The organism is Nocardia niwae NBRC 108934 = DSM 45340 (genome assembly GCF_001613465.1).
GTDB lineage: Bacteria > Actinomycetota > Actinomycetes > Mycobacteriales > Mycobacteriaceae > Nocardia > Nocardia niwae.
Genome location: NZ_BDCK01000035.1, coordinates 1 through 56,526, shown reverse-complemented (window position 1 = coordinate 56,526; position 56,526 = coordinate 1). Strand labels below are relative to the sequence as shown.

Here is a 56,526-nt window from a genome sequence, read left to right as displayed (position 1 = left end):
TCTAATCTCACACTCTGGGAGTGACGGGTCGGCTGCCGAGCGTGATATCGGCAGGCGGCCGTCCGGTCGACACGCCCGCGGCGGGGTGCACCCGCACCTTCGTGCCGCCGAACTGCTGGTTCCTCGAATTCGATCGCGCGAGATGGATCTCAGCACTCTGCCGGCAAATCTTAGAGTTCCATTAATTTTTCCCGGCGGGTTCGCGACGACGCCGATGACGTATCGATCTGTCCTGGTAGCGGCGTCTATTCGAGGCTTCATGCGGTCCGCGCCGCCATCGGAAAAGGGGCTTCCGGCCCGGTAATTCGGATGGCAAGGTTGTGTTGCTCACCACAGCCGTATTCTCTACAGTCCTGGAGAATGTGACAGGGGAGTATTCCCGAAATACTGTTGGGTGATCTTCACTTGCTCGGACCGGCGTGGTGAGGATGCTGGACAACCGAGAGTGGAGCTTCTATGACGCGGGATCTGCCCTTCGACGACGACAACGAAGGGGCCGAGCGCGCGGGCGACACCGCCTATCGTGTGGCCACCGGCGTCGCGCGGGTCGCGCGGGCGGGCGCCTACGTCACCGGTGGAGCCCTGGTGGCCGCCAACGGTGGCGGCGTCCCCGCGCAGCCCGGTGAATCCCGCCTCGACAGCTGGCACACCGGGTGGGCGCACACCACCGATCCCGACCCCGATCTGCCGAGCCCCGTGGTGACCTTCCCGGACCCGGTCGTCGAACCCGCGCCGTTCTCCTCGCATGGCCCGAACACCCCGGTGGCGCACGGCAACCCGGCTCCGGCCATCCCCGCGCCCCCGTTCACCCTGCCCGGCGCCACCCCATCGCTGCCCACGCTCGGCGGCGAATACAGCGGGACCGATGCCGGATTGCCGTTGCCGACGTTGCCCGGCGGCGAGTCGGGCGGGCACGGGATGCAGCTGCCCGGCCACTCCGGCGGCGGTGTTCCCGGCCTGGGTGGTATTCCCGGCACGGATGGTTCCGGATCCGGTCTGGCTATTCCGGGGACCGAGGGGCACGTGTCCAACGATTTCGCGCTGCCGGGCGCCCGGCCCGAGGCCGCGAACGATCTCGACGCACCCGGCGGGCACGGGTTCGGCCTGCCCGGCCACGGGCTCGGCCAAGCCGGGCACGGCTTCGGCCTGCCCGGTTCGAACGGCTTCGTCGCGCCCGGCTCCACCGTCTTCGACCTGCCCGGCGGTAACGCCGCCGGCGCGGTGCCCGCGGCGGGCGATCCGTTCGACGGCGTCGGTCAGGGCGGTGATCTGGGGGCGTTCGTCGGCACCCAGTGGCAGGTCGACTTCGGGATCGGCCCGAACGGGATCTACTTCACCTCCGAGATGAAGGTCGACGCCGGAGTCGGCCATGTCGGCGAGCAGCTCGACGAGTACACCGACTGGCTGGCCGACGGCATCCGCGTGCCGGACGGCACCGATCACACGACCACCGAGCCTGGCGCGTCCGGCCACGGCCATTCCGGTCTGCTCGGCGCGCTCACGTCGCCGGGCTCGTCCGCGACGCAGTCGTCGGCGGCGCCCGGCGTGGCGCAGTCCTCGTCGGCCGGGTCCGCGCAGTCGTCGGCCTCGGGCGTCGCGCAGCCGCTGTCCGCCTCGGCGCCGGTCGCGCCCGCGGTCGCACCGGTTGCCGCGGTGGCGCCCGCCGCCCCGGCGCCCGCGCCCGCACCCGCGGCGGTCGCCGCCGCTCCGGTCGTCGCGGCCACCCCGCTGCAGACCACCATTCAGCCCGACGTCGCCTCGACCCCGATCGCGAACGTGCTCGCCGCCCCGGAGGGCCCGTCGGTGCTGACCGCTCCGGCGGCGGTCGTCCCCGCGCTGTTCGACGCGGTGCGGCCCACGCCCGTGGTGAAACCCGCTCCGGTCTCCGACCCGCAGCCCGCGCACCCGACGCACTCGCCGACGGCGACCGTGCCCGCCCCGACGACGATCGTCAAGACCACGCCGACGCCCAGCGTTCCGGGCGACGTGACCGCCCCGTCCGCGCCGAAGACGCCGGATCTCGACATCACGAAGACCCCGGGCGTTCCCACCGCGCCGCACGGCGGCATCACCACCGCGCCGGACGTGCCCACCACCAAGACCCCAGGCGCGACCGTCACCCAGCCCCCGGCGCCCACGCGCACTCCGACCACGCCGGACGACGACGTGACCACGCCGGGCGGCGGCACCGGCCACCCCAGCACGGGCGGCACCTCGCACAGCACCTATCCGACCGACGATCTGCCGAGCCACGAGCTGCCGACCGGCGAGGTGCCGACCGTCAGCCGGCCCGCGCAGCCGACGTACTCCGCGCCGGACCAGCCGACCTACAGCGCTCCCGCGCAGGCGCCCACCGTCGAACCGCACGCGCCGACCTACACCGCCCCCGTGCCCACCCAGGCGCCGATCAAGCCGCAGGTGATCGATCCGAAACCGCACGGAATCGCGGCGCCGTTGACGGTCGACCCCGTCGCCGGCTCGGGATTGCCGGAGCACACCTACGATCACTCCGCGCTGTCCTCGGGCGGGCTCTCCAGCGCCTTGCTGCCGGATTCGACCATGGCGGACACGCATCACTACGCGTCCGATGTGTCGGACATCTCACTGATGTAGCGGCGCCGCGAGCGATTCCGAGGACTGCGCAGTCGCCGCAGGGGGTACCAGAACGAAAGTCACCGAGAAGTAAGGAGGAGGGTTGTCTGCCGCTGCCGGGGTGAAGGCTGCGACCGTGAAACATCCGGACGCGATGGCCCCGCTCATCCGAATACTCGACGAGCTGCGGGAGACGGCCCGATTCGCGGGACGCGACGACCTGGGCAGCCGGTTGGGCATGGTCCGTGCCAGGGTGAGTGATCCGCGGGTGCGGCTCGTGGTCGTCGGCCGGCCGAAGAACGGCATGAGCACGCTGGTCAACAGCCTGGTCGGCGCCTCGGTCAGTGCGACCAACAGCGATCTGAGCGTCCCGGTGATCGTCGAATACGGGTCCGAGCCGACCGCCACGCTGGTGCGGCAGACCGAATACGGCCGCACCGAACGACAGTCGGTCGACCCGCTCGATCCCGGTCCGGCGCTGGCCACTCAGGGCGTCGTCCGCGCCGAGTTCACCCAGCCGAACCCGTTGCTGGCCGACGGCGTCGTGGTCATGGACGCCCCGGGTTCGCTGGGCGACGACCGCACCACCTGGTCGATGATCGCCGCGGCCGACGCCGTGCTCTACGTCGGCGAGGCCGGTACCGAGCTGACCGTGGAGCAGATCGCCGAATTGCAGCGGATCCAGCAGATCTGCCCCACCGTGATCTGCGTCCTGAACAAGATCGACGTGTTCCCGCACTGGTCGCGCACCCAGCAGCGCAACCGGGAACTGCTGGATTCGGCGGGGCTCGGCTTCGCGGTGGCGCCGGTCTCCGCGGAACTGCACCGGCAGGCCGGGCTGACCGGTGACTACCAGCGCGACATCGAATCCGGTGTGCCGCAGCTGATCGATCACCTGCGCGACTATGTGGTCGCCCGCGCGGACGCGGTGGCGCTGGAAGCCGCGGCCCAGGACATCCGCCTGGTCTGCGACCACCTCGCGCTGACGCTGCGCACCGAGGCCGAGGCGCTGCGCGATCCGCGGCGCCGGGCCGAGATCACCGACCAGCTCGCCCGCGCCCGCGACGAAGCCGACCAGCTGCGCCAGCGCACCGCGAACTGGCAGGTCACGCTGGTCGACGGTGCGACGGAGCTGATGGCCGACATCGAGCACGATCTGCGTCATCGGCTGCGCAGCCTGATCCGCGACGCCGAGACCGAGATCGCCCAGACCGATCCGGCGCGCCGGTGGAAGGAGTTCGGCGCCGATCTGGACGCGCGCATCTGCGAGGCGGTCGAGGAGAACTTCGCCGTGGCGCACTACCGCTCGATGGAGCTGTGCGAGCAGGTGGCCGCCAAGTTCCCGGCCGACAACCGGACCCCTCCGCTGCCGGACCTGCGCTTGGCCAACCCGGGAGAGGTGCTCGAGGCGGTGCAGCCCCTGGAGCCGCTGGAGAGCGCGAAGGCCGGTGTGACGCAGCAGTTCCTGACCGGCCTGCGCGGCTCCTACGGTGGCATCCTGATGGTCGGTCTGGCCACCAGTCTGCTTGGCATGTCGCTGGTGAACTGGTACTCGGCGGGTGCGGGCGTGTTGCTGGGCGTCAACGCGCTGTGGGACGACCGCAAGAACCGCAAGCTGCGCCGCCGCGCCGAGGCCAAGGTCGCGGTGGCCCGCCTGATGGACGATGTGATCTTCCAGGTCGGTAAGGAGTCGCGAAACCGCCTGCGCGCCATGCAGCGGGTGCTGCGCGACCACTTCACCGACATCGCGACCGAGGTCGCCCGCGGCGCGGACGACGCGCTGCGGCTGGCCGAGGAGAACTACGGGAAGTACGGCGACCGCAGGCCGGAGCGAATCGCCGACCTCGACGCGCGGCTCGGCAGAGTGCGCGCGCTGCGCGAGGAGGCCGACGGGCTCGTTCCCGCGTAGGCCGTTCCGGCGCGCCGGATGACCCTGTGGTGGCGGATCGGTGCCGCCGCAAGGTCGGACCGGATGACCCTGTGGTGGCGGATCGGTGCCGCCGCAAGGTCAGACTGGATGACCCTGTGGTGTGTTCGCGGGCTGGAAGCGGCCCGCGTGCCGGGAACTTTCGGCGCGGATGACGTGGGTCACGGCGTTGATCAGCGCCAGGTGGGTGAACGCCTGGGGGAAGTTGCCGAGGTGGCGGCCGCTGCGCGGATCGATCTCCTCGGCGTACAACCGCAGCGGGCTGGCGAAGCCGAGCAGTCGCTCGCACAGGTGCCGGGCCCGCTGGATCTCCCCGATCTCGACCAGCGCGGAGACCAGCCAGAACGAGCAGATGGTGAACGCGCCTTCCGCGCCGCTCAAGCCGTCGTCGGTGGTCTCGGTCCGGTACCGCAGTACCAGGCCGTTCTCGGTGAGCCGGTCGGCGATGGCCAGCACGGTGGCGCGCACGCGGTCGTCCTCGGGCGGCAGGAAACGGGTGAGCACCACCAGCAGCAGCGAGGCGTCCAGGGTGTCGCCACCGTAGACCTGGGTGAACACGCCTTCGGAGTTGACGCCGTTGGCCAGGACGTCGGCCTTGATCTCCTCCGCGATCGCGTACCACTCCTCGGCGTGCTCGTACTGGCCGTGCAGCTCGGCCAGTTTCGCACCGCGATCCAGCGCCACCCAGCACATCACCTTGGACGACGTGAAATGCTGCGGCTCGCCGCGCACCTCCCAGATGCCCCGGTCCGGCTCCTTCCAGTGCTCGATGGCGGCGCACACCTGGCGGACCAGCAGTGGCCACAAGGTCTCCGGCACCTGCTGGCGCGACTTCACATGCAGGTACACCGCGTCGAGCATGGTGCCCCAGATGTCGTGCTGGTCCTGGTTGTAGGCGTTGTTGCCGATGCGCACCGGACGGGATTGGTCGTAGCCGCCGAAATGGTCGAGGATGATCTCGTCGAGCTGGCGTTCGCCCCCGATGCCGTAGAGCACCTGCAGCGGAACGGGCTCGCCCTCCTCGCCGGTCGTCGCGTCGTTGAGGAACGCGAAGAAATCGTCGGCCTCCCGGTCCAGGCCGAGCGTGTACAGGCCCCACAGTGCGAAGCTTGCGTCCCGCACCCAGCTGTAGCGGTAATCCCAATTGCGTTCCCCACCAGGGGTTTCCGGCAGGGACGTGGTGGCGGCGGCCATCAGGGCGCCGGTCGGCGCGTAGGTGAGGCCCTTGAGGGTGAGCGCGCTGCGCTGCAAGTAGTTGCGCCACGGGTGATCGGGGAACTTGCCGAGCGTGATCCACTGGCGCCAGCACTCGGTGGTCTGCCACATCTTGTTCGCGGCCTCGTCGAAGGTGCGCGGCGCGGGCAGTTCCGACCAGGTGAGCGCGACGAAGACCTCGTCGCCCTCCTTCATCCGGGTGCGGGCGCGCGCCTCGCGGCCCTCCAGCCCGAGGCGCAGATCGGTGGTGAGCACCAGCGTCGGCCCGGCGCTCGCGTCGTCGCTGCGCACCGCGGTCGCCTCTTCGTACACCTTGCCGGTGTACTCCCAGCGGGCGGTGGCCCGGTGGTAGTCGAACGCGGGCTCGCAACTCATCTCGAGCTCCACGGTGCCGTTCACGCATTTCACCGTGCGCAGCAGCAGGTGCTCTGCATCCCAGTCCATCGGGGTGCGCCGGTGGGTCTTGCTGCGCTGATCGTTGTTGTGCCAGCGCCCGAGCACCAGCGCGTCGCGCACGATCAGCCAGCCGGTGCCGGTCTGCCAGGTGGTCTCCAGGATCATCCCGCCCGGCAGGTAGCGGCGGGCGGCGGGCACGTTCACGCCGTACGGCCCGACCCGGAAGTGGCCCGCGCTGCGGTCCAGCAGCGCCCCGAAGATGCTCGGCGAATCCGGCCGCGGCACGCACATCCATTCCACCGAGCCGTTGCTGGCGATCAGGCAGCTGGTCTCGCAGTCGGACAGGAAGGCGTAGTCATCGATCGGCGGGTAGGCGCCGTGGCGGTGCGGCTCGGTCGAGCCCGTCGCTTCGGTCAGGCTGGTCGGCAGGCCGTCGGAGTCGTTGAGGGTGAGGTCATCGGAGGACGCCATACCCCATCTTCGGGCCGAGGCGCGCCCGGCGTCCACCGCTCGGCCCGCCGCCCCGGCCGACGGCCTCGTGGAACCGGCCGGCGAACCGACTAGGCTGGGGTCGTGCATCGCATCGCAGGGTGGTGGGACGGCTTCGAGCTGTGGGTGGCGGGACTGCCGTTCATCCCGCAGTTCCTGGTTGTCCTCGTGGGCATGGTCCCGATCAGCTTCGCCATCGCCTACGGGCTCGATCGCGTGCTGCGTGCTGTGCTGCGCATCCTGGATCGCCGGTACGGCGCCCACCCCGCACCGGTGCGGAAGGCTCCCGCCGGCGCGGCGGCGATGCTGGAACCCGAGCAGGCCGCCGAGGCTCGCACGCCCGTGCAGAGCGGGGCGCGCTGATGCCTCGCTCGCGGGTTCAGCTCGCCCTCGTCGCCCTGCTCGTGCTCATCGTCGTCGCCTGGCTGGTCACCCGCTGACGGTCGGTTTGTGGCCGGAGACAGCAGCCGGTGCTGGCGTTCTTGCAGCAAACCCCGACAGTGTGCGCAGCACCACGTCGAACCCCGTCGGTGACCGCGGAGTAACCAGGGCGGTGCGGTCGGCGCGATGCTCCCACCTGCGGATGCTGATGCCGGGGAGCTGGGCGCGTACGCGATCCGGACTGCTGGTCATGGGATGAAACCCCCCTCTTCCTGGGACTCTTCGATTCGAACTCCGTCGTTCGCTCTGATAAAGTCTGCCCGTGTCTTCGAGCGCCGTCCCGCAGGTCCGCCATGAATTGGCGTTGATTGCTGTCGGTGATCTCGCGGTCGCGGACGTCTACTGTCGCTGATCGGCAACCGGGCACGTCCGCGTCTCGTTTCCCAGCAGACTGGCGCGCTTCTCGCAGATGTGCCCGCCTCCAGGCGGCCCGTTGGGGCCGATAGTCGCCGCTGCCGTATCGCTCGACCCGGCAGGTCTGCTGAACCAAGAAGATGGTCGCCGCCACCGATGTTCTACCGGAGAAATGGCGGTCCGCAAGAAAGGTCCACCCCGATGGCTCGCAAATCTTGGCTTTCGCCGCGCCGACGCTACAGCGCCGTTGCCCTCGCCGCACTCGCGGCGGTCGCGCTAACCGCGTGCGGCGGCGGAGCCAGCGATACGGTCGGGGGAGGCGCTTCCGATGGCAGCGGCGGCACCCTGAACCTCTACGCCTACGCCGTGCCGAAGCCCGGCTTCGACAAGGTGATCCCCGAGTTCAACAAGACCGAACAGGGCAAGGGCGTCCAGATCCAGCAGTCCTACGGCGCCTCCGGTGACCAGTCCCGCAAGGTGAAGGACGGCGCCGAGGCCGACGTGGTCAACTTCTCGGTCGAGCCGGACATCACCCGCCTGGTCGACGCGGGCCTGGTGGACGCGAGCTGGAACGCCGACGCCACCAAGGGCATCCCGTTCGGGTCGGTGGTCGCGATCGTCGTGCGCAAAGGCAACCCCAAGGGCATCAAGGATTGGGACGACCTGCTGAAGCCGGGCGTCGAGGTGGTCACCCCGAACCCGTTCAGCTCCGGGTCGGCCAAGTGGAACCTGCTCGCGCCGTACGCGGCCAAGAGCGACGGCGGCAAGAACCCGCAGGCAGGCCTGGACTACCTGAGCAAGCTGGTCTCCAAGGAGCACGTGAAGGTGCAGCCCAAGTCCGGCCGCGAAGCGACCGAGACCTTCCTGCAGGGCACCGGTGACGTGCTGCTGAGCTACGAGAACGAGGCGATCTTCTCCGAGCGCAACGGTGATCCGATCGAGCACTTGGTCCCGCCGGTCACGTTCAAGATCGAGAACCCGGTCGCCGTGCTGAAGAACAGCAAGAACCAGCAGAAGGCCGTCGCCTTCCGCGACTTCCTGTTCACCGCCGAGGGGCAGAAGGCCTGGGCCGCCGCCGGTTTCCGTCCGGTCGATCCGAAGGTCGCCGCCGACTACGCCAAGGACTTCCCGACCCCGCAGAAGCTGTGGACGATCGCCGACCTCGGTGGCTGGAAGACCGTGGACAAGGACCTGTTCACCGCGAACACCGGCTCGGTCGCCGTCATCTACGACAACGCGACCAAGTGACCAGGTGACCCCCGTTACACCGGATACTGGACGACTGTGACTACGAGCAGTAACGCCGGGACCGCGCAGGCAGCCGGTCCCGGCGTCTCCGACCCCGCGCGTCCGGACCGCCGCTGGAACTGGTCGTGGCTGCGCGTCACCGGCTCGGTGGGCCCGCTGGGCATCGCCACCGCGGTGCTGTGGCTGAGCATCATCGTGCTGCTGCCGTTGGCGGCGCTCACCGTGACGAGCTTCGAGGACGGGTGGTCTGGTTTCTGGGACGCCGTCACCGCGCCTGCCGCGCTGGACTCGCTGCGCATCACCGTGCTGGTCTCGGTGGTGGTGGCGGTGATCAACGTGGTGATGGGCACGCTGATCGCCTGGGTGCTGGTCCGCGACCGGTTCCCCGGCAAAGGCGTCGTCAACGCGCTGATCGACCTGCCGTTCGCGCTGCCGACCATCGTGGCCAGCATCGTGCTGCTGTCGCTGTACGGTCCGCAGAGCCCGGTCGACATCCACTTGAACGCTACCCAGCCGGGCCTGGTGGTCGCGCTGGCGTTCGTCACGCTGCCGTTCGTGGTGCGTTCGGTGCAGCCGGTGCTGATCGAGGCCGACCGTGAGGTGGAGCAGGCCGCGCTTTCGCTGGGCGCGAACAACTGGACCACGTTCCGCCGGATCGTGCTGCCCGCACTGACGCCGGCGATCATCAGCGGTGGCGGGCTGGCGTTCGCCCGCGCCATCGGCGAGTACGGCTCGGTGGTCCTGATCGGCGGCGCGATCCCGCGCAAGACCGAGATGGCCTCCCAGTACATCCAGAAGCAGATCGAGATCGACCGGCCGGTGAACGCGGCGGCGGTATCGGTCGCGCTGCTGGCCATCTCGTTCGCGACGCTGCTGGTGCTGCGGCTGCTCGCCGAACGCAGCGCGCGCAAGGAGCAGGCGACTCGATGAGACACGATCGCGCACAGCGCCCGGCGTCGCCGGAGCGCGGACATTCTCGCGGGACGGAGCGGTCGCGATGAAACTGCATCCGCTCACCCGCATCTCGTTGCGGACGGTGGCGCTCGGCTATCTGTTCGTGCTGCTGGTCCTGCCGCTGGTCATCATCCTGTGGCGCACGTTCGAGCGGGGTATCGGCGCGTTCGTCGACTCGATCACCACGCCGGCAGCGATCTCGGCATTCCAGCTGTCACTGCTGATCGTCGCGATCACCGTCCCGGTGAACGTGATCTTCGGCATCGTGACGGCGCTCGCGCTGGTTCGCGGTAAATTCCCGGGGCGCAACCTGGTTCAGGGCATCGTGGACCTGCCGTTCGCGGTCTCGCCCGTGGTGGTCGGTGTGTCGCTGATCCTGCTCTGGGGCGCGGGCGGGTGGTTCGGCGGCCTGGAGGACGTGGGCTTCAAGGTCATCTTCAATCTGCCGGGCATGGTGATCGCCACCATCTTCGTCACGCTGCCATTCGTGGTACGCGAGGTCGAGCCGGTGCTGCACGAGATCGGCGACGATCAGGAGCAGGCCGCGGCCACCCTGGGCGCGTCGAAGTGGCAGACGTTCTGGCGGATCACGCTTCCCGCGATCCGATGGGGCCTGACCTACGGCGTGGTGCTCACCGTGGCCCGCGCGCTCGGCGAGTTCGGCGCCGTGATCATGGTGTCCTCCGCGCTGCCGGGTAAGTCGCAGACGCTGACGCTGCTCGTGCACGGCCGCTACATCAACGACCACAACACCTTCGGCGCCTACTCCGCCGCGACCTTGCTGATGGGCATCGCCCTCGTCACCCTTCTGCTGATGACCATCCTCGAACGTAAGCGGGGCGCAAAGTGATCACCGTGACCAACGCGAACAAGAACTACGGCACGTTCGCGGCCCTCGATGACGTGACCATCGACATTCCTTCCGGCGAACTCACCGCGCTGCTAGGGCCTTCCGGCTCGGGCAAGTCGACGCTGCTGCGCTCGATCGCCGGACTGGAGTCGCTGGACTCCGGTGTGGTCAGCATCGCGGGACGCGACGTCACCCGGGTGCCGCCGCAGAAGCGCGACATCGGCTTCGTGTTCCAGCATTACGCGGCGTTCAAGCACATGACCGTGCGCGACAATGTGGCGTTCGGCCTGAAGATCCGCAAGCGCCCCAAGAACGAGATCAGCAAGCGCGTCGACGATTTGCTCGGCATCGTCGGCCTGGACGGGTTCCAGCACCGCTACCCGGCGCAGCTGTCGGGCGGCCAGCGCCAGCGCATGGCACTGGCCCGCGCGCTCGCCGTCGATCCGCAGGTGCTGCTGCTGGACGAACCGTTCGGCGCGCTGGACGCCAAAGTCCGTGCCGATCTTCGAACCTGGCTGCGCAGGCTGCACGAAGAGGTCCACGTGACCACCGTGCTGGTCACCCACGACCAGGAGGAGGCGCTGGACGTCGCCGACCGGATCGCGGTGATGAACAAAGGCCGCATCGAGCAGATCGGCACTCCGGAGGACGTGTACGACCGGCCGGCCAACGAATTCGTCATGTCGTTCCTCGGTGCGGTGGCCCGGCTCAACGGACATCTGGTGCGTCCGCACGACATTCGCGTGGGTCGTGACCCCGGCATGGCGCTCGCCGAGCACGAGGGCACCGCGGAGTCCGCGGGTGTCACCAGGGCGACGGTCGAGCGCGTGGTGCATCTCGGCTTCGAGGTGCGCGTGGAGCTGCGCAACGCGGCGACCGGCGACTTGTTCGCCGCGCAGGTCACCCGCGGGGACGCCGAAGCGCTGCGGCTGTCGGATGGTGAGACGGTGTATGTCCGTGCCACCCGGATTCCGGAACTTCCCGCCCACTAGGTATTTTCGCGGGCAATCGCATCCAGGGAGTGCGAACGAGCGCGGCGCTGAAAGATTGCTGCGCTCGTCGAAGTGGGAGTGGCGACGGGGCTCTCCACGCGCTCCCGTGCGGATCCAGGGCGGGTGGCGATGTGGCAGCGGTGCGGACGGTCCTCTCGGCCCCCGGCGAGCGGTGCTGATGTCGGTTGCTGCTGCCGGTCCGGCGTCCCAATCTGATCGGCTAACTGTCGGCACCGGTCCGGGTGGTCACATCAAGGAGAGTCTCCGCATGTGGAGCGCTATCAATGGGGCGAGGCCCCTGCGATAGCCGGAAACCGGCAAACCTCCACCGGGCATGATCGATCCGCGCGTGTCCCAAGGAAACCCGACTGGACGGCCTGTGCAGCGCCGCATGGCCAGGTGAGCGCCCCGGAGATCGCGGGAACGGCGTGGCGAAGCACAGGCGGCTTGCGGACAATCGGTTGTCCGGACTTGGCACGAAGATCGCGGAGTGGTTGCCTAAACGGCGTTCGAAGCAAATCGGCACGGCGATCGGGTGGATTGCGATGGCGGTTGGTCTCGGGTTGAGCATCGGTACGGTGAACACGGTTTCGGTTCTCGCGGAGGAAGGTTCGGCCAAGGCTCCGCCGGGACGACGCAAAACGCAGCGGGCGCAGACCATCACGCGCCGCACCACGCTGACCTTCGACAGCACCGGCGTCGCCCGGGTCGGCATGATTCCCCGGCACGGCCGCGCGGTGACCGAGTTCGCCGACCTCACGCAGCGTTCCAGCACGTGGGCGCGGGTGGGCAATCGCGCGCTCGCACCGGCCGACCTAGTCGCCACGGTGGCCAAGTGCCTGATCGACGAGGTGCTGCGGGATCATCCGGGGTGCGGCACCGGCCTCGGCATCGCGGTGACCTATCCCGCCCGCTACGCCGATGAGCAGGTGGACGCGTTGCGCGCGGCGCTCGACGGCGTCGAACTCACGCAGGTCGCGCTGGTCGCCGAACCCGTCGCGGCGGCGGCCTGGCTGGAAGCCGATCGCGGACCGCTGATGCCGGGGTTGACCCTGGTCTACGATCTCGGCGGCGCGGGGCTCGACGTCACCTTGGTCCGGGTGGGCGCGGGATGTCCGAGCAACCCGATCGTCGGCGTTCCGCTGCGTTCCACGGAATTCGGCGGCCGCGCGTTCGGTGCGTTGATCGCCGAGCGTGCCGGGCAGGGCCTGTCCTCGCCTTCGTCCTCGGTCTCGGAGGTGGTGGCCGACACGATCGCCGGAGAACTCCGCGTCCGGCATGTCCGGGAATCCCTCGAACTCGTCTACCGCTGCCTGCGAGTGGCGGACGTCACCATGGCCGATGTCGATCGGGTCCTGGTGGTCGGCGGGGCGGCGCGGCCGGCGGAGGTGGCCGAGGTGCTCGCCGCGGAACTGGCCAGGCCGGTGATCGCGGCCGCGGATCCCGAGCGAACCACCGCCGACGGCGCCGCGATCATCGGCCGGAGGGCGGCGGTGGTGGCCGAGGCGGTGGCCGAGCAGCGCCGGGCCAGGCGCAGGCGCGTGCGTCGTCGTGCTGCCACGCGCGCCCTGATGTTGTCGCGGCGAACCCGGCGCAGGCTGGGCCGGGTGGTCGTCGTCACGAGCATGTCGGCGGTATTCGGTTTCGGAACGTCGATCCTGGCGGCCGGTGACGGGGTGCTGGTGAGTTAGGCGCCCGGTCAGGGCTGCGATGAACCGGGGCCGTCCGGCGGTGCGCGTGATGAGGGCGCGCATCGCCGGGCGGCCCTAGCAACTGCTGGGTTGACGTGACTCTCCGTTGGTGTAACTATGGGATACAGTTAAATGGTTCCATCGAGGAGAGGCAGTGACGACGATGTCCGCAGCCGTGACACCAGCCGTCGATCCCGATCTGGAGAAGGCGCAGGAGTACGCCGCGAAGCTGCTGCTGCTCTCCGAGGGATCGGTCAACAAGCATTTCGATCCTTTCGAGGACATCGATTGGGACAACCCCGACTTCGCCGCCGACGCCGGTGAGGAGCGCTGGATCCTGCCCGCGTCCGCCGACACCGTGGCGCGCCATCCCTGGTACCAGGCGCTGACCGACGAACAGAAGATCGCGGTCGGCAAGTACCGGCAGGCGAACATCGCCAAGGTCGGCCTGCAATTCGAGTCGATCCTGATCAGCGGCATGGTCATCCACAACTTCGGCCTGCCCAACGGATCGCCGGAGTTCCGGTACTGCTCCCACGAGATGATCGAAGAGCACAACCACACCCTGATGTTCCAGGAGATGGTCAACCGGATCGGGCTGGACGTGCCCGGAATGGGCCCGCTGGTCAGCAAGTTCAAGTACCTGGGCGCGCCGGTGGCCGCCTGGTTCCCGAATCTGTTCTTCATGGCCGTGCTGGCCGGTGAGGAGCCGATCGACCATATCCAGAAGCAGATCCTGCGCTCGGGTGAGGAGGTGCACCCGATCATGCGCGGCGTGATGGCCATTCACGTCGCGGAAGAGGCGCGCCACATCTCCTTCGCCCACGAGTTCCTGAAGAACCATGTGCCGGAGGCGAAGCCCGCGCAGAAGTTCATCCTCTCGCTGGCCATGCCGATCGTGATGTGGATCCTCGGCCGCGCGATCGTCACGCCGCCGCGGTCGTTCTTCGCCGAGTTCGACATCCCGGAGACGGTTCGCAAGGAGCTGTTCTACGGCTCGAAGGAGGCCAAGCGGGTCTTCAGCGACTATTTCTGCGATGTGCGTGCCCTGGCCGAGGACATCGGGTTGATGAACCCGGTGGCCAAGGCCGTCTGGAAGGCGCTGGGAATCGACGGTCCGAGCACCCGGTACCGGTCGGAGCCGCTGCGCGCCACGAGCAAGGTCGCCTGAGCCGGTATGCCGTACGTCGTCACCCAATCCTGTTGCAGCGACGCGTCCTGCGTGTACGCCTGCCCGGTCAACTGCATCCATCCCACGCCGGACGAACCGGACTTCCGGACGGCGGAGATGCTGTACGTCGACCCGAAGGCGTGCGTGGACTGCGGCGCCTGCGCCACCGCGTGCCCGGTCGACGCCATCGTGTCATCGAAGAAGCTGACCGCTGAGCAGAAGCCGTTCATCGAGATCAACGCCGATTTCTACCGGCAGGCGCGGCCGCGCCCCCTGCTGGCGCGACCGGTGCCCGCGGCACGGATCCACACCGAGCGCACGGCGCTGCGGGTGGCGATCGTAGGGTCGGGTCCCTCGGCGATGTACGCCGCCGACGAACTGCTGACCCAGCCCGACGTGTCGGTGACGATGTTCGACCGGCTGCCGGTGCCCTACGGGCTGGCCAGGCACGGTGTCGCGCCGGACCACGACAGGACCCGCAAGGTCGGCGAGCTGTTCGATGTCATCTCGGCGCAGCCGGGGTTCGGCTCGTACTTGAATGTCGATGTCGGCGCGCACGTTTCGCACGCCGAACTGCTCGACCATTTCCACGCCGTGATCTACGCGGTCGGCGCGTCGTCGGATCGCAAACTCGGCATCCCGGGTGAGGGCCTGGCGGGCACCGTGTCGGCCACCGATTTCGTGGCTTGGTACAACGGACATCCCGATTACGCGGACCGGGTGTTCGACCTGTCCGCCCGGCGTGCCGTGATCGTCGGCAACGGCAATGTCGCGCTCGACGTCGCCCGCTTGCTGACCAGTGACCCCGCGACGTTGGCCGGCACCGAGATCGCGCCGTACGCGTTGCGGGCGCTGCGCGAGAGCAAGGTCGACGAAGTGGTCGTGCTCGGCCGGCGCGGACCGCTCGAATCCGCTTTCACCGTGCCGGAATTCGTCGGCCTGCTCGGCTGTGATGTGGATATCGTGGTCGAGGGCGAGTTGCCCGAACTCGGCGCGGAACTGCCCTTCCATGTCGAACAGAAGCTACGGCTGCTGCACAGCGTGCGCACCCGGCCGGTGGGCGAGCGCAAGCGCATCGTGTTCCGCTACCTGTCCGCGCCGACCGAGATCCTGGGCACCGACCGGGTCACCGGCCTCGAGATCAGCCGTACCGAGCTGGTCACCGATCCGGACGGCCGCGTCCGCGCCGTCGCTACCGGGCAGGCCGACCGGTTGGACGCGGGCCTGGTGCTCACCTCGGTCGGTTACCGCGGCGTCGCCGTGCCGGGCGTGCCGTTCGACGAGCGGGCCGCGGTGGTCCCGAACGAGGAGGGCCGGGTGCTGGAGCGTCCGGGCGGCGACGTGGTCCCCGGCACGTATGTGACCGGCTGGATCAAGCGCGGGCCCACCGGCTTCATCGGCACCAACAAGTCCTGTGCGCAGGAGACGGTGCGGCACTTGGCCGCGGACTTCAACGCGGGTCGCCTGCGCGAGCCGGCCGAGTCCGCCGCGGACTTCGATCGGCTGGTACGGCTACGGCAGCCCGCGGTCCGGGCCGGGGGAGCGGTGCAAGCCCGCCCCGGCCGAGTTCGTCGCTTGCTGGCCCGCGCCTGACGAACCCCGCCTCGAGATACCTCGGCCGCGCCGGTATCTCGAGGCGGTCCCCACGGTGCGGGAGTCACCGTGCGGTGAAACCGCCATCGATGGCGAGCGCCGCGCCGGTGACGAAACTCGCTTCACCGCTGAGCAGATACGCGCAGAACGAGGCGACCTCCTGAGGCGTCGCGATACGGCCCAGCGGGTGCAGCGCCGCGATAGCGGCCTCTCCTTCGGGCGTCGCGCCCATGGAATTCCGGAACGCCGGGGTGTCGATCGCGCCCGACACGAGTGCGTTCACCCGGATGCCCTGATCGGCCGCCTCGAGCGCCACCGCCCGGGTCAAACCGACCACCCCGTGCTTGGCGGCCACGTACGGCGCCACCGAACCCATGCCGACCACACCGAGATTCGACGCGTTGTTCAGGATCGCGCCGCCGCCGGAGGCCGCCAGCGCGGGCACCTGATGCCGCAAGCCGTAGAACACACTGGTGAGGTTGAGTTCCAGGTCGGCACGCCAGCCCGCCTCGTCGATCTCCGCGACCGGACCGAAGGCGCACACCGCGCCCGCGTTGTTGAACGCCGCGTCCAAGCGGCCGTATTCGGACAGCGCGGCGTCGGTCAGCCGGGCCACGTCCTGTTCGACCGTGACATCGGTCGGCACGAACAGCGCCCGCCCGCCTGCCGCGCGGATATCGGCGGCCACCTGCTCACCCGCGTCCTTGCCCCGGGCGCCGAGCACCACCGCGGCGCCTTCGCTCGCGACGCGCAACGCCACCGCTTTGCCGACACCCGAGGTCGCACCGGTGACCAGGACGACCTGCTCCGCGAACCGTGTTGCCATCGTTCGACTTCCTCTCCGCTCTCGCGATCCCGCCTCCGTGGTGGGACCCGTTGTCGAGTCAAGCCGGACGCCTACGGCGATGCTGGCGATAATCGGACATCTAGTTGATGCGTCATTAATCGGCGTCGACATGGGTCTCTTCGAAGCGACAGCGGGAGCAATGATCTGGTTACCGACCGGTCGGTGCCTGTCGTGAGATGTGTTTTCGCTCGCCAAACCGGCGTCGGGTCGGATCGAGTCGACGATATCGAGATCGCTGTGTGATAGCGGAATAATCGGAAGCGCAGAATGATTCGCGTTGTCCAGCGGGCTGGACGGCATGGAGGACTCGTATCTACCTGGCATTTCGGACGACAATGGCGCTCGGACGAACAATCCGTATCAATTGCGCATCCACGTGGACGCGAAACAGCTAACCTGTGGTGGCTGTTTGGAAGACGACCGCGGCCACAGGGGACCGCCATGTGATGGACGTGGTCACGGTGCGTTGACGGGATAGCGAATGACTACAGGTCTGGGTTTCAGCATCGGTGCAGTGAACTCCGTGACGGCTTCGGTCAGCGCGGACCTACCACGGCCGGCGGTGCGGTCTCGGCGCACCGCGGTGACCTTCGACAGCGCGGGCGGACTGCGTCTGGGCGGGATTCCGCAATTCAGCATGGCGGTCACGGATTTCGCCGATCTCGCCCGGGACCCGGAAGCGGTGATCGTCGGCGGCCGCATCTGGTCGCCGGCCAATCTCGTCGCCGCGGTGGTCGGCGAGCTGCGGGCGGCTCAGCCGGGCGCAGCCGAGGCGGGCGTCGTGACCACCTATCCCGCAGTGTATTCCGACAAGCAGGTGGCGCTGCTGCGGCAAGCGCTGGACCTATCCGGGGCGGGGGATGTGCTCCTGGTGCCCGAGCCGGTCGCGGCCGCGGAATGGCTGGAGTTCGAGCGGGGACCGCTGAACACCGGCTTCGTCTTGATCTACGACCTGGGGGGCACCAGCCTCGACGTGAGCATCGTGCGCGTCGGTCCGGACTGGGACAACCATCCGATGATCGGGAAGCCGAAGCGTTCCTACGATTTCGGCGGCAGGCCGCTGGGATCGATGATCGCGCGATACGCTCCGGACGTGTCGTCCGCGGGACTGTCGATGACGTCCATCGTCGACATCGACGGGCTGCGCGTCGCACATGTGCAGGACTCACTGCAACTGGTCCGCGACTGCGTGCGGGAGGCGGGCATCACCCTGTCCGATATCAGCGGCATCCTGCTGGTGGGTGGCGCGTCGCGCCCCTCGGAAGTGGCGCGGACGCTCGCCGAACTCGGTCGCCCCGTGGTGATCTCGGCGGATCCCGGCCAGACGATCGCCGCTGGAGCCGCGCTCATGGCGGCGCGCACCATGGCGCTCGGCGCCTCCGACAGCCGTTCCTCCGCGCCTCGGGTGGCGGTGTTCTCCAGCGCGGCGGTGGTCTCCGCGGTCGCGATGTCGGCGGTCACGGTCTTCGGCGGCCCGACCGTTCCCGAGCTGTCGCCGCTGCTCGAGCGTCTGCCCGAACTCGGAGCGCCGACCGACAGCCTGCTGGTCGACGTCGGAAACGAGCAACTCGCGGATGCCTGGTCCTGGGTGACCGCGCCCAGCACATGGCACTCGGGCCGGGCTGTTCTCGCGCAGCGGACCTCGGCCTACACCCGGTTCGTCACACCGGCTCCGCGCAGCGCCGCCTATGGTCCTTCGGTGGCGGAGTCGCAGCCCGGCTCGCACCGTGACCCGCGGAATTGCTGTGCCCCGGGCGGATTGCGCTACCGCGGCTACGGCGATCCCGCCTACTTCGTGAATCCGCTACCGTTCGCGCCGGTTGTCCGTCCCGCCCCCGCAGACAGCGCGCAGCCGCCCGTTCCCGGGCAGCCTTCGACACCTGGTCTGCCGCAACCGGGGCAGATTCCGGGTCTTCCCGGCCAGTCGACCCCGCCGGGAACGCCGGGATCGAACGCTCCCGCACCGCAAAACGGATCGACGCCTGCGGAACCCGGCCCGGCTCCCGGCGGGACCACGCCGGGAAGCTCGGCGGGCAATCCATCGAGCGGGACGCCCGATTCTCCGGGTGCTGGATCGGGAACGCAGGGCGGCACATCCGAGGGGAGTTCCTCCTCCGGCGGTGCGAACACCGGGGGAGCGTCCTCGAGTGGTGGGACCGCATCGAGCGGGGGTTCAGGGACCGACTCCACCGCGAACGGATCCTCCGACGACTCGCCGGGCGGCGGGTCGTCAGGCGAGTCGACCGGCGCTTCTTCGTCGCATGGTTCGTCTTCGGGTGGGTCGACCGGCGCTTCTTCGTCGCATGGTTCGTCTTCGGGTGCATCCACCGGTGAATCTTCATCGGATGGTTCGTCTTCGGGCGCTTCGGCGGATGCGTCCACGGGCGGTTCGTCTTCCGGTGGGTCGACCGGCAACTCCTCGACGCACGGGTCGTCCTCCGCAGGGGCGGCCGGTAATTCGTCGACCGGTGGTTCCGCATCGGGCGGGCGTCCGGGCGGCGCATCGTCGGCGGGCGGTCATTCGGGTGGGAACTCCTCCGGCGCTTCGTCGTCCGGCGGCTCACGAGGCCGGTCCGGCTCGGTCGGCGGTTCGTCCGCGGGCGGCGGTGGCGCGGGCGGAGGCGGAGGCCGCGGTCGTTAGCGGCGACGGATCGGACGGCGAATCATCCGGCGCGGGTGCGAGTCTCGTCGCGCCGGATTCACCGCTGGACGCGGTGCGGCCGAGGCACAATGGATTGATGGCATCCGGGGGTCCCCAGCTGATCGCGCTGGACGTGGACGGGACGCTGCTGGACACGGGAACACCGATCAGTACGCGGGTGGTCGCGGCCGTGCGCGCGGCCGTGGCGGCGGGGGCGCACGTCGTGGTGACCACCGGGCGCACGCTGCTGACCACGCGCCCGGTGCTCACCGAACTCGGTCTGCGGGACGGACATGCCTTGTGCTCGAACGGCGCCGTGCACATCGACGTGGCCAGAGGAGAACCGGTCGCGATTCAATCATTCGATCCCGCGCCGGCGATCACCGCGTTGCGCGCCCTGTTCCCGGCGATGATCTTCGCCGTGGAGAAGGTCGGCATCGGCACCTGGGCCACCGGCGCCGGTCCCGGCGAATTCTCCTTGGGCGAGTACCTGCTCGTCGACCACCACGCGTTGAGCAGCGAGCCGACTCCGCGCCTGAACGGCTGGTTGCCGGACGGTTCGCTGGAGGAGATGCTGCTCGCGCTGCGCTCCTTACAAGTGCCCGGAGCGAGCTGGGTGCACGGCGAGTTCGGGCCGTGGCTCACCGTCTCCCGGCAGGGCGTGTCGAAGGGATGGGCGCTCGAACAGCTCCGTCTCGCGCTGGGCGTCCCGGACGAGGCGACCCTGGCCATCGGCGACGGATACAACGATCGCGACATGCTGCGCTGGGCAGCGCATTCGGTCGCGATGGCCAACGCGCCCGAAGACATTCGCGACCTCGCCGACGAAGTGACCGGTCACGTCCTCGACGACGGCGTCGCCACCGTCCTGGAGCGCTGGTACCGCCCCTGACCAGGCGCCAGGAGAATCGCCTGCGCTGTCAGCCTCCGTCGGATCCACTCCGTCCACCGGTTGCCGTCCCGGGTGTGTTGTATCCGTCCGAACGCAGGAAGTCGGTCAATGCTTCGGCGTAGTCGACCGGGTTCATCATTCGCGCGAGTACGTGGACGGGGACCGATCTCCCCTCACGCAGGATCGCGAGTACGAGGTGTTCGACACCGACGAAATCGTGTCCGATCTCGCGCGCGACGTCGGCCGAATCCAGCAGTATCCGGTGTAGCCGGGGCGTTCGAGTCAATCCGTCATCCGGGAAGACCGCTCCTGGTGGTTGTTCGATCGAACGCCCGGTTCTTTCGTCGCCCTCGAACTCGGGCATCCCTTACCTTCTTCCTTGCGTCGCTCGACGGGAGAACGGCCCTGCGCGAGTCGGAGTTTCCCTACGACGAAACCGCATGGCATCACCGATCCAACCAGCCGAACGCCCGCCACCGCTACGGTCGGTTGCGCTGCTATGACCACCGCGCCCGACTCGTTCGACGTGCGGCAGCCGCATTCCCGCCCGGCGGCGGCAACGCTGAACCACTTCCAGCCGATGCCCGGCAGCCCGGGTAGACAACGCCGATGTCGGGGTGGGAGTGCCCGGCTCGCCGGATCGGAGGGCCACTGTCGGTCGCTCTACGCGGGCCCGGTTTCGGCCAGGACCTCCAGGTAGTGCGGGTTGGACATGAGGCCGAGGACGTTGCCGAACGGGTCGACCACGGCGGCGGTGACGAAGCCTCCGCCCTCGCCGCGCGGCGTGATGGGGTCGTAGACGGTCGCGCCGAGTTCGAGCAGACGGTCGAAGGCGGCGCGCAGGTCGTCGACGTGCCAGTTGACGATGGCGCCGCCGGGGGCGTTGCGGGCTCCGGCGGGGGCGTAGGCGCGGTTCACGATGCCGAATTCGTGCTGGTAGTCGCCGAGGCGGAACTCGTAGTAGCCGCCGGGGACGTGGTAGTAGGGCTCGATGCCGAAGAACCGGGTGTACCAGTCCTTGGCGGCCTCGAGGTCGTCGGCGTAGAAGGTGCTCGTCGCCATTCCGCGCAGCATGGGGTTCTCCTTCGAGTCGTTTCTTCCGTGGTGCAACCATCATCCGATCCAAAGTGCGCACGGAATGAGCACTTTCAGCGGCAGAATTGTGCACATGCGAGCGGACCGATTGGTGGCGATCCTGCTGATGATGCAGAGCCGGGGACGGGTGACGGCCGCGCAGGTCGCCGCGGAACTGGAGACCTCGGTCGCCACCGCGCGCCGGGATCTGGAGGCGCTCTCGGCCGCCGGGGTGCCGGTGTATCCACAGCCCGGGCGCGGCGGCGGCTGGTCGCTGGTGGGCGGTGCGCGCACGGATCTGAGCGGGCTGACGGCGGGGGAGGCGCGGGCGTTGTTCCTCCTGGCCGGTCCGTCCGCGGGTGCGGTGCCGGAGGCCAGGTCGGCGCTGCGCAAGCTGGTCCGGGCGCTACCGCAGACCTTCCGAGGGGATGCGGAAGCGGCGGCCGATGCCGTGGTGATCGACCCGGCGCGCTGGGGCGCGACCGACCGCGAGCTGCCGCCGGTGGTGTCGCTGCTGCAACGCGCTGTCGTGCAGCGCAACAAGGTGCGGCTGCGCTATGACAACCGCACCGGCGAGCGATCCGAGCGTCTGGTCGATCCGTGGGGGCTGGTGGACAAGGACGCCGTCTGGTACCTGGTCGCCGGGACCGAGCGAGGCCAGCGGACGTTCCGCGTCGACCGGATCGCCGAGGCGGTGCTCACCGGCGAACCAGCGCACCGCCCGGACGATTTCGACCTCTCGGCCGCGTGGGCGAAAGTGGTCGAGGAGATGGAGCGGCGCCGCGCGACCACCGCCGCCACCCTGTTGATCTCCGAACGCCTGCTGCCGGTTCTGCGCGACCAGCAGGGCAGGAACTGCGTGGTGGACGGCCCGGCCGGTGACGGTCGCGTCCGGGTTCGCGTCACGGCCCCCACCGCCTGGATGCTCGCCCAGCAGCTGGCCGGTTGGGGCGCCTCGATCGAGGTGCTCGGTCCTGCCGATGTCCGCGCCGAGCTGGCCCGCCTGGGCGCCGAACTGCTCGACCGCTACGGACCGGACCGTCCGCCCGATGCGGCATCGTGACAAAGGTGCGTCAGCGCGGCGCGAGAACGTGACCCGCCAGCGTGCGCACCATATCCGAGGCCAGTACCGCGTGGCCGCTCGTGCTGAAGTGGATGAGGTCGGCGCTCATCAGGTCCGGCCGCAGGCGCAGCGGGTGGTCCCAGAGTTCGAGCAGGAGTGCGTCGTAGCGGACGGCCAGTTCGCGGACCAGATCGTTGAGCGCGGCCATCCGTTCGCGCATCGGGCGCATGGGCGCCATGCGGTCGATCTCCCACACGTCGGCCAGGGTGAACGTGACGACCTGCGCGCCGGTGCGGGTCAGCGTCGCGAACAGGGTGTCCAGGTTCGTCCGCAGCTCGGCGAGATCACCGCCGGGCAGGAATAGATCGTTGCCGCCGCAGCTGAGGTGGACCAGGTCGGGCTGGAATTCGAGGACGGTCGGCAGCTGTTCGGCGAGGACCTGGGCGGAGGTGGCGCCGATCCGGCCGGTGTTCAGGTAGGCCAGACCCGGGCGGACCGCGCTGAGCACGCCCGCGACGCGATCGGCCCAGCCCACCGGTTCGTATCCCGGGCTGGGGTCGCCGACGCCCTGCGCGATGGAGTCGCCGAGCACCGCGTAGCGCTGCCACGGCGCGTCGGCGAGCAGGCGTCGCTGTTCCGCAGCAGGCAGCACCAGCGGGTCGTTCGCTTCGGTTCGAATAGCCTTGTCGCTCACTGTTTTTCCTAGTTGTCGACGGAGAAGGCGGGGATGCGGGACGGTAGCGCCGCCAGGCAGGCGGCCGCGGCCGCGATGCCCGCGCACACGGCGAAGAGGGTGTGGAACGCGCCGATGGGATCGTCGGGTCGCGCCGCGAACACAGCGGCCAGCACCGCGACGCCGAGCGCGCCGCCCACCTGCCGCGCGGTCAGATTCATGCCGGTCCCGGCGGCGAACTGCTGCGGCGGAAGGGAACTGGCCGCGGCGGTGCCCAGCACGGTGACGACGAAGCCGATGCCTCCGCCGCCGAGCACGCCTGCCGGAATCCACGCCGCCCACAGGTTCGGGGTGGGTCCGAACGCGTCCGTGCTCATCCATACGGTGCACGCGACGAACATCGCCGCACCGAGCACACCCAGCCAGCGCCTGGCCGTGGGGGAGGGGATCCGGCCCGCGACGGTCGCCGTCACGATCGACGCGACCGCCCCGATGGTCATCGCGCCCGCGGAGCCGAGCACCGAGTATCCCCAGATCGCGTCCAGGAACAGCGGTCCCGACAGCAACCAGGCGAACATGGCGGCTCCGAAGACGAACGAGGTCGCGTTGGCCAGCGCGTAGGACCTGCTGCGCCAGAGGTCCACGGCGATCGCGGGCTCGCGGTGACGTGCGGAGCGGACGAGCGCGGCGACCACCAGCAGTCCGCCGCCGATCAGCGCGGTCAGCGTCCCCGCCGAGGCCCAGCCCCAGCGCTGCCCTTCGGTGACGCCCGCGACCAGCCCGCCGAGCCCCAGCGCCACCGCGAGGGTGCCGATCGGATCCGGCAGCGCGCCGCCCGAAGGACGGCCGTCCGCGGCCGGAGTGCGCACCGCCGCGGCGATGAGCACGACAGCCACCGGAACGTTGATCACGAAGACCGCCCGCCAGTCGAATCCTTCGACCAGCGCGCCACCGAGCGCGGGACCGACCACCGCGGCGAACCCGCCCGCGGCCGACCACGCTCCGATGGCCGCTCCGATCTTCTCCCGTGGGGTGGCGGCGAGCACCAGACCGAGGGCCGAGGGCACCATCAGCGCCGCTGTGGCGCCCTGCAGCACCCGGCCCGCGATGAGCCAGCCCGCCGTCGGAGCGAGTCCGCACAGCAGGGAGGTGATTGCAAAACCGGCCAGTGCGCCGAGGAACAGCCTGCGGCGTCCGAGCGTGTCGGCGAAACGTCCGGCCGGTGTGAGCAGCGCGGCGAACGCGACCGCGTACCCGCTGACGATCCAGGTCAGCGTGGTGGTGGCCGTGCCGGGGAAGTCCCGGTGAATCGAGGGGAAAGCGATGTTGACGACCGAGAGGTCGAGGAAAGCGATGAATGCCGCGCCGCAAGCGATGAGCAAGGTGCGGGTAGCCGCGGTCGTGGTCGGTGGGCGGTCCAGCCGCACGGACGCGTCGGTCATGAGGAGTCCTTAGGAAGTGGGGAAACAAAACGCACGATCGTTCGTTCACTTAAAGTACGACCATACGTTCGTATGTGCAACGTCCAAGTGGAAGAATGACGTCATGACCGAGTCCGTCACTGCGGGCGGCCACCCGCGCGAAACCGATCAGCGCTTGGCAAAAGGCGCCCGTGCGCGGGCGTCGATCGCTCGCCGCGCCGCCGACGTGGCCTCCGTCGAAGGCCTCACCGGCCTCAGCATCGGCCGTTTGGCAGCCGATCTGGGGCTGAGCAAAAGCGGCATCGCCACCCTGTTCGGCAGCAAGGAGAGTTTGCAGCTCGCCGCGGTGAAGACCGCGCGGCAGGTCTTCGTCGACGAGGTCATCACGCCGAGCCTGCGCGAGCCCGCGGGACTACCGCGCCTGCGCGCCCTGGTCGAGCGCTGGTTGGGTCAGGTGGCCGACCCGGCATTTCCCGGCGGGTGCTTCCGCGTCGCGACTCTCGCCGAATTCGACAGCAGACCGGGACCGGTACGCGACGCCATCGCCGAAGACCGCCGGGACTGGCTCGCATTCCTGACGAGGGAGATTCGCCGCGCTCGAGAGCAGGAGCATCTCGACGGCCGTTCCGCCGAGGCGGTGGCCTTCGAACTGGACGCGGTGATCGCCGCGGCGCACACCGCGCGGCAGCTGGGCGACGAGCGGGGCGTGCGCACCGCGTACGCCGTCGTGGCGGATCTGCTCGGAGGCCGGTGACTAGTCCGCTGGTGAGCCGTTGACCAGGTAGTCCAGGTAAGAGCCCGGCATCGGGCACAATTCGACGCCGTCGGCGTCCACGATGTGCGGCCGGATGGCTCCGGTGGGGGTGATCTCGGGGCTTTCGATCAGCACCGTGGTCGTGGCCGGAAGCGCGAGGAATTGCACCGCGAACGGCATGGCGGTGGCCAGTTCTAGCAGCGTGGTGTAGTACGACGCGCGATGCGCGTGGTCTTCGAAGCACTCGACCGACCAGCCGGAGAATTCCGGGTCGTCGGTCGCGGCACGGGCCAGGACTAGCACCGGGGATTCCAGCCCGCAGGACGAGACAATCGCCTGCTGGTCCTCGGCGGGAAAGTCCAGGCGATCGGTCAAGCCGACACCGGCCGCCACTTCGCGCTGATACCAGACGTCGCGCAGCGTGCGGTCGACCTGCTCGGCCCAGGTCTGCGTATCGGTGCGCTCGGCGAGCCCCAGGGTGCCGTCGTCGCGGCCACGCACCCGGACCAGATTCCAGCCGATCCGGATCGTCTCGCCCGGGCGGTACTGCGTGCCCGCCGCGACGGTGGACTCCAGATACGACAGCAGCCAGTGCTCCATGCCGGGCAACTGCGGCTCGGTGAAGACGACGGTGAACTCCGGGTGCCCGTGGCTGGCGCAGGAGGTGGTGCGGAACGACTCGACCATGCCATGTTCCTAGCACGAGGAGCGCGCCGGCGGACGACTCCGTGGTTCCCAGGGACCGGGTCGGCCGTTCGACGCCGAACGGTCACGCCGAGAGCGCGCGCGTCTGCGTAATTGCCGCGTGATAGCGATCCAGGACGACCCGGGTGAGGGCCGGATGCGCGCCGAGCACATCGGCGTGGATCGCCCGCGGCGCCGCGTGGGCGAGGCGATCGGTCAGCAACCCTGGTGCGAGAAACCAGGGGGCGACCAGCACGTGGTCCGCGCCGCGGGCGCGCAGTCGTGCGATCGCTTCGGTCACCGACGGTTCGGTGGTCGCGAAGCACATCTCGGTGTGCCAACCGGTGTGGGCGGCCAGGCGCGTGGCCACTTCGGCGGTGCGTGCGTTGGCCGCGGCCGACGACGAGCCCACCGCCGCGACGGCGACGCCCAGGCGCCGATCCGCCCCCGCCCGCCCGGAGACTGCGGCGAGCACGCGGTCGCGCAGCACACCGATCAATCCGGCGTCCGCGCCGAGCACGTCGGCTTGGGTCAGGCGCAACCCGAGATGCCGTGCGCGGGCGGCGGCGAGCAGTCCGGGCAGGTCGACCCTGGCGTGGAAGGCGCTACCGAGCAACAGCGGCGTCACCACGGCATGGGTGTGCCCATCGGCGGCGACGGCGTCCACGACCTGTTCCACCGACGGAGCGGTGAGATCGAGGAACGCGGTCCGGACGTCGAGGTCAGGACGCGTGGCCGCGACGGCGCCGACCATCTCCGCCACGGTCGCCGCCGAGCGCGGGTCACGACTGCCGTGGGCCACCGCGATCAGCGCGGGCGGCCGCGCCGCGCTCCGGTCGAGCGCGCCCGGATGATCGAGCCGGGACGCCGGGCCACAGGCGCGCGGAACCGGCGGGTCGCCGAAAAAAGCTCGCCGCACGGCCATCTCAGGCTCCGGTGCCGACCTCGACGGCGGTCAGCACGTCGCCGACCAGGCCCGCCGCCAGCGTGTTGCCACCGGCCGGGTCGATCAGCAGGAAGCTTCCGGTGTGCCGGTTCGCTCGGTAGTCGTCGGCCGCGATCGGCTCGGCGACCCGCACCGAGATGCGCCCGATGTCGTTGAGCTCCAAGGACTCCGGGTTCGGATCGGCCGCCAGGCGCTGCTCGTCGAAGCGCTCCAGCAGCGCGCCGACGATCGCCTGGGTGGTGCGGGTGCCGTGCTTGAGCAGCAGTCGCGCGCCGGGGCGCAGCGGCTTGTCGCCCAGCCAGCACACGGTGGCGTCGAAGGCGTCGACCGGCTCCGGGGCGTCGGCGGTCGAGGCGATGATGTCGCCCCGGGAGATATCCACGTCATCGGCGAGGATCAACGTGACGCTGCGTCCCGCCTGCGCCACCGCGAGTTCGCCGTCGGGAGTGTCGATCCGCTCCACGGTCGTGCGGATACCCGAGGGCAGCACCACGACCTCGTCGCCCGGGGCGACCGCGCCCGCGGCGATCTGCCCGGCGTAGCCACGGTAGTCCGGGTGCTCGGCGGTACGCGGCCGGATCACGTACTGCACCGGGAACCGCAAGCCCAGCGCGTGGCTGCCGGTGCTGTCGGCGTCGACCGGCACCGACTCCAGGTGCTCGATCAGCGAGGGGCCGTCGTAGTACGGGGTGTTGTCCGACCGGGTGGCGATGTTGTCGCCGTGCAGCGCCGAGACCGGGATCTCCAGCACGTCCTCGCTCGACCAGCCCAGCGTGCTGGTCAGCTCGTTGAACTCCGCGGAGATCGCGGCGAAGACGGCGGCGGCGTCGTCCACCAGATCGATCTTGTTCACCGCGAGCACCAGCTTCGGCACGCCGAGCAGCGCGAGCACGGCGGCGTGCCTGCGGGTCTGCTCGATGACGCCCTTGCGCGCGTCGACCAGCAGGATCACCAGTTGCGCGGTGGACGCGCCGGACACGGTGTTGCGGGTGTACTGCACGTGCCCGGGGGTGTCCGCGAGCACGAAGGAGCGGCGCGGCGTGGCGAAGTAGCGGTAGGCGACATCGATGGTGATGCCCTGTTCGCGTTCCGCGCGCAGTCCGTCCACGAGCAGCGAGAGATCCGGTGTGGCGAGACCCTTGTCCACCGACGCGCGGGTGACGGCGTCGATCTGGTCGGCCAGAACGGATTTCGTGTCGTAGAGCAGGCGTCCGACCAGAGTGGACTTGCCGTCGTCGACAGAACCGGCGGTGGCCAGCCTCAATAGGTCGGACATGTCAGAAATAACCCTCTCGTTTGCGGTCTTCCATCGCGGCTTCGGAGACGCGGTCGTCACCGCGGGTCGCGCCGCGTTCGGTCAGTCGGGACGCGGCGACTTCGGCGAGGATCGCCTCGTTGTCGGCCGCGTCGGAAAGCACGGCGCCGGTGGAGGAACCGTCGCCCACGGTGCGGTAGCGCACCGACCGGGTCTCCAGCACCTCGCCGTCGCGCGGGCCGCCCCACACGCCGGGCGTCATCCACATGCCGTCGCGCAGGTACACCGGACGTTCGTGCGCGTAGTAGATGCTCGCCAGGTCGATGTCCTCGCGGGCGATGTAGCGCCAGATGTCCAGCTCGGTCCAGTTGCTCAGCGGGAACACCCGCACGTGCTCACCCGGTGCGTGGCGCCCGTTGTACAGATTCCACAGCTCGGGACGCTGCCGCTTCGGGTCCCACTGGCCGAAGGCGTTGCGCAGCGAGAAGATCCGCTCCTTGGCGCGCGAACGCTCCTCGTCACGGCGTCCGCCGCCGAACACGGCGTCGAACCGGTGCTCGCTGATCGCGTCCAGCAGCGGGACGGTCTGCAAGGGGTTGCGGATGCCGTCGGGGCGCTCGGTGAGCCTGCCGTCGGCGAGGTAGTCCTCCACCTTCGCCACGTGCAGGCGCAGGCCGTAACGCTCGACCACCTTGTCCCGGAATTCCAGTACCTCGGGCAGGTTGTGCCCGGTGTCCACGTGCAGCAGCGCGAACGGCAGCGGCGCGGGCCAGAACGCCTTGAGCGCCAAGTGCAGCAGCACGGTGGAGTCCTTGCCGCCGGAGAACAGGATCACCGGCCGCTCGAATTCGCCCGCGACCTCGCGGAAGATGTGGATCGCCTCGGACTCCAGCGCGGCGAGGGTGTCGAAATCGCTGATGCCGAGCGAACGTTCGCTTCGAATGGTTTCGGTCATGCTGTGTCCTTCTTCGCATGCCCGAGGGGGCCCTACGTGGTTACGCAGGCTGCCTCCTCCGGGCCCTGACTCGGTCATGCTGTGTCCTTCTTCGCATGCCCGAGGGGCCCTACGTGGTTACGCAGGCTGCCTCCTCCGGGCCCTGACTCGGTCATGCTGTGTCTTTTTCCGCATGCCCGAGGGGGCCCTACGTGGTTACGCAGGCTGCCTCCTCCGGGCCCTGACTCGGTCATGCTGTGTGCAACCCGCATTCGGTCTTGGCGAGGCCGGCCCAACGACCGCTTCGGGGATCGGCTCCGGGCTCCGGCTTCCGCGTGCACGGAGCGCAGCCGATGGACGGATACCCCTCCTCGACCAGGGGATTGACGAGGATGCCGTGCTTTTCGATGTAGTCCTGCATCTCGTCGTCGGACCACGGCGCGATCGGGTTGATCTTCACCAGTCCGAATGCCTCGTCGAACGAGATCAGCGGCGCGTTGGCGCGGGTCGGCGCCTCCACCCGGCGGATGCCGGTGACCCAGGCGTTGTATCCCGCGAGCGACTTCTGCAGCGGGACCACCTTGCGCAACCGGCAGCACTCGTTCGGCTCGCGGGCGAACAGATCCTTGCCCAGCAGCCGATCCTGTTCGGCGACCGTGTGTTCCGGGCGGACGTCGACCACGTTCACCCCGTACACGGCCTCGACCGCGTCCCGGGTGCCGATGGTCTCGGCGAAGTGGTAGCCGGTGTCCAGGAACAGCACGTCCACGCCGGCGCGGATGCCCGCGGCCAGGTGCACGAGCACGCCGTCCTGCATGTTGGAGGCCACGATGTAGTTCGTGCCGAAGGTGTCCTCGGTCCATTGCAGGAGTTCGGTCGCCGAGGCGCCGTCGAGTTCGGCGGCACCGCGCGCGGCGATGGCGCGGAGCTCGTCCTCGGACAGCTTTTCCGCGAGTTCGGTTGTCACAGTTGATCTCCCGTCGACACTTATCTCAGGTCGGCTTCGTCGGCGCGGACCGCCCACTGGGCGAACCGTTCGCCGTCCGTACGCTGCTTGACGAAATTGCGCACCACGCGGTCGATGTAGTCGCCCAATTCCTGCGTGGTCACCTTGTGCTGGCGCAGCTTGCGCCCGAAGGCGCTGTCGAAGCCGAGGCTGCCACCGAGGTGAACCTGGAAGCCCTCCACGTGATTCCCGCTGCCGTCGTCGACCAGCTGGCCCTTGAACCCGATGTCGGCGATCTGCGAGCGGGCGCACGAGTTCGGGCAACCGTTGATGTTGATGGTGATCGGGACGTCCAGCTGCGCGTTCAGGTCCGCCAGCCGTTCCTCCAGCTCCGGCACCAGCGCCTGGGACCGCTTCCGCGTCTCGGCGAAGGAGAGCTTGCAGAACTCGATGCCGGTGCAGGCCATCAGATTGCGCCGCCACAGCGAGGGCCGCGCCTGCAGGCCGAGTGGTTCCAGCTCGTCGATCAGAGCGTCGACCTTGTCGTCGGGCACGTCGAGCACGATCAGTTTCTGATACGGGGTGAACCGGACGCGGTCGGAGCCGATCCGCTGCACCGCGTCGGCGACCCTCGTCAGGACGGTGCCGGAGACCCGGCCCGCGATGGGGGAGAAGCCGACGGCGTTGAGCCCGTTGCGCAGCCGCTGCACGCCCACGTGGTCGATCGGCTTGGTCGGTTGTTCCGGCGCCGGACCGTCGATCAGCTTGCGTTTCAGGTACTCGTCCTCCAGCACCTGACGGAACTTCTCGATACCCCAGTCCTTGATCAGGAACTTCAGGCGCGCCTTGGTGCGCAGGCGGCGGTAGCCGTAGTCGCGGAAGATCGAGACGACGGCCTCCCACACGTCCGGCACCTCCGCCAGCGGCACCCACACGCCCACCCGCTGCGCCAGCATCGGGTTGGTGGACAGGCCGCCGCCGACCCACAGGTCCAGGCCGGGGCCGTGCTCGGGGTGCACGACGCCGATGAACGCCACATCGTTGATCTCGTGCACCACGTCCTGCTGCCCGGAGATCGCGGTCTTGAACTTGCGCGGCAGGTTGGAGTACTCCTTCTTGCCGATGTAGCGGCGCACGATCTCCTCGATCGCGGGCGTGGGGTCGATGACCTCGTCCAGCGACTCGCCCGCCAGCGGGGACCCGAGCACCACGCGCGGGCAGTCGCCGCACGCCTCGGTGGTCTTCAGGCCGACCGCTTCGATCCGCTTCCAGATCTCGGGGACGTTCTCCACCTCGATCCAGTGGTACTGCACGTTCTCCCGGTCGGACAGATCCGCGGTGTCGCGGGCGAACTCGGTGGAGATCTGACCGAGCGTGCGCAGCTGCGCGAGGTTCAGCGCGCCGCCGTCGCAGCGCACGCGCATCATGAAGTACTTGGCCTCGAGCAGGTCGATGTTCTCATCGCCGGTCCAGGTGCCGTCGTAGCCCTGCTCGCGCTGGGTATAGAGGCCCCACCAGCGGAACCGGCCGCGCAGGTCGCCTTTGTCGATGCCGTCGAAGCCGGTCTTGGCGTAGATGTTCTCGATGCGGGCGCGGACGTTGAGGGGGTTGTCGTCCTTCTTGGACTGCTCGTTCGGGTTCAGCGGCTCGCGGTAGCCCAGCGCCCACTGGCCTTCGGCCTTACGGCGCACGGGCTTACCCGTGCGGGCGCGCGGGCCGGTGGAGGTCGCCTCGGGACGCGGGCGGTCCGGGCGGACACGGCGTTCGGAGGCCGGGCGGTCGGGACGCGCGCGGTGCCCGGGCTGGGGTTCGGGCGTGGGCTGATCGGTCGGACCGGCGTCGGTGCTCGACGTCATGGGGTCGCTCCTGCGGGGTGGGTGGTACATCCTGCTGAGGGCGTGAGGGGCTGACTCACGCCTGCGGTGTCAGCGGGCCGATGAAGTCGGGATCGCCGGGAAGCCGGGGATCGGGCGCGCTGAGCTACCGGAGGGAACCGGGCAGACAGCAGGCGCTACAGACGCGCTTGTAATCGACGTGGCGACGTGCCACAAGTCGGATCTCCAAAGCGCGCATGCGGCCATTGTGCCACGTCAGAGATGGCCTTCCGACCCCGCGTCCAGTATTTCCCGCACTTTGACGGGAAATGCCCTGGACGCTCGACCCGGTTTGTGACGGCAGTCATAGTTCGGGGTCCGAACCAGGCGCGTGATACGCCCACCGCGTCGGGTGTGACACCGCGCACGCCACTTGACCTCGAGTGGGGTCGAGGTAGCACGCTCGGCGGCATGAGTAACACAGCTGTCGACACCGCCGCCGAACTCGAGGCCATCCACGCGGTGGTCGCGAGCGTCCAGCACGCCCAGCGGAACGAACTCGTCGAGGAATTCGCCGCCCTGTTCCGCGAGGACGCGATCTGGACCACCGGGCACGGCAAACGACTCTTCGGACGCGCCGCAATCGCCGAGTTCACCGCCCGGGTGCTGCCGGGGGCCACCGCGCACGGCACCGCCACCTACGAGGTCGAGCATGTGCTGTTCATCCGCCCGGACGTGGCCGCGGTCAAGGTGCGGCAGCGTTATCTCACCCCGGAGGGCGTTGTGGACAGCGAAGGCAGCCCGCTGTACGTGATGTCCAAGGAGGACGGCCGCTGGCTGCTCACCGCCAACCAGAACACCCCTGTCGTGGGGGAGTGAACCGCAGCGGAGTCCCGGGCGTCGGCGCGGTCGCGGCGCCGTTCACACTGGACAGGTGAGTTCTTCCGCCGTCTCCGCCCGCACCGACACCTCCGCGCCGGTGCTGCACGACTTCGGCGACGGCCCGTTCGGGATCTACGTCCACGTGCCGTTCTGCGCCACGCGGTGCGGCTACTGCGATTTCAACACCTACACCGCGGGCGAACTCGGCACGTCGGCTTCACCGCAGTCGTGGTCGAGGGCGTTGCGGGGTGAGCTCGCCACCGCGGCGCGGCAGTTCGCCGCGCTGCCCACCCCGACGCCGGAGGTGTCCACCGTTTTCGTCGGCGGAGGAACGCCCTCCCTGCTGGGCGGCGACGGGCTCGCGGCGGTGCTGGACGCCGTGCGCGCCGAGTTCACCCTCGCCGCCGGGGCCGAGGTCACCACGGAGTCCAATCCGGAATCCACTTCCCCGGAGTTCTTCGAACGCATCCGCGCGGCGGGATTCACCAGGGTGTCGCTGGGCATGCAGTCGGCCGCGGAGCACGTGCTGAAGGTGCTCGATCGCACACACACCCCGGGCCGCGCGGTGTCCGCCGCCCTGGAGGCGCGCGCCGCGGGGTTCGAGCACGTCAACCTGGACCTGATCTACGGGACGCCCGGTGAGCGTGACGCCGACCTCGACGCCAGCCTGGACGCGGTGCTCGCCGCGGGCGTCGATCACGTCTCGGCCTACTCGCTGATCGTGGAGGACGGCACCGCGCTGGCCCGCCGGGTGCGCCGGGGCGAACTCCCCGCGCCGGACGACGACGTGCTCGCCGGCCGCTACGAACGGATCGACGCGCGCCTGCGATCGGCGGGTTTCGGCTGGTACGAGGTGTCGAACTGGGCCGCAGGCGAGGCGGCGGTCTGCAGGCACAACCTCGGCTACTGGGACGGCGGTGACTGGCTCGGCGCCGGGCCGGGCGCGCACAGTCATGTCGGCGGCGTGCGGTGGTGGAACGTGAAGCATCCCGCGCGGTACGCCGATCGGGTCGGCGCGGGCGGGCTGCCCGCCGCGGGCTGGGAAGCGCTCAGCGCGGACGAGCGGTACACCGAGCGGGTCATGCTCGCTGTCCGGCTGCGCACCGGCCTGCCGCTGGCCGACCTGGCCTCCGCGAGCCGCGCCGCCGTCGACCGGGTCGTCGCCGACGGCCTCGCCGTCCGCAGCGCGGACGATCGGCTCGTCCTCACCGACCGCGGTCGCCTCCTGGCCGACGGCGTCGTCCGCGAACTGCTCGGCTGATCCAGATCACGGGTTGGGCACTACGACGACCTACGTGTCTCGTTCCGGTAACGCGAAGCTGCCCGCCCGCGTAGTCTGCGACCAACCCCCAAGGAGACTCATGGCGTCGGCACGACACATCACCCTTATCCATGAACCGGGCGAATTCGCGGAGGCGCGAGCAGCGGAGAAAGCGGAGAACGCGCGCCAGTGCGCCGTCGCCGCCCGCACCGTCGCCAGCTACGCGGAGAACGCCGCCGACTGTGAGTCGCTGCTGGCGATGCTCGGTCTCGACGCCCTCGCGGGCAAACACGCGAAAGCCGGCGATCGCGGCTGACCGCTACGACTCGTCCGTGAACTGGGCGGTCCTGCGCCATTCCCGCGGCGAAACCCCGTAGGCGGCGCGAAAGCGCCGGGCGAAATGCGACGGGTCGCGGAAACCCCAGCGGCGCGCGATCATCGCGATCGTCCGGTGCTCGTGGTCCGGCCGGGCCAGATCGCCGCGCACCCGCTCCAGCCGCTGACCGATGATCCACTGCTCGAGGCGGAACTCCGCGTTCGCGCAGATCTTGTAGAGCTGCCGGACCGACATGTTGTGCGCCTTGGCGATCTGTTCCGATCCCAGATCGGGATCGGCCAGGTTGCGCCGGACGTAGGCGCGGATCCGGGACAGCAGGATGTCGGACGGCACGACCGAGCCGTTGCCGTCGTCGCTGCTCGCCGACAACAGCAGTCCCCGGATCAACTCGATGCTGGCGCAGCCCGACAGGGCGGCCGCGGGATCGGCGCTGAGCGCGTCGGCGTCGGCGGTCAACTGGACGATATGGTTGGCGACCAGCCGGTAGTGTGGGCTGTCCGGCGCCCTGGCGGCGGCCTGGCTGATCAACTCGGCGGGCAGGCCGAGTTGATCGAGCGGCACGCGCAGCCAGGTCGACGCGCCGTCGCCGCGCCAGCCGAAGTCGTAGGGTGCGTTCAGGTCCATGACGTGCAGCTCCCCCGGCCGCACGACGCGCAGGACGCCGCCTTGCTCGTAGCGTCCGTCCCCCGTCTGCTGCACCGCGATCGCCAGCACCGGCGCGGGGGAGGCCCGTACCTGCTTCGGCGTCCGGATCACCTGGATGCCCGAAGTGCGCGCGCGGAAGACGCTCGCCGCGCCGAACTGCCACATGTCGAACGTGGCGTGGACACGCTCGTCCGGCCCGTCCAGCACGACATGGGACGGGACCGATGCCTCCTGTACCGCCGCGGCCACCGCGCCCGCCCGCTCATGGGGCGCGATGGTGTCCGAATTGAACACGACCGTCATCACAGCCTCCGTCGCAAATGAGACAGATTCGGCAATCCTCGCACGGGCGCGGCGCAGCGGGTCGTGCATTCTGAGCCGAAGATCGTGCACGCACAGTCCTTTTTCCGGCAGCCGCCCGTCATACGCTGTCGAACGGCGATCGACCGAGATCGGCTCCGGGTCCGGTGGCGTTCCTGCACGGCCTCGGCGAGAACCCTCCGGCGGTGCCCGGCGACACGCAGTCCGACCATCCATCCGGATCGAAGGGAACTGTCATGCCAACGATCACCACCACCGATGGCGTCGAGATCTACTACAAGGACTGGGGGTCGGGACGTCCCGTGGTGTTCAGCCACGGCTGGCCGCTGAACGGCGACGCCTGGGAAAACCAGATGAACCTGGTGGCGAGCAACGGCTGTCGCGCCATCGCGCACGACCGGCGCGCGCACGGCCGGTCCGGTGACGTGTGGGAGGGGCACGACATGGACCACTACGCCGACGACCTCGCCGCGCTGCTGAACGAGCTGGACGTCAAGGACGCGGTTCTGGTCGGGCACTCCACCGGCGGCGGTGAGGTGACCAGGTACCTGTCCCGGCACGGCACGTCGCGGGTAGCCAAGGCGGTGCTGCTCGGCGCGGTCCCGCCGTTGATGCTGCAGACCGATGCCAATCCCGAGGGAACGCCGATCCAGGCGTTCGACGACATCCGCGCCGGCGTGGCAGCCGACCGATCGCAGTTCTGGAAGGACCTTTCGGTCCCGTTCTACGGCGCCAACCGCGCGGGCTCCGAGGTCTCGCAGGGGCTGCGCGACCACTTCTGGCTGATGGGCATGCAGGTGGGGCTCAAAGCAGCGTTCGACTGCGTCGAGGCGTTCTCGGAGACCGATTTCACCGCCGAGCTGCCGAGCATCGACATCCCGGTGCTGGTCGCGCACGGCGACGACGACCAGATCGTGCCGTTCGCCGCCGCGGGCGCCAAGACGGCGCAGCTGCTACCGCGAGCGCAGTTGAAGGTGTATCCCGGCGCCCCGCACGGCCTGTGCGGTGATTACGAGAAGGCGTTCAACGCCGACCTACTGGACTTCTCGAAGAACTGAGGAGCGAGACCCTATGACGAACCAACGCTGCCTGCGCCGCGCCGTGGCCGCGCTCGCCTTCGCCCTCGCCGCCACGGTCTCGGCCGGGCCCGCGCAGGCGCAGCCGCTGCCCACCATCGTGCTCGTGCACGGCGCCTTCGCCGACACCACCAGCTGGGACGGCGTCGCCGCCGCGCTGCGTGAGCGCGGCTATCGCGTGGTGACCCCGGAGAATCCGCTGCGCGGGCCCGCCTACGACGCGGCCGCCGTGCAGCGCACCCTGGATGCGCTCAGCGGGCCGGTCGTGCTGGCGGGGCACTCCTACGGCGGCTTCGTGATCAGCAACGTGCGCGACCCGAAGGTGGAATCCCTCGTCTACATCGCGGCCTTCGCGCCGGTGCAAGGCGAGGTGGCCCAGGCGGCCCTCGACCCGATCCGCTTCCCGGGCAGTCGGCTGCTGCCCCCCGCCCTGCAGGTGAAGATCGTCGACGACGCCACGGGCGTCGCGGGGAAGAACCTGGACGGCTATGTCGCGCCCGACAGCTTCAACGCCGTCTTCGCCCAGGACGTCGGCCCGGCGACCGCGGCCGACATGATCGCCCACCAGCACTCCATCGCCGTGAAGGCCAACCTCGAACCCTCCGGGCCGCCTTCCTGGTCCGGCACCCCGAGCTGGTACCTCGTCTCGGCGGCCGACCGGGTCATACCCCCGTCCTCTCAGCGCTTCATGGCCCAGCGCATGGGAGCTCGCACCAGTGAGATCGACGCCTCGCACGCGTCACTGGTCTCCCGGCCCGACGCCGTGGCCGCCGTGATCGACGCCGCCGTCCCCCGCTGAGCGCGGCGTCGCCGCTCCGTCGACGAGAGGCGTAGCGGACGGGGGTTGCGGGTACCGACAATTAGACTGTGGTCGACAGACGAACCGTGATTCGCCTGCGTTGTGTGTCGGCCGCGGATCGTCGGCGCCGGATACGGCGCGACGGAAGACGGAAAGCGAGGAGGTGCGGCCGATGTCGAGCACCGAGGATCGGCGCTTCGAGGTCCTGCGCGCGATCGTCGCGGACTATGTCGCGACCAAGGAGCCGATCGGGTCGAAGACGCTCGTCGAGCGGCACAACCTGGGAGTTTCCAGCGCGACGGTGCGCAACGACATGGCAGTGCTCGAAGCCGAGGGCTACATCACCCAGCCGCACACGAGTTCCGGCCGCATCCCCACGGACAAGGGCTACCGGCAGTTCGTGGACCGGATCTCCGAGGTGAAACCGCTGTCGCCGGCGGAGCGCAGGGCGATCATGGAATTCCTGGAGTCCGGCGTCGATCTCGACGACGTCTTGCGCCGGGGCGTGCGCCTGCTGGCCCAGCTGACCAGACAGGTCGCCGTGGTGCAGTACCCGACCGTGTCGGCGTCCACGGTGCGGCACATCGAGGTGGTCGCGCTCAATCCCGCGCGCCTGCTGCTGGTGGTGATCACCGACACCGGCCGGGTCGACCAGCGCCTGGTGGAGCTCGGCGCGGTGATCGACGACGAGGATCTGGCCGCGCTGCGCGGCATGCTGGGCGGTGCGATGGACGGCAAACGTCTCGCCTCGGCCTCGGCGGCGGTCGCCGAGCTACCCGAGCACGCGCCGCTGCGGCTGCGCGATGTGCTGGTGCGGGTGTCCACGGTGCTGGTGGAGACCCTGGTGGAGCATCCCGAGGAGCGATTGGTGCTCGGCGGCACCGCCAACCTCACTCGCAACGCCGCCGACTTCGGTTTCCCCGGGTCGCTGCGCGCGGTCCTGGAAGCGCTGGAGGAGCAGGTGATCGTGCTCAAGCTGCTCGCCGCGGCCCAGCAGCCGGGGACGGTTACTGTCCGGATCGGCGAGGAGACGCAGGTCGAGCAGATGCGCGGCACGTCGGTGGTGTCCACCGGTTACGGCGCGGCGGGCGCGGTGCTCGGCGGTATGGGGGTGCTCGGCCCGACCCGGATGGACTATCCGGGCACCATCGCGTCGGTCGCGGCGGTCGCCCGATATATCGGCGAGGTCCTCGCCGAGCGCTGACCTGACGTCGCCCGGCGACGCCACTGCTACGCTCGACCCTTCGGCCGGATAAAGTTGAGTGCACAAGACTAATGCTGTTGCCTGCGCGCGTCGCGGGCACCGGCGGCACTGTCGAGAACGACCAAGGACTAGAGAACTCAAGTGGCACGGGACTATTACGGACTGCTCGGCGTCGCGAAGAACGCGACCGACCAGGAGATCAAGCGGGCATACCGCAAGCTGGCGCGTGAGCTCCACCCCGACGTCAACCCCGACGAGGCGGCGCAGGCCAAGTTCAAGGAAGTGTCGGCCGCCTACGAGGTGCTGTCGGATCCGGAGAAGCGGCGCATCGTCGACATGGGCGGCGACCCGCTGGAATCCGGCGGCGGCGGAGCCGGGTTCAACGGCGCGGGCTTCGGCGGGCTCGGCGACGTGTTCGAGGCGTTCTTCGGCGGCATGAGCGGATCGGCCGGGGCGCGCAAGCCGCGCGGCCGCGTCCAGCCGGGCGCCGATTCGCTGATCCGCACCCGGCTGAGCCTGGCCGAGTGCGCGGTCGGCGTCACCAAGCACCTGACCGTGGACACCGCGATCCTGTGCGACATCTGCCAGGGTTCCGGCACCAACGGCAACTCCAAGCCGGTGCGCTGCGAAACCTGCGGCGGCGCAGGCGAAGTCCAGTCGGTGCAGCGGTCCTTCCTCGGCCAGGTGCTGACCTCCCGTCCGTGCCCCACCTGCCGTGGCGCGGGCGAGACCATCCCGGACCCCTGCCACAAGTGTGGCGGCGACGGCCGGGTGCGGGCGCGCCGCGAGATCGCCGCCCCGATTCCCGCCGGCGTCGCGAACGGCATGCGGGTGCGGCTGGCCGCGCAGGGTGAGGTCGGCCCTGGCGGCGGCCACGCGGGCGACCTGTATGTCGAAATCGTGGAGCAGCCGCACGACGTCTTCGTCCGGGACGGCGACGATCTGCACTGCACCATCCGGGTGCCGATGGTCGACGCGGCGCTGGGCACCACCGTCGTGATCGACACCATCCTGGACGGCCCGACCGAGCTGACCATCCCGGCCGGCACCCAGCCCGGCGAGATCTCGGTGTTGCGCGGCCACGGCATGCCGCGGCTGCGCTCCAGCGCGCGCGGCGACCTGCTCGCGCACCTGGACATCGTGATCCCGGCCAAACTGGACGGCAAGCAGACCGAACTGCTGCGCAAGTACAAGGGATTGCGCGAGCGGGAGCGCGCCGAGGTGATGTCGACGCAGTCCGAGCACAACAGCGGTCTGTTCGCGCGGTTGCGCGCCTCGTTCAGCGGGCGCTAGGTGGCCGCGACGGTTTTCTACCTCGACGAGGTGCCCGAACCGGGCGCGGTCGCGGTGCTCGACGGCCCGGAGGGCAGGCACGCCGCCACGGTGCGCCGCATTCGGGTCGGCGAGCCGATCACCCTCTCCGATGGACGCGGGGTGCTCGCCGAATCCGAAGTCGTCGCCGCGCACCGCGACCGGCTCGATCTGGCGGTGCGCAACCGGACACTGGCGGCCCCGCCCGCGCCACCGGTCACCGTCGTGCAGGCGCTGCCGAAATCCGATCGCTCGGAGTTGGCGGTCGAGCTGATGACCGAGGCGGGCGCGGACGTCGTCGTGCCCTGGCAGGCGGCGCGTTGCGTCGCGAACTGGGAGGGCAAGGCCGCGAAAGGCGTTGACAAGTGGCGGGCCGCTGCCCGTTCGGCCGCCCGCCAGTCCCGCCGGGCCTACATCCCGGACGTGCCGGACCTGCACCGCACCAAGGATGTGCTGGAGTTGATCCGCGAGGCGAAGGCCGGTGGGGCGATCGTCGCGGCGCTGCACGAATCCGGTGCCGCCCGCTTCACCGCGCTGCCCTTCGCCGACGCGACCCGGATCGTGCTCGTGGTGGGCCCGGAAGGCGGGCTGGACGACGCGGAGCTCACCGCCTTGGCCGAGGCGGGAGCGGACGTGACTTTGCTCGGGCCGACGGTGCTGCGCACTTCCACCGCGGCGGCGGTCGCTCTCGGCGCTCTCGGCGCTCTGACCCCGCGCTGGTGAGAGCAGAGGTGTCGAATCCGTCCTGCGTGAGGCCCGGCATTCGGGCGAGCGCATCGCGCATGCCGTAGCCGCACGGCGACTCCCACTCCCCCGATCGGGGCCGGCGCCGCGCCGGGACACCGGAGTGGCGTCGCCGTCATCGGCAGGGGCTTCGACCGGATCACACCTGAGTGGGTGCCGTTTCCAGCACGCTTCCGGTACCCGCCGTCGCCGCACCGTGGTGTGCTCGATGCGACACCCACAGCAGTAGCGCCGCGATGACCATCAGCGATCCGATACCGCAGACCAGACCGAGCCATCCCGCGCGGGCGTAGGCGATCCCCGCCGTTCCGCCGACGAGTGCGCTGCCGAGGTAATAGGCGAACAGGTACAGCGACGAGGCCGCACCGCGATTGCCTTCGGCCATCGCTCCCACCCACGCGCTCGCCGCGGTGTGCGCCCCGAAGAATCCCGCCGTGAAGAGCAATACGCCGAGGAGCACGGTGCCGATGTGGTCGGGAATCGTCGTGACCAGCCCGATCGTCATCACGACCAGCGATATCGCCAGCACCGACGGCCTGCCGATTCGATCGGTCAACCGGCCGGCGGCCGCCGAAGCCGCCGTTCCGGCCAGGTACAGCACGAACACCAGCCCGGCCAGCGCTTCCGGCAATCCGAACGGCGCGCTGCTCAGCCGGTAGCCGAGATAGTTGTACATCGAGACGAACCCGCCCATCAGGACGAACGCCAGCCCGAACAGGGCGAGCAGTCCGCGATGGCGCAGCTGGCCGGTGAGGTCGCCGAGCACGGTCCGGAATCCGGCGGGGCGCGCGACGAAGCCGCGCGAGGGCGGGAGCCGGCGGACGAACCACACGGTGCAGGCCACGGCGGCGAGGGAAACCATGGCCTGCGCCCACCGCCAGGACGCCAGTTCCAGGGTGAACGCCGGAATCAACCGCCCGGCCAGCCCGCCTATCGTGGTGCCCGCCACGTAGATGCCCATCGCGGCGCCCAGTCCGTCTCCGCCGATCTCCTCCGCCAGGTAGGCCATCGCCACCGCTGGTACGCCGGCCAGCGCGATGCCCTGCAGCGCGCGTCCGGCGAGCAGCAGATCCAGGGAGGGGCTCAACGGCAGTAGCAGTCCGATCACCGCGGCCGCGACGGCGGAACCGATCATCACCCTGGTCCGGCCGATCCGCGACGAGAGCGCGCTCACCGGGATGATCGCCACCGCGAGGAAGCCGGTGGTGAGCGATACCGCCAGCGCGGCCCGCGCGGGCGTCGCACCGAACGCGGCCGAGAGGCTCGGCAGCAGAGCTTGCGCGCTGTACATGGAGGCGAAGGTCGTGAGACCGGCCGCGAACAGCGCGAGGGTGATCCTGCGTTCGTGGCCGACGTCCCTTGTCGTTCTTCTGATCCGGGTCGTGGTCATGGCTCCTCCTTTCGTCCAGCATCGCCAGCCGCGCTTCCACAAGGAAATGAATAATGGATAGGAAGTTGATTCTCTGAGCGCATAAAGGGAGGTCTGATGGTGCTGGGGGAGGATCTGGAGTGGTTCACGACACTCGCCGAACTGGAGCGGGTCGGGGCGGCGGCGGATCGGTTGCACCTCGCGCAGCCGACCCTGTCGCGCATGCTGGCCCGATTGGAGCGCAGGGTGGGTGTCGAACTGTTCGACCGGCACGGCAAGCGGATCACCCTCAACGAGTACGGCCGGATCTACTACGAGCACGCCCGCCGCGCGCAATCGGAGCTGGACGCCGCGAAGCAGGCGCTCGCCGATCGGGCCAACCCGGCCGGGGGCGTCGTGCGGCTGTCGTTCCAGCACTCGTTCGGCGGCTCGCTGGTACCGCAACTGATCAGTGGTTTCCGGCGCGTCTCGGGACGGATCACCGTCAACCTGTGGCAGGGGGCGGCCGCGGCGGTGACCGAGCGGGTGCTCGCCGGCGAAGCCGATCTGGGCATCGTCTCGCCCCGTCCCGCCGTCGCGGGTGTCGGCTGGCGCGCCGTGCTGCGCCAGCCGCTGGTTCTTGCGGTGCCGCCGGAACACCGATTGGCCGGGCGGCGGCAGGTCCGGCTCGCGGAGGTGGCCGACGCGGAGTTCGTCACCATGCACCACGGGTTCGGGATGCGGCGCATCTTCGACGAACTGTGCGCCGCCGCGGACATCCGGCCGCGCATCGCGTTCGAATCGAGTGATCTGGTCACCGTCGCCGGGCTGGTGTCGGCCGGTCTGGGCGTGGCGATCCTGCCGCAGGAAGACCCGCTGTCGGCGGGGCCGCTGTCCGGCCCGGTGAAGGTGCCGCTGGCGGACGCGGGCGCCGCTCGCGCGGTCGGGCTGGTCTGGCCTGCCGCGACGACGCCGCCGGACGCGGTCCGGCGCTTCCGTGACTTCGCCGAGGATTGGGCGCGGCGGCGTGGGGGAATTCCGTGAGGGCCGGTTCTGCCCGCGGCTTATTCACTGGGCGGTGTCGGTGGGGCGCGTTAAACTTTTCTCAATACAGCAGTCGAGACCGGAAAGCAGGCTATAGCCACTTTTGAGAACACAAGGCGAGATCGGCGACCCGTCCACCCCAGCGGCAGGCATCGGCGCCGGCGACAACGGTTCGGGTCCCGCAGCGCGCACCGTGCGCTCGAGCATCGAACTCGCTCCAGAATCCGTGTTCCCCTTCCTCGGTTCGGCCGACCAGAACCTTCGTGAACTGGAAACGCTGCTCGACGCGGACATTCACGTCCGCGGCAACTCCGTGACGCTCACCGGCAAGGCGGCCGACGTCGCGCTCGCCGAGCGGGTGATCGAGCAGCTGGTCGCGCTCACCGGTCGCAACCGCGTGGTGACTCCGGAAGCGGTGCGGCACACCGTCTCGATGCTCACCGAGGGCTCCAGCGAGTCGCCCGCGGAGGTGCTCAGCCTGGACATCCTGTCCCGGCGCGGCAAGACCATCCGGCCCAAGACGCTGAACCAGAAGCGCTACGTCGACGCGATCGACGCCAACACCATCGTGTTCGGCATCGGCCCCGCCGGTACCGGCAAGACCTATCTGGCGATGGCGAAGGCGGTCCAGGCGCTGCAGACCAAGCAGGTCAACCGGATCATCCTCACCCGTCCGGCGGTCGAGGCGGGGGAGCGGCTCGGCTTCCTGCCCGGCACGCTGAACGAGAAGATCGATCCGTACCTGCGGCCGCTGTACGACGCGCTGCACGACATGATGGATCCGGAGGCCATTCCCAAGTTGATGGCGGCCGGTGTCATCGAGGTCGCGCCGCTGGCCTACATGCGCGGGCGCACGCTGAACGACTCGTTCATCATCCTCGACGAGGCGCAGAACACCACCGCCGAGCAGATGAAGATGTTCCTCACCCGCCTCGGTTTCGGCTCGAAGATAGTGGTCACCGGTGACGTGACCCAGGTCGATCTGCCCACCGGCGCGCGCTCCGGCCTGCGTGCCGCCAGCGAGATCCTCACCGAGATCGAAGACATCCACTTCGCGGAACTCACCAGCAGCGACGTGGTTCGCCACCGGCTGGTGTCGGACATCGTCGACGCCTACGACCGCTTCGAAGCGCAGTCGCGCCCGCAGGTCGCCCCGCATTACGGCGGTAACCGCGCGCAGCGCCGCGCGGCGAGCCGGTCGGACCGGCGATAACTCGTCTCGCCGGGCGGGGCTCCGCTCCGCCGCCGCGATCGCCGGGATCGTAGGCTGTTCGGGTGAGCATCGAGATCGCCAACGAGTCGGGTATCGACGTACCCGAAGAAGAGCTGGTCAGCGTCGCACGATTCGTGATCGCCCGGATGGACGTCCACCCGGCCGCGGAGCTGTCGATGGTGCTCGTCGATCTCGACACCATGGCCGACCTGCACATGCGCTGGATGGACCTACCCGGCCCGACCGACGTCATGTCCTTCCCGATGGACGAGCTCGAGCCGGGTGGCCGGCCCGACAGCCCGGAACCCGGCCCGTCCATGCTCGGCGATATCGTGCTGTGCCCGGAGTTCGCCGCCGGACAGGCGCGCAAGGCGGGGCACTCCCTCGATCACGAACTCGCCCTGCTCACCGTGCACGGGGTTCTGCACCTGCTCGGCTACGACCATGCCGAGCCGGAGGAGGAGAAGGAGATGTTCGCGCTGCAGGCCCGGCTGCTTGAGGAGTGGTACGAGAGCCTGCGGGAGGCTCGGCGGCGCGCCGAACTGGCCGAGCGCGACGCGCGGTTGCTGGGTAAGGCGGGCTTCACCACACCGGGTGAGTCCTCGGGTTCCGCGTGAATTCCCTGACCCTCGTCCTGCTCGCGGTCCTGCTCATCTTCGTGGGTGGGGTGTTCGCCGGGGTGGATTCCGCCCTGAACACGATCTCGCCCGCCCGCGTGGACGACATGGTGCGCGCCGACCGGCCCGGCGCCGTGCGGCTGAGCCGGGTCGTCGACGACCGGGCGCGCTACGTGAATCTCATGGTGCTGCTGCGCATCCTGTGCGAGATCGGCGCCACGGTGTTGCTGGCGGCCGGGCTGATGACGGTCTGGGGGAGGAACTGGGCGCTGCTGATCACCGCGCTGGTGATGGTGCTGGTCTCCTACGTGGTGATCGGCGTCGGCCCGCGCACACTGGGCAGGCAGCACGCGTACTCCATCTCGCTGGCCGCAGCCTTGCCGTTGCAGTTCATCGGCGCGCTGCTCGGGCCGCTGAGCAGACTGCTGATTCTCATCGGTAACGCGATCACCCCGGGTAAGGGTTTCCGCAACGGCCCCTTCGCTTCCGAGATCGAGTTGCGCGAGGTGGTCGAGATGGCCAGCGAGCGCGGGGTGGTCGCCGACGACGAGCGGCGCATGATCCAGTCGGTCTTCGAGCTCGGCGACACACCGGCGCGCGCGGTGATGGTGCCGCGCACGGAGATGGTCTGGATCGAAGCGGACAAGACGGCGGCACAGGCGATGTCGCTGGCGGTGCGTTCCGGGCATTCGCGGATTCCGGTGATCGGCGAGAACGTCGACGACATCCTCGGCGTGGTCTATCTGAAGGACCTGGTGCCGTTCGCCGAGCGCAGCCGCAAGGTGCGGGTGCGGGAGGTGATGCGGCCCGCGGTGTTCATGCCCGATTCCAAGCCGCTGGACAGCTTGCTGGACGAGATGCAGCGCAGGCGCAACCATATGGCGTTGCTGGTGGACGAGTACGGCGGCATCGCGGGACTGGTGACCATCGAGGATGTGCTCGAGGAAATCGTCGGTGAGATCGCCGACGAGTACGACACCGACGAGACCCCGCCCATCGAGGATCTCGGCGACGGCCGCTACCGCGTGTCGGCTCGGCTGCCGGTGGAGCATCTCGGGGAGCTGTACGGGCTGGAGATCGACGAGGAGGACGTCGATACCGTCGGCGGACTCCTCGCACACGAGCTGGGCCGGGTGCCGCTGCCGGGATCGAAGATCGAGGCGCACGGGCTGGTGCTGCGCGGCGAGGGCGGACCGGACGCGCGCGGGCGGATGCGGGTGAACACCGTGGTGGTGCGCAAAGCGCGCGAGAAGGTCCCCACCGGGAAGGCCAACGGGGACAATCCCAATGGCAAGCGCAAGGCCAACGGATCGGAGCGGGAGATCCCCGCCGATCGCGACGAGGACGGAGACAGCGAATGACCGAACTGGACGCCGAGGACAACAAGCTGGTGGTGCTGGCCCGTGGCGCGCTCGGCCGCACCGGCGGGGCGAGCGGGGCGGCGATCCGGGACACCGACGGACGCACCTACGCCGCGGGTGAGGTCACGCTGACCGCGCTGCGGCTGACGGCGTTGCAGGCGGCCGTGGCCGCGGCGTTGTCCAGCGGCGCCGAAGGTTTCGAGGCGGCCGTCGTGGTCGGCGGGCGGTTGTCCGACTTCGGTGTGACCGCGGTGCGGGAGGTGTCGGCGGAGGCGCGGATCATCTTCACCGATCGCGATGGCGCGGTGTTCGAGGTCGTCGACGACTCCGCCGACGCGGCCGACGCGGTGAGCGCCGATTCCGGCGAGGTCCGCGGTGGCTGACGCGCAGGAGAAGGGCGAATTCCGTTCGGGATTCGTGTGTTTCGTCGGTCGTCCGAATACCGGCAAGTCGACGCTCACCAACGCGCTGGTCGGCGCGAAGATCGCGATCACCTCTTCGCGTCCGCAGACGACCAGGCATACGATTCGCGGCATCGTGCACCGCGAGCACGCGCAGTTGATCCTGGTCGACACCCCGGGCTTGCACCGCCCGCGCACCTTGCTCGGCCAGCGGCTCAACGATCTTGTGCGCGATACGTATTCGGAAGTCGACGTGATCGCGCTGTGCATCCCCGCCGACGAGAAGATCGGGCCGGGCGACCGCTGGATCGTGCAGCAGGTCAAGCAGATGGCGCCGAAGACGACGCTGCTCGGGGTGGTCACCAAGATCGACAAGGTGAGCCGCGACCAGGTCGCCGAGCAGTTGCTCGCTGCCTCCCAGCTCCTGGGCCCCGAGGCCGATGTGGTGCCGGTGTCGGCGGTCAAGGGTGAGCAGGTCGAGGTGCTCGTCGACGTCATCGCCTCGAAGATGCCGGAGGGCCCGGCGTTCTACCCCGACGGCGAGCTCACCGACGAGCCCGAGGAAACGCTGATGGCCGAGCTGATTCGCGAGGCCGCGCTCGAGGGTGTCCGCGACGAACTGCCGCACTCGCTGGCCGTCGTCATCGAGGAGGTCCTGCCCTACGAGGAGCGCGAGGACATGCTCGATGTCCACGCGCTGCTTTATGTCGAGCGCCCCAGCCAGAAGGCCATCGTCATCGGCAAGGGCGGCTCCCGGCTGAAAGAGGTCGGCACCAACGCCCGCAAACAGATCGAACACATCCTCGGCACCCGGATCTACCTGAATTTGCACGTGAAGGTCGCCAAGGATTGGCAGCGGGACCCGAAACAGCTGGGCAAATTGGGCTTCTGAGCGGTTTCAGCGCTCGCTCCGGAGGTCTCGCCCGCGGTCGGTTCATAGAACAAGAGCACAACCGCGAAGAATGCGGCGTGGCTGTCCGGTGCGTCGCCGGGAGCGAAGTAGTTCGTCGCGCCGATGTCCGGCAACGCGTCGGCCGAGGACGTTTCCCGGTCTCGCAGCCCGTGCAGATCACGACGCTGCCGGGTATCCGCGGATGCGCTCGGGGCCCATCCGGTCGGCGGACGTCGGAGACCGGACCTCCGAGTTGGGGCAGCCGGATCTCCCCGTCCGCACCGTGGCAGCAGACGGTCACATAACGGTGCGGCAGCCCGCGCACCGGTTGAGAAAGAATACGGTCGACCGTATATTCTCGTGCATGGAACACATCTTCACGGAGGCGACCGACCCGTTCTGTCTGAATCGGGCGGATGCCGTGGCATTGCTGGCTGGGGCGCCGTGGGGTAGGTATGCCGTTGTCGGCGACAGCCTTTCGGCGGGGGTCGGCGATCCGACTCCGGGTTATCGAGATCAGGGCTGGTCGGACCGGCTTGCGGCGATCTTGCTGGCGGTCCGGCCGGATCTGGAGTACCTCAATGTCTCCCAGGTCGGGGCGACTACCGCGCAGACGCTCGAGAATCAGGCCGATCGTCTGGTCGAATTCGGCCCGGACCTCCTCCACGTGCCGTGCGGGGCGAATGACATCGCGCGCCGCAAACCGGATTTCGGTGAGATCGAGCGAACGCTTCGGCGGATGTACGACCTGGCGAAGGGGACCGGCGCCTTGCTGACCACTTTCACGCTGGGCAGGGCGTATGTCGTCCCGGCCTTCCCCGACTGGCCGGAGCGGATCACCGCGATCAACGAGATCGTGCGCGGGCTGGCCGCCGAATACGGCGCCCTAGTGGTGGACATGTGGGACCACCCGGTCAACGACCGCGACAACCTGGTCAGTGCGGATCGCATCCACTTCTCGACCTCGGGTCAGGCCGTGATGGCGGCCGAAATGGTCAAGACGCTCGCTGGGGCCCTCGGGCGGACCCCGACGAATGAGGTCTTTCATCGTGGCAAGTAGTCAGCAATCAGCCGACCGACCGGTAATGGCAGTGGAAGCCGGCGCGATTCCGTGGACGGCGATATCGGTCGTCTTGGCCGCACTGTTCATGGCGGTCCTCGACTCGTTCATCGTCGTGGTCGCCGACCCCTCGATCGTGGCGGACCTGCACGCGTCCGCAGGCGATGTCCAGTGGGTTCTGGCACCGAACGCGGGCAGCCTCATCGCCGCGCGCGTCGTCCAGGGCCTGGGAGCCGCCTTCATGGTTCCCCAGGTGTTCGCGTACGTCGCGGTGCTGGTGCCTGCGGTGAAGCGACACAGCGTCTACGGCGTGATCGGAATCGTCATGGGTCTGGCCACCATCGGCGGACAGGTGGCACCTGCCGCAGAGCGGCTCGGCTGCCGGACAATCCCGAAGTACGGGCGACGTGTCCTCGAGGTGGGGGCGATCATCATGGCGAGCGGGTACCTGGCGACCGGCCTCTTGCTGGTGTCCGGCCCGCGGATCACTCCGCTGCTGGTGATTCCCTCCCTCGTTCTGCAGAGCGTCGGTGGCGGACTGGTCAGCACGCCGGCGCTCAACACGGTGCTGAGCTACGTCGAACCGGAGTCGGTCGGTGTCGCGTCCGGGGCCTTGTCCACGGCCCAGCAGTGTGGCGGAGCGCTGGGCGTCGCTGTGATCGCGGGCGTCGTCGTCTTCCTGCTGCCGAAGCGGTCGGCGGCTCAGGTCTGAGTGGTTACCACCACGGCGTCGGCCGGTGGCGCTGCCAGTTCAGTTCGGATTCGAGTTGGGCGGCCAGCGAGATCAGCAGGGGTTCCGAGTCGGCGGTGCCCATCAACTGGGCGCCGACCGGGAGGCCGGCGTCGGTGAAACCGGCGGGGACGTTGATGCTCGGCCAGCCGAGGACGTTCCAGGGCCAGGTGTAAGGGCACGCGGCGGTGATGAGGTTGTTGGTGGCGTTGACGCCGATGCCGTCGATCTCCTCGGCGCGCGGCGGCGGAGTGGCGGTGGTGGGGGCGAGGACGACGTCGTAATCGTGGAAGAAGCGGCCGATCCGGTTGTGCAGCAGTGGTTCCAGATGGCGTGCCCCGTAGAGGGCGGGCCCGTCGAGCACGCGTCCGATCCGGGCGTTGGCGGTGGTGCGTGGATCGACCTTCAGTCCGGGCATCCGGTGGTGGACCCGCCGGATGCCCGCGAGCGAACGCGGCAGGAACGAGGCGCCGATCAGGATGCCGTAATGCAGGTCGGCCACGGTCACGGTGTGCCCGAGCGCGCGCAGCGTATCGGCGGTGCGGCGTACCGCTTGCTCGACCTCGGGGTCCAGCGCCGTTCTGGTCGCGGTGAAGGGGATGCGCAGTGAGAGGGCGATCCGCAGTCTCCCCGGGTCCCGGCCGACAGCGTCCGACGCGGTGATCGGTTCCGGAGTGTGCAGGTCTCCTCGGTGCGGGCCGGCCGCCGCGTCCAGCAGCAGCGCCGCGTCCGCGACGGTGCGCGCCAGCGGCCCGTTGACGGTGAGTCCGTAGAACGCTTCGGCCTCCGGCCAGGTGGAGATTCGTCCCCGCTGCGGCTTGATGCCGACCAGGTTCGTCCACGCGGCGGGAATGCGGATCGAGCCCGCGCCGTCGGAACCGAGAGCGGCCGGAACCAGTCCGGCCGCGACGGCCGCCGACGCTCCGCCGGAGGATCCGCCCGGCGTGCGGGCACGGTCCCAGGGGTTGCGGGTGTGGCCGAACCACGCGGCGCTGGTGAACGGCCACTGCCCGAGTTCGCACGTGTTGGTCTTGCCGACGATCACCGCGCCCGCGGCACGCAGGCGCCGCACGGATTCCGCGTCCTCGGTCTTGGGTGCGAAGTCGCCGCCGCAGCCGAACGCGGTCGGCTCTCCGGCGACATCCGTGTCGTCCTTCACCGCGACGGGCACGCCGAGCAGCGGCAACCGTTCGCCCGCGGCCAGCCGCCGGTCGGCCTCGGCGGCCTCGGCCAGCGCCCGCTCGCGGCGCACGATACGGAAAGCGTTGAGTGTGCTCTGTGCCGCGTCGATCCGGTCCAGCGCGCCACCGACCGCCGCGGTCGAGGTAATCGTGCCGCTCGCGATCGCGGCCGCCGATTCGGCCAGCCCCAGCTCCTGCGTCCCGGAAACGTGGGCAGGATCGGACACCGTCATGTGAGCTCCGTCTCGTCGTGGTGTACCAGACGGTAGCGCTAACTTGGTCAAACGTCCATATCGCTGATCGGGAATCGGCGGCAGGGCCCGTCGGTCGGCCGAACGCCGGAGCTCGGGTCAGCGAATGTGCTTGCACTCGCCATAGGGCACCCCCTGGGTGAGATCGGGACGACCGAACATCCGGCCGACCAGCGCGTTGAACGCCGTCACCGACAGCCGGTCCGCGTCGTTGCAGAGGAAGTCGTTCTTGGTGCCCGAGACATTCTCGGACTTCAGCGATTTCGCCCACTTCTGGGGAGTTCCGCCGCACCCGACGTGCACCTGGTAGTCCCCACCCTGGTCCAGCTCGAAGGAGTAGTCGACCTTGGAGTGACCGCCGAGCCGGACCGGAATCTTGGTCTGCGCCCATCCCGATTTCGACGACTTGGCCTGAACCCACACCCCTACCGGAGCGGCGCTGTTGATGCAGCCGATCGTGCCGCTCACGGTGGTCGGCCCGGCGGAGGCGCTCGGCGGACCCAGGGCGAGGAACGCCGCTGAGGCGGAGACCAGTACGGCCGTCCGGAGAGACTTGCGCATCATTCGAACCTTTCGATAGAGGTGGCGGTTTGGGCCGACTCCGATCGGGCCGAGCGAGCCGCGACGAGGCCAGCCCGGCCGCGGTCGGCTCGTTCACCACGCGCAGCACCTTGAGTCCGCCGATCGTGCCCGCATCCCGCGTCGCCCGGCGGCGGGCGTCGTCGAAGAACGCCGGGACCGTGATCACCGCGTCGGTGACCTGCCCCTGCCCGAGGACGAGTTCGGCGTCTTCCTTCAACCGTTTGAGGTCGTCGGAAGTGACGAATCGCCATTCCGGGTTGCCCATCTGCCGTTTGACGAACTCTCGTGGTTGCGTTCGTATGGTGGACGATCGGTACAGTCGCTGGCGGCAGCGCTCGGTGCCGGATCGGTGCCGGAATGCGCGCATCCGGGTGGACAGGCAAGTTCTCGCCTCGATGGAGTGGCTACGAAACCTACTGGTTCGAAAGACGTTCGACGTCTTGCCGACGCGGATCGGCAGCGATGAAGATCGCGCTATGGAACCGAGCTTACGAGTACTCGTCGCCTCGCCACTGGGCAAAATCATCGCGCCCACACTGTCGCAATATTTTCCGGCATCGACGGTCGCGGTCGCCTCCGATGTCGACGAGGTGCGCAGTCAAATCGTGGGACGTTTTCGGTTCGATGTGGTCATCTCGGATCTGATCTGGAACAAGCCCGAAATGGAATACCGTTTCGACGGTTTGGACGTCCTCGACTTGCTCCGGGACACCAAACGGCAGAGCGAGGTTCTGCTCGCCGCTCAGGGCCACAGCATGGAAAGCGATCACCTCGACGAGGCCCGGCTGCGCGCGGCCGAGATCGCCGAGTTCTACGACAAGTCATCCGGCGTGCCCGCGTTGCTCGAGGCCATCCAGCGCGCCGCGACCGGCCGAAGTGCGCAGATCGCGCCGCCGCAGCAGGGGCCGCCCGCCCTGTGCGCGCTGTTCACCGAGCAGCGTGGCGAGACCGCGGGCCGGCTGGCCGGTGCGATCGCGGCCAAATCGGCATGGGACTACAACTCCCTCGCGCAAGTCGCCCGGGTCGGTCTGAACACCGCGAACAAGGCGACCAATACCTATATCGGGCCGATCATCCTGGCGCGCAAGGAACTGCCGGAGGGTACGCCGTTGACCCAGGGCGCGGTCTTCCGCTGGTGCGGTGAGCACGCGCATTACCTGATCAGCTGGTGCCGCCGGAACGGGCATGCCGATGTCCTCGGTCCGCGCTTCACCTGACGGCGCGATCCGGCCCTGGCGTTCGTGATTCGGCATCAGCGCCCGGCCCCGCGCGTCAATACTTCCGCATGCCCGTTCCGGCGGCACCAGCTCACCAGATAGCGCGCGTGTAATCCGCGCCAGCGGTAGACGACGGCGGGCGTGATCTCTCCGGAAGAATCGCTTTCACCGCGCTGGACCCACAAGGCGATCATCGACGTCGGATCTGGCATTCCGGACGGCATTGCGGGCCCGTAATAGCCGGGCGCCGAGGCATTTTCACCGATGCTTGCCGCGGTGGGACGCGCGACTGCAAGATCTTGCTCGGCAGGGCGCTGCCGCGGGCACAAGCCGTGCCGGGAAATCGTGGGCAGATATCGCTGCCATTCGTGGCGGTGATCGGCTCGCTGCCGCTGAAAGTGGACATCCGGAGACGGGCTCGCGCGCTTCGCGTTCCCGTGGTCATGGCGACCGACCACGGCGACAACTCCTTCGTGGACGTGGAGCGCTACGACCTGGAACCGGACTATCCGCTCCTGCGCGGCCGGGCCGGCGATCTGACCCGCCTGACGGCGGCCGAGTTGCGCGATCCCTCCCGCCGGATCCAGCTGGGGCCTGGCCGTACGCATGATCGCCCGCGGCAGCGGATTGTCGTCGGGCCGGTACCGAGTGGATCTCGACACCCTGTTGCCTGGCACGCGGGCGGGTACGCACGGGCGGTGGAACGAATCGGGTGCGGCGGAGTTCCGCGCGATGCTGGGCTTTCTCGAGTACTCACGGATCGGCAAGATCTTGCCGACAACGATTCGGATCGGGCCGAAAAGGACCTCGGTGCGGTGGCGGGCGGTCAGACCTGGCACGGCATCCGGATTCCGGTCGGCTCGATCCGAGTCGGATGCTTGGCTGGCGAGGTGCGATGCGCCGACTGTCAGCAATCCAATCGCAACGGCTCCGCGTTCTGTGGGCGCTGTGGGGTGCGCGCCCGCCGGCGGCGGCTCGGAAACGAGACGGTGACCACTGCGAAAGCGGTGGAGAACCTGCGTTCCTCGCTCAGCGACCTACTCGACCGGATCAGTCGGTGCGACATCGAACTCGCGGACCGGCAACTGGTCGAGGAGACGACGCGGCGGGCGGCGGCCGAGGCGGCGAAAGAGCGGCCGAACCGGATCGTTCTCACCGGCGGTCTGCACACGGTGGGTGAGTCGGTGGCGGGCGTCGCTTCTCTCGCGACGGCGGTGATGGCGTCGAAAGACGCGGTCAGAGCGGTCTTCAGCTGATCCGCGTCGGCCGGTTGCGTGCCGCGCGCACTAGACATACATACCGTATGTATGTAACAGTGGGTTGGAACTGCTAACTCCGGGAGGACCCATGGCAACCAGCACTGCACTCGGCCGCACCCACGAAGTGGACCTGCCCGGCGGCCGCATTCGCTATCACGAGACGGGAGAGGGCGCTCCGGTCGTTTTCGTCCACGGTCTGCTCGTCAACGCGGACATCTGGCGCAAAGTGGTGCCCACGATCGCCGCAGCCGGATACCGCTGCCTGGCGCCGGACTGGCCGCTCGGCTCGCACGAGATCCCGGTCCCCGACGCGGAGCTGACCCCGGCCGGGGTCGCCGATCTCATCGCCGCGTTCCTCGAACACCTCGACCTCACCGACGTCACCCTGGTGGCGAACGACACCGGCGGAGCGATCACCCAGGTGTTGCTGACCCGGGACCGGTCCCGCGTCGGTCGCGTCGTCCTCGTCTCGGTGGACAGCTACGAAAGCTTCCTGCCGCAGCCGTTCACCGCGTTGCCCTTGCTGGCGAAGATCCCGGGGTCGCTGCGCCCCCTCACCGAGGCGCTGCGTATCCGGGCGCTGCACCGCCTTCCGCTGGCGTTCGGCTGGGTCACCAAACGGCCTGTCCCGCCCGAGATCGTCGACTCCTACCTGCTGCCGAGCCGCAACTCCGCCGCTATCCGCAAAGACCTGCGGCGGTTCCTGAAGTCGGCGCATCGCCGCTACACCTTGGAAGCCGCCTGCCACTTCGCCGACGTCGACATCCCGGTACTGCTGGCCTGGGCGCGGGAGGACCGGCTGTTCCCGCTGTCGTTCGCCGAACGCCTGGCCCACGACCTGCAGAACGCGCAGTTGAAGCTCATCGACGACTCCTACACGTTCGTGCCGGAGGACCAGCCCGAGTTGCTCGCCCAATCGATTCTGGAGTTCACTCGGCTGCATGCCACGCCGTAGCCAGGAAGACCGCTCTCGCGCAACCAGGGCCGCGCTCGAACAGGCGGGACGCCGCCTGTTCACCGAGCGCGGCTTCGCGGGAACCTCCGCCGAGGAACTGGTCACCGAGGCGGGCGTCACCCGGGGCGCGCTGCACCACCATTACGGCGACAAACGCGGGCTGTTCCTCGCGGTGCTGGAGCAGATCGAGGTCGAGATCACCGGGGAGATCGAAAACGCCATAGCCGCGGTCGATTCCGCGGACGTGATGGCGGGAATGGCGGCGGGGCTCGGGCTGTTCCTGGAGATCTGCCAGCGCCCCGCGATGCTGCGGATCGCCCTCACCGACGCCCCCGCCGTGCTCGGCTGGCAGGCTTGGCGCGAATTCGAATCCGCGCACGGGCTCGGCTTGATCACCACCCAACTCGAGCGCGCCCGCGACGCCGGATTGATCGCGGACGCCCCCGTTCCCGTACTGGCCCAGCTCGTCGTCAGCGTGATCAGCGAGGCCGCCCTGATCGTCGCGCACGCAGAGGACACCGACCTCGCCCGCGCGCAGACCCAGCAATCGGTCCTGCTGCTCATCTCCGGGCTCCTGCGCGCCGACGGCTGAGACGCGCCGGGCCGCTCCGCGGCGATCGGAGCCTCGGCCTCGCTCGACGAATCCGTAGCTGGTCGCTGCCTGCATCGATACGACGTCCTCTGGTCTTATCCTGCGCATGTGACAGAGCAATCGGCGCGTCGACTCCGGTCGCGCGTGATACCGCTGACCGTGGGGCTGGTGCTCGCGGCGGCCGGTGCCGCGACCCGGCCGTTCAGCTGGCCGGCGACCGCGCTGGTGGCGGTGGCGGCGCTGGGCGCGATGGTGCTGACGTTGCGCGGGCGAATCGTGCGGTTTCCGCGTACCGCCCGGCTCGGACGCGGCCTGGCGATGTGGTCGGCGTTGCTGGTCGCGGCGTCCGCATGGGAGGTCTACGCCCTCCTGCGCCAGCCCGCCCTGAATCGGCCGAGCCACGAGCACCCCACCTTGTCCACGCTGCTGGATCCGGCGCTGGAACAGTGGCCGCTGCGGTTCGCCGGATGGCTGGTGTGGCTGGCCGCCGGGTGGTGGCTGGTGTCGAGATGAGCGATCGGGCCGTCGTCCTGCTCGGGTTCGCCCTGATCCTGGCGGCCGCGCTCGTCGCGGTGGTGCTGACGCGGCTGCGCCGCGATTCGGTCGCTCCCTTGGGGGAGACGATCACCTACCTGACCGGCACCCGGACGACGAGAATCCTCGCCGTGCTCGTGTGGGCCTGGCTCGGCTGGCACTTCCTGGCCCGGTGAGGCTCGGCCTGGGGCCATTCGAATAGATAGCCACTCGTTAACTGAAGCTGTCGTCGGCTCGATCTACTACTGTGACCGACATCAAGTTCTCTATCGCCGGGGGTTTCACATGCTGATCTGGGGCTGGCAGAGGCGTCTCCACACGCTCGCCATGATCACCTTGCTCTGCGGCCGCTGCGGCAATCCCGCCGCACACGCGCTGCGCAAGCTCGTCACCAAATTCACCCTCTTCTTCATCCCGCTGTTCCCGCTCAGCACCAAGCACCATCTGGAATGCACTTGGTGCGGCGCGGCGTCACCGATCGCCGCGCAGCAACTCTCCGACCTCCTCGCCCGCGCCAACGCCGAGTCCATGGGCGCTGCCCCTTATCAGCAGTCCGGCCCCCATGCGCAGTGGCCGCAACAGCCCGCTCCCAACTTCCAGCAGCCCGCCCTCGGCGCGCCCAACACCCAGTGGCCGCAACAGCCCGGCCCCCAGGCGCCCGACGCGAACCGGCAGCGCTGACCCGAACTCGCCGCCCGGCGGCCGCGCAACAACCGGGTCGACCCGCACGCCTGCCCCGACCTCGGAACACAACGCGCTCAGCGCACCTCAACTCCCGGTTTCGAGCGAAGCGAGACCGAGCTTGTTCCGTTCGCGGCTGGGTTCGGGTTTGTGTGGTCGTCGAGTTCGCGA

At 69.3% G+C, this 56,526-nt stretch carries 56 protein-coding genes and 1 pseudogene; 38 read left to right on the top strand and 19 right to left on the bottom strand.

Annotated features, from left to right (window positions below; all coding sequences use genetic code 11):
* The first annotated feature begins 456 nt into the window (after positions 1 to 456).
* Positions 457 to 2,613 carry a hypothetical protein gene (locus NNI01S_RS24925; protein ID WP_063022568.1) on the top strand — a complete coding sequence of 719 codons (2,157 nt, stop codon included), beginning with the start codon at positions 457 to 459 and terminating at the stop codon, positions 2,611 to 2,613.
* An 82-nt stretch (positions 2,614 to 2,695) separates the two neighbouring features.
* Positions 2,696 to 4,501, top strand: a complete 1,806-nt coding sequence (locus NNI01S_RS24920) for a dynamin family protein (protein WP_063022567.1) — start codon at positions 2,696 to 2,698, stop codon at positions 4,499 to 4,501.
* A 99-nt stretch (positions 4,502 to 4,600) separates the two neighbouring features.
* On the opposite strand, the gene NNI01S_RS24915 is transcribed toward NNI01S_RS24920, so the two are convergent.
* Positions 4,601 to 6,601, bottom strand: a complete 2,001-nt coding sequence (locus NNI01S_RS24915) for a glycoside hydrolase family 15 protein (protein ID WP_063022566.1) — start codon at positions 6,599 to 6,601, stop codon at positions 4,601 to 4,603.
* Positions 6,602 to 6,703: 102 nt separating this feature from the next.
* Here NNI01S_RS24915 and NNI01S_RS24910 point away from each other — a divergent pair, with 102 nt between their 5' ends.
* The 9 genes from NNI01S_RS24910 to NNI01S_RS24875 all read left to right on the top strand — a co-directional run bounded on the left by NNI01S_RS24910 (position 6,704) and on the right by NNI01S_RS24875 (position 15,913).
* Complete coding sequence (locus NNI01S_RS24910) at positions 6,704 to 6,982, top strand: hypothetical protein (protein WP_063022565.1); 279 nt, start codon at positions 6,704 to 6,706, stop codon at positions 6,980 to 6,982.
* A gap of 340 nt (positions 6,983 to 7,322) precedes the next feature.
* A complete protein-coding gene (locus NNI01S_RS36585) occupies positions 7,323 to 7,412 on the top strand; it encodes an Ms4533A family Cys-rich leader peptide (RefSeq protein WP_321210233.1) in 90 nt (29 codons plus the stop codon).
* 203 nt (positions 7,413 to 7,615) lie between these two features.
* The gene (locus NNI01S_RS24905) at positions 7,616 to 8,662 is read left to right on the top strand and encodes a sulfate ABC transporter substrate-binding protein (protein ID WP_063022564.1); all 1,047 of its coding nucleotides are present in this window, start codon (positions 7,616 to 7,618) and stop codon (positions 8,660 to 8,662) included.
* A 129-nt stretch (positions 8,663 to 8,791) separates the two neighbouring features.
* Positions 8,792 to 9,592, top strand: coding sequence for a sulfate ABC transporter permease subunit CysT (cysT, locus tag NNI01S_RS24900; protein WP_063022589.1), 801 nt, complete (start codon positions 8,792 to 8,794; stop codon positions 9,590 to 9,592).
* 67 nt (positions 9,593 to 9,659) lie between these two features.
* Positions 9,660 to 10,466, top strand: a complete 807-nt coding sequence (gene cysW / locus NNI01S_RS24895) for a sulfate ABC transporter permease subunit CysW (RefSeq protein WP_063022563.1) — start codon at positions 9,660 to 9,662, stop codon at positions 10,464 to 10,466.
* Entirely contained in the window at positions 10,463 to 11,458 is a 996-nt protein-coding gene (locus NNI01S_RS24890) for a sulfate/molybdate ABC transporter ATP-binding protein (protein ID WP_063022562.1), read from the top strand. Before cysW ends, NNI01S_RS24890 begins: the two co-directional genes overlap by 4 nt.
* 578 nt (positions 11,459 to 12,036) lie before the next feature.
* Positions 12,037 to 13,149, top strand: a complete 1,113-nt coding sequence (locus tag NNI01S_RS24885) for an Hsp70 family protein (protein ID WP_245676359.1) — start codon at positions 12,037 to 12,039, stop codon at positions 13,147 to 13,149.
* A 154-nt stretch (positions 13,150 to 13,303) separates the two neighbouring features.
* A complete protein-coding gene (locus NNI01S_RS24880) occupies positions 13,304 to 14,320 on the top strand; it encodes an AurF N-oxygenase family protein (RefSeq protein ID WP_439956144.1) in 1,017 nt (338 codons plus the stop codon).
* A gap of 6 nt (positions 14,321 to 14,326) precedes the next feature.
* Complete coding sequence (locus NNI01S_RS24875; RefSeq protein WP_063917647.1) at positions 14,327 to 15,913, top strand: FAD-dependent oxidoreductase; 1,587 nt, start codon at positions 14,327 to 14,329, stop codon at positions 15,911 to 15,913.
* A 64-nt stretch (positions 15,914 to 15,977) separates the two neighbouring features.
* Here the strand turns inward: NNI01S_RS24875 and NNI01S_RS24870 are convergent, their stop codons facing one another.
* Positions 15,978 to 16,739, bottom strand: coding sequence for an SDR family NAD(P)-dependent oxidoreductase (locus NNI01S_RS24870; RefSeq protein WP_063022559.1), 762 nt, complete (start codon positions 16,737 to 16,739; stop codon positions 15,978 to 15,980).
* Positions 16,740 to 17,274: 535 nt separating this feature from the next.
* On the opposite strand from NNI01S_RS24870, the gene NNI01S_RS34745 reads away from it, so the two are divergent.
* Positions 17,275 to 19,401 carry an Hsp70 family protein gene (locus tag NNI01S_RS34745; RefSeq protein ID WP_063022558.1) on the top strand — a complete coding sequence of 709 codons (2,127 nt, stop codon included), beginning with the start codon at positions 17,275 to 17,277 and terminating at the stop codon, positions 19,399 to 19,401.
* Positions 19,402 to 19,498: 97 nt separating this feature from the next.
* Complete coding sequence (locus tag NNI01S_RS24860) at positions 19,499 to 20,293, top strand: HAD family hydrolase (RefSeq protein ID WP_063022587.1); 795 nt, start codon at positions 19,499 to 19,501, stop codon at positions 20,291 to 20,293.
* Positions 20,294 to 20,321: 28 nt separating this feature from the next.
* Here NNI01S_RS24860 and NNI01S_RS33820 read toward each other — a convergent pair whose 3' ends face one another.
* Both NNI01S_RS33820 and NNI01S_RS24855 read right to left on the bottom strand, forming a co-directional pair.
* Positions 20,322 to 20,657, bottom strand: coding sequence for a Clp protease N-terminal domain-containing protein (locus NNI01S_RS33820; protein WP_084489293.1), 336 nt, complete (start codon positions 20,655 to 20,657; stop codon positions 20,322 to 20,324).
* Positions 20,658 to 20,956: 299 nt separating this feature from the next.
* The gene (locus NNI01S_RS24855; RefSeq protein ID WP_063022557.1) at positions 20,957 to 21,367 is read right to left on the bottom strand and encodes a VOC family protein; all 411 of its coding nucleotides are present in this window, start codon (positions 21,365 to 21,367) and stop codon (positions 20,957 to 20,959) included.
* A 94-nt stretch (positions 21,368 to 21,461) separates the two neighbouring features.
* On the opposite strand from NNI01S_RS24855, the gene NNI01S_RS24850 reads away from it, so the two are divergent.
* Positions 21,462 to 22,430: a helix-turn-helix transcriptional regulator gene (locus NNI01S_RS24850; protein ID WP_063022586.1), complete on the top strand. Its 969-nt coding sequence runs from the start codon at positions 21,462 to 21,464 to the stop codon at positions 22,428 to 22,430.
* Between the two features lie 10 nt (positions 22,431 to 22,440).
* On the opposite strand, the gene NNI01S_RS24845 is transcribed toward NNI01S_RS24850, so the two are convergent.
* Both NNI01S_RS24845 and NNI01S_RS34740 read right to left on the bottom strand, forming a co-directional pair.
* Positions 22,441 to 23,124, bottom strand: a complete 684-nt coding sequence (locus NNI01S_RS24845; protein WP_063022556.1) for an SGNH/GDSL hydrolase family protein — start codon at positions 23,122 to 23,124, stop codon at positions 22,441 to 22,443.
* An 8-nt stretch (positions 23,125 to 23,132) separates the two neighbouring features.
* A complete protein-coding gene (locus tag NNI01S_RS34740; protein ID WP_063022555.1) occupies positions 23,133 to 24,545 on the bottom strand; it encodes an MFS transporter in 1,413 nt (470 codons plus the stop codon).
* A 103-nt stretch (positions 24,546 to 24,648) separates the two neighbouring features.
* Between NNI01S_RS34740 and NNI01S_RS24835 the strand changes: the two genes are divergently transcribed.
* Entirely contained in the window at positions 24,649 to 25,278 is a 630-nt protein-coding gene (locus tag NNI01S_RS24835) for a TetR/AcrR family transcriptional regulator (protein WP_063022554.1), read from the top strand.
* On the opposite strand, the gene NNI01S_RS24830 is transcribed toward NNI01S_RS24835, so the two are convergent.
* From NNI01S_RS24830 to NNI01S_RS36580, 7 genes are all read right to left on the bottom strand, one after another.
* Positions 25,279 to 25,965 (bottom strand): hypothetical protein, encoded by a 687-nt coding sequence (locus NNI01S_RS24830; protein ID WP_063022553.1) that lies wholly within the window; start codon positions 25,963 to 25,965, stop codon positions 25,279 to 25,281.
* Positions 25,966 to 26,047: 82 nt separating this feature from the next.
* A complete protein-coding gene (locus NNI01S_RS24825) occupies positions 26,048 to 26,887 on the bottom strand; it encodes a sirohydrochlorin chelatase (protein WP_084489291.1) in 840 nt (279 codons plus the stop codon).
* A 1-nt stretch (position 26,888) separates the two neighbouring features.
* Positions 26,889 to 28,184: a sulfate adenylyltransferase subunit 1 gene (locus tag NNI01S_RS24820; protein ID WP_063022552.1), complete on the bottom strand. Its 1,296-nt coding sequence runs from the start codon at positions 28,182 to 28,184 to the stop codon at positions 26,889 to 26,891.
* A gap of 1 nt (position 28,185) precedes the next feature.
* On the bottom strand, positions 28,186 to 29,118 hold the full coding sequence (gene cysD / locus NNI01S_RS24815) for a sulfate adenylyltransferase subunit CysD (RefSeq protein ID WP_063022551.1): 933 nt from the start codon (positions 29,116 to 29,118) through the stop codon (positions 28,186 to 28,188).
* A gap of 229 nt (positions 29,119 to 29,347) precedes the next feature.
* Positions 29,348 to 30,064 carry a phosphoadenylyl-sulfate reductase gene (locus NNI01S_RS24810; protein WP_063022550.1) on the bottom strand — a complete coding sequence of 239 codons (717 nt, stop codon included), beginning with the start codon at positions 30,062 to 30,064 and terminating at the stop codon, positions 29,348 to 29,350.
* A 20-nt stretch (positions 30,065 to 30,084) separates the two neighbouring features.
* Positions 30,085 to 31,899 (bottom strand): nitrite/sulfite reductase, encoded by a 1,815-nt coding sequence (locus tag NNI01S_RS24805; protein WP_245676358.1) that lies wholly within the window; start codon positions 31,897 to 31,899, stop codon positions 30,085 to 30,087.
* Positions 31,900 to 32,023: 124 nt separating this feature from the next.
* Positions 32,024 to 32,116 (bottom strand): Ms4527A family Cys-rich leader peptide, encoded by a 93-nt coding sequence (locus NNI01S_RS36580; protein WP_350356343.1) that lies wholly within the window; start codon positions 32,114 to 32,116, stop codon positions 32,024 to 32,026.
* 212 nt (positions 32,117 to 32,328) lie between these two features.
* On the opposite strand from NNI01S_RS36580, the gene NNI01S_RS24800 reads away from it, so the two are divergent.
* From NNI01S_RS24800 to NNI01S_RS24790, 3 genes are all read left to right on the top strand, one after another.
* Positions 32,329 to 32,736: an SgcJ/EcaC family oxidoreductase gene (locus NNI01S_RS24800; RefSeq protein ID WP_063022549.1), complete on the top strand. Its 408-nt coding sequence runs from the start codon at positions 32,329 to 32,331 to the stop codon at positions 32,734 to 32,736.
* A gap of 55 nt (positions 32,737 to 32,791) precedes the next feature.
* Positions 32,792 to 34,000, top strand: a complete 1,209-nt coding sequence (hemW, locus tag NNI01S_RS24795) for a radical SAM family heme chaperone HemW (protein WP_084489290.1) — start codon at positions 32,792 to 32,794, stop codon at positions 33,998 to 34,000.
* A 100-nt stretch (positions 34,001 to 34,100) separates the two neighbouring features.
* On the top strand, positions 34,101 to 34,316 hold the full coding sequence (locus NNI01S_RS24790; protein WP_063022548.1) for a hypothetical protein: 216 nt from the start codon (positions 34,101 to 34,103) through the stop codon (positions 34,314 to 34,316).
* Positions 34,317 to 34,319: 3 nt separating this feature from the next.
* Here NNI01S_RS24790 and NNI01S_RS24785 read toward each other — a convergent pair whose 3' ends face one another.
* Entirely contained in the window at positions 34,320 to 35,285 is a 966-nt protein-coding gene (locus tag NNI01S_RS24785) for an AraC-like ligand-binding domain-containing protein (RefSeq protein WP_063022547.1), read from the bottom strand.
* 254 nt (positions 35,286 to 35,539) lie between these two features.
* On the opposite strand from NNI01S_RS24785, the gene NNI01S_RS24780 reads away from it, so the two are divergent.
* The 5 genes from NNI01S_RS24780 to NNI01S_RS24760 all read left to right on the top strand — a co-directional run bounded on the left by NNI01S_RS24780 (position 35,540) and on the right by NNI01S_RS24760 (position 40,416).
* Entirely contained in the window at positions 35,540 to 36,361 is an 822-nt protein-coding gene (locus tag NNI01S_RS24780) for an alpha/beta fold hydrolase (protein ID WP_063022582.1), read from the top strand.
* Positions 36,362 to 36,374: 13 nt separating this feature from the next.
* Positions 36,375 to 37,178 carry an alpha/beta fold hydrolase gene (locus NNI01S_RS24775; RefSeq protein ID WP_063022546.1) on the top strand — a complete coding sequence of 268 codons (804 nt, stop codon included), beginning with the start codon at positions 36,375 to 36,377 and terminating at the stop codon, positions 37,176 to 37,178.
* 172 nt (positions 37,179 to 37,350) lie between these two features.
* A complete protein-coding gene (gene hrcA / locus NNI01S_RS24770) occupies positions 37,351 to 38,382 on the top strand; it encodes a heat-inducible transcriptional repressor HrcA (RefSeq protein ID WP_063022581.1) in 1,032 nt (343 codons plus the stop codon).
* A gap of 141 nt (positions 38,383 to 38,523) precedes the next feature.
* On the top strand, positions 38,524 to 39,675 hold the full coding sequence (gene dnaJ / locus NNI01S_RS24765; protein ID WP_063022545.1) for a molecular chaperone DnaJ: 1,152 nt from the start codon (positions 38,524 to 38,526) through the stop codon (positions 39,673 to 39,675).
* Positions 39,676 to 40,416 (top strand): 16S rRNA (uracil(1498)-N(3))-methyltransferase, encoded by a 741-nt coding sequence (locus NNI01S_RS24760; RefSeq protein WP_063022544.1) that lies wholly within the window; start codon positions 39,676 to 39,678, stop codon positions 40,414 to 40,416.
* Between the two features lie 160 nt (positions 40,417 to 40,576).
* Here NNI01S_RS24760 and NNI01S_RS24755 read toward each other — a convergent pair whose 3' ends face one another.
* Positions 40,577 to 41,827 (bottom strand): MFS transporter, encoded by a 1,251-nt coding sequence (locus NNI01S_RS24755; protein WP_063022543.1) that lies wholly within the window; start codon positions 41,825 to 41,827, stop codon positions 40,577 to 40,579.
* A gap of 96 nt (positions 41,828 to 41,923) precedes the next feature.
* Between NNI01S_RS24755 and NNI01S_RS24750 the strand changes: the two genes are divergently transcribed.
* From NNI01S_RS24750 to NNI01S_RS24715, 8 genes are all read left to right on the top strand, one after another.
* Complete coding sequence (locus tag NNI01S_RS24750; RefSeq protein WP_063022542.1) at positions 41,924 to 42,829, top strand: LysR family transcriptional regulator; 906 nt, start codon at positions 41,924 to 41,926, stop codon at positions 42,827 to 42,829.
* A 151-nt stretch (positions 42,830 to 42,980) separates the two neighbouring features.
* A complete protein-coding gene (locus NNI01S_RS24745; protein ID WP_039796813.1) occupies positions 42,981 to 44,042 on the top strand; it encodes a PhoH family protein in 1,062 nt (353 codons plus the stop codon).
* 62 nt (positions 44,043 to 44,104) lie between these two features.
* Positions 44,105 to 44,659 carry an rRNA maturation RNase YbeY gene (ybeY, locus tag NNI01S_RS24740; protein WP_063022541.1) on the top strand — a complete coding sequence of 185 codons (555 nt, stop codon included), beginning with the start codon at positions 44,105 to 44,107 and terminating at the stop codon, positions 44,657 to 44,659.
* Positions 44,656 to 46,020 carry a hemolysin family protein gene (locus NNI01S_RS24735; RefSeq protein ID WP_063022540.1) on the top strand — a complete coding sequence of 455 codons (1,365 nt, stop codon included), beginning with the start codon at positions 44,656 to 44,658 and terminating at the stop codon, positions 46,018 to 46,020. Before ybeY ends, NNI01S_RS24735 begins: the two co-directional genes overlap by 4 nt.
* On the top strand, positions 46,017 to 46,403 hold the full coding sequence (locus NNI01S_RS24730) for a cytidine deaminase-like protein (protein WP_063022539.1): 387 nt from the start codon (positions 46,017 to 46,019) through the stop codon (positions 46,401 to 46,403). Before NNI01S_RS24735 ends, NNI01S_RS24730 begins: the two co-directional genes overlap by 4 nt.
* The gene (era, locus tag NNI01S_RS24725) at positions 46,396 to 47,313 is read left to right on the top strand and encodes a GTPase Era (protein ID WP_063022538.1); all 918 of its coding nucleotides are present in this window, start codon (positions 46,396 to 46,398) and stop codon (positions 47,311 to 47,313) included. Before NNI01S_RS24730 ends, era begins: the two co-directional genes overlap by 8 nt.
* 283 nt (positions 47,314 to 47,596) lie before the next feature.
* Positions 47,597 to 48,373, top strand: coding sequence for an SGNH/GDSL hydrolase family protein (locus tag NNI01S_RS24720; RefSeq protein WP_245676357.1), 777 nt, complete (start codon positions 47,597 to 47,599; stop codon positions 48,371 to 48,373).
* Between the two features lie 25 nt (positions 48,374 to 48,398).
* Complete coding sequence (locus NNI01S_RS24715; protein WP_174554490.1) at positions 48,399 to 49,085, top strand: MFS transporter; 687 nt, start codon at positions 48,399 to 48,401, stop codon at positions 49,083 to 49,085.
* Between the two features lie 4 nt (positions 49,086 to 49,089).
* Here the strand turns inward: NNI01S_RS24715 and NNI01S_RS24710 are convergent, their stop codons facing one another.
* The 3 genes and pseudogenes from NNI01S_RS24710 to NNI01S_RS36155 form a co-directional block, all read right to left on the bottom strand.
* Positions 49,090 to 50,517 carry an amidase gene (locus NNI01S_RS24710; protein WP_063022535.1) on the bottom strand — a complete coding sequence of 476 codons (1,428 nt, stop codon included), beginning with the start codon at positions 50,515 to 50,517 and terminating at the stop codon, positions 49,090 to 49,092.
* 117 nt (positions 50,518 to 50,634) lie between these two features.
* Entirely contained in the window at positions 50,635 to 51,096 is a 462-nt protein-coding gene (locus NNI01S_RS24705) for a hypothetical protein (protein ID WP_157114956.1), read from the bottom strand.
* Between the two features lie 67 nt (positions 51,097 to 51,163).
* A pseudogene (locus tag NNI01S_RS36155) lies at positions 51,164 to 51,394 on the bottom strand (Hsp70 family protein); the annotation flags it as partial.
* 199 nt (positions 51,395 to 51,593) lie between these two features.
* Here NNI01S_RS36155 and NNI01S_RS24700 point away from each other — a divergent pair.
* The gene (locus NNI01S_RS24700; RefSeq protein ID WP_063022580.1) at positions 51,594 to 52,334 is read left to right on the top strand and encodes an MSMEG_1198 family transcriptional regulator; all 741 of its coding nucleotides are present in this window, start codon (positions 51,594 to 51,596) and stop codon (positions 52,332 to 52,334) included.
* Positions 52,335 to 52,369: 35 nt separating this feature from the next.
* On the opposite strand, the gene NNI01S_RS34735 is transcribed toward NNI01S_RS24700, so the two are convergent.
* Positions 52,370 to 52,792, bottom strand: coding sequence for a hypothetical protein (locus tag NNI01S_RS34735; RefSeq protein ID WP_157114955.1), 423 nt, complete (start codon positions 52,790 to 52,792; stop codon positions 52,370 to 52,372).
* 531 nt (positions 52,793 to 53,323) lie between these two features.
* On the opposite strand from NNI01S_RS34735, the gene NNI01S_RS34730 reads away from it, so the two are divergent.
* From NNI01S_RS34730 to NNI01S_RS24670, 6 genes are all read left to right on the top strand, one after another.
* The gene (locus tag NNI01S_RS34730; protein ID WP_157114954.1) at positions 53,324 to 53,590 is read left to right on the top strand and encodes a hypothetical protein; all 267 of its coding nucleotides are present in this window, start codon (positions 53,324 to 53,326) and stop codon (positions 53,588 to 53,590) included.
* 91 nt (positions 53,591 to 53,681) lie between these two features.
* Positions 53,682 to 54,548 (top strand): alpha/beta fold hydrolase, encoded by an 867-nt coding sequence (locus NNI01S_RS24690; RefSeq protein ID WP_063022532.1) that lies wholly within the window; start codon positions 53,682 to 53,684, stop codon positions 54,546 to 54,548.
* A complete protein-coding gene (locus tag NNI01S_RS24685; RefSeq protein WP_063022531.1) occupies positions 54,535 to 55,140 on the top strand; it encodes a TetR/AcrR family transcriptional regulator in 606 nt (201 codons plus the stop codon). Before NNI01S_RS24690 ends, NNI01S_RS24685 begins: the two co-directional genes overlap by 14 nt.
* Positions 55,141 to 55,248: 108 nt before the next feature.
* Positions 55,249 to 55,653: a hypothetical protein gene (locus NNI01S_RS24680; RefSeq protein ID WP_157114953.1), complete on the top strand. Its 405-nt coding sequence runs from the start codon at positions 55,249 to 55,251 to the stop codon at positions 55,651 to 55,653.
* Entirely contained in the window at positions 55,650 to 55,850 is a 201-nt protein-coding gene (locus NNI01S_RS24675) for a DUF6186 family protein (protein WP_063022529.1), read from the top strand. The genes NNI01S_RS24680 and NNI01S_RS24675 overlap by 4 nt, the downstream gene beginning before the upstream one ends.
* Before the next feature lie 151 nt (positions 55,851 to 56,001).
* Entirely contained in the window at positions 56,002 to 56,355 is a 354-nt protein-coding gene (locus tag NNI01S_RS24670) for a zinc ribbon domain-containing protein (RefSeq protein ID WP_218019256.1), read from the top strand.
* The last annotated feature ends 171 nt before the right edge of the window (positions 56,356 to 56,526 follow it).

Coding starts and splice junctions, on each gene's coding strand:
- NNI01S_RS24925 (WP_063022568.1), top strand. CDS start 457: ATGACGCGGGATCTGCCCTTCGACGACGACAACGAAGGGGCCGAGCGC.
- NNI01S_RS24915 (WP_063022566.1), bottom strand. CDS start 6,601: ATGGCGTCCTCCGATGACCTCACCCTCAACGACTCCGACGGCCTGCCG.
- NNI01S_RS24905 (WP_063022564.1), top strand. CDS start 7,616: ATGGCTCGCAAATCTTGGCTTTCGCCGCGCCGACGCTACAGCGCCGTT.
- cysW (WP_063022563.1), top strand. CDS start 9,660: ATGAAACTGCATCCGCTCACCCGCATCTCGTTGCGGACGGTGGCGCTC.
- NNI01S_RS24875 (WP_063917647.1), top strand. CDS start 14,327: ATGCCGTACGTCGTCACCCAATCCTGTTGCAGCGACGCGTCCTGCGTG.
- NNI01S_RS24870 (WP_063022559.1), bottom strand. CDS start 16,739: ATGGCAACACGGTTCGCGGAGCAGGTCGTCCTGGTCACCGGTGCGACC.
- NNI01S_RS24860 (WP_063022587.1), top strand. CDS start 19,499: ATGGCATCCGGGGGTCCCCAGCTGATCGCGCTGGACGTGGACGGGACG.
- NNI01S_RS33820 (WP_084489293.1), bottom strand. CDS start 20,657: ATGCCCGAGTTCGAGGGCGACGAAAGAACCGGGCGTTCGATCGAACAA.
- NNI01S_RS24855 (WP_063022557.1), bottom strand. CDS start 21,367: ATGCTGCGCGGAATGGCGACGAGCACCTTCTACGCCGACGACCTCGAG.
- NNI01S_RS24850 (WP_063022586.1), top strand. CDS start 21,462: ATGCGAGCGGACCGATTGGTGGCGATCCTGCTGATGATGCAGAGCCGG.
- NNI01S_RS34740 (WP_063022555.1), bottom strand. CDS start 24,545: ATGACCGACGCGTCCGTGCGGCTGGACCGCCCACCGACCACGACCGCG.
- NNI01S_RS24835 (WP_063022554.1), top strand. CDS start 24,649: ATGACCGAGTCCGTCACTGCGGGCGGCCACCCGCGCGAAACCGATCAG.
- NNI01S_RS24830 (WP_063022553.1), bottom strand. CDS start 25,965: ATGGTCGAGTCGTTCCGCACCACCTCCTGCGCCAGCCACGGGCACCCG.
- NNI01S_RS24825 (WP_084489291.1), bottom strand. CDS start 26,887: ATGGCCGTGCGGCGAGCTTTTTTCGGCGACCCGCCGGTTCCGCGCGCC.
- NNI01S_RS24820 (WP_063022552.1), bottom strand. CDS start 28,184: ATGTCCGACCTATTGAGGCTGGCCACCGCCGGTTCTGTCGACGACGGC.
- cysD (WP_063022551.1), bottom strand. CDS start 29,118: ATGACCGAAACCATTCGAAGCGAACGTTCGCTCGGCATCAGCGATTTC.
- NNI01S_RS24805 (WP_245676358.1), bottom strand. CDS start 31,899: ATGACGTCGAGCACCGACGCCGGTCCGACCGATCAGCCCACGCCCGAA.
- NNI01S_RS36580 (WP_350356343.1), bottom strand. CDS start 32,116: ATGCGCGCTTTGGAGATCCGACTTGTGGCACGTCGCCACGTCGATTAC.
- NNI01S_RS24800 (WP_063022549.1), top strand. CDS start 32,329: ATGAGTAACACAGCTGTCGACACCGCCGCCGAACTCGAGGCCATCCAC.
- NNI01S_RS24790 (WP_063022548.1), top strand. CDS start 34,101: ATGGCGTCGGCACGACACATCACCCTTATCCATGAACCGGGCGAATTC.
- NNI01S_RS24785 (WP_063022547.1), bottom strand. CDS start 35,285: ATGACGGTCGTGTTCAATTCGGACACCATCGCGCCCCATGAGCGGGCG.
- NNI01S_RS24780 (WP_063022582.1), top strand. CDS start 35,540: ATGCCAACGATCACCACCACCGATGGCGTCGAGATCTACTACAAGGAC.
- NNI01S_RS24775 (WP_063022546.1), top strand. CDS start 36,375: ATGACGAACCAACGCTGCCTGCGCCGCGCCGTGGCCGCGCTCGCCTTC.
- hrcA (WP_063022581.1), top strand. CDS start 37,351: ATGTCGAGCACCGAGGATCGGCGCTTCGAGGTCCTGCGCGCGATCGTC.
- NNI01S_RS24755 (WP_063022543.1), bottom strand. CDS start 41,827: ATGACCACGACCCGGATCAGAAGAACGACAAGGGACGTCGGCCACGAA.
- NNI01S_RS24750 (WP_063022542.1), top strand. CDS start 41,924: ATGGTGCTGGGGGAGGATCTGGAGTGGTTCACGACACTCGCCGAACTG.
- NNI01S_RS24730 (WP_063022539.1), top strand. CDS start 46,017: ATGACCGAACTGGACGCCGAGGACAACAAGCTGGTGGTGCTGGCCCGT.
- NNI01S_RS24715 (WP_174554490.1), top strand. CDS start 48,399: ATGGCAGTGGAAGCCGGCGCGATTCCGTGGACGGCGATATCGGTCGTC.
- NNI01S_RS24710 (WP_063022535.1), bottom strand. CDS start 50,517: ATGACGGTGTCCGATCCTGCCCACGTTTCCGGGACGCAGGAGCTGGGG.
- NNI01S_RS24705 (WP_157114956.1), bottom strand. CDS start 51,096: ATGCGCAAGTCTCTCCGGACGGCCGTACTGGTCTCCGCCTCAGCGGCG.
- NNI01S_RS24700 (WP_063022580.1), top strand. CDS start 51,594: ATGGAACCGAGCTTACGAGTACTCGTCGCCTCGCCACTGGGCAAAATC.
- NNI01S_RS24690 (WP_063022532.1), top strand. CDS start 53,682: ATGGCAACCAGCACTGCACTCGGCCGCACCCACGAAGTGGACCTGCCC.
- NNI01S_RS24685 (WP_063022531.1), top strand. CDS start 54,535: ATGCCACGCCGTAGCCAGGAAGACCGCTCTCGCGCAACCAGGGCCGCG.
- NNI01S_RS24675 (WP_063022529.1), top strand. CDS start 55,650: ATGAGCGATCGGGCCGTCGTCCTGCTCGGGTTCGCCCTGATCCTGGCG.
- NNI01S_RS24670 (WP_218019256.1), top strand. CDS start 56,002: ATGATCACCTTGCTCTGCGGCCGCTGCGGCAATCCCGCCGCACACGCG.